The 56,457-nt window shown below is 72.9% G+C and carries 50 protein-coding genes, 1 tRNA gene and 2 pseudogenes (1 of these 53 only partly in view); 36 read left to right on the top strand and 17 right to left on the bottom strand.

Features of this window, described 5'->3' with window-relative positions; translation table 11 throughout:
* Positions 1-277: the end of a PLP-dependent aspartate aminotransferase family protein gene (locus AB0B02_RS25810; RefSeq protein ID WP_357304333.1), read on the top strand. The gene continues 881 nt to the left of window position 1, outside the view; only the last 277 of its 1,158 coding nucleotides appear in the window; its start codon lies off the left edge, out of view; it ends in the stop codon at positions 275-277.
* 52 nt (positions 278-329) lie between these two features.
* Here the strand turns inward: AB0B02_RS25810 and AB0B02_RS25805 are convergent, their stop codons facing one another.
* The gene (locus AB0B02_RS25805; protein ID WP_357304330.1) at positions 330-1,064 is read right to left on the bottom strand and encodes a transcriptional regulator; all 735 of its coding nucleotides are present in this window, start codon (positions 1,062-1,064) and stop codon (positions 330-332) included.
* A 47-nt stretch (positions 1,065-1,111) separates the two neighbouring features.
* Positions 1,112-1,194, bottom strand: a tRNA-Leu gene (locus tag AB0B02_RS25800).
* An 81-nt stretch (positions 1,195-1,275) separates the two neighbouring features.
* Here AB0B02_RS25800 and AB0B02_RS25795 point away from each other — a divergent pair.
* The 10 genes from AB0B02_RS25795 (at position 1,276) to AB0B02_RS25750 (ending at position 11,029) form a co-directional block, all read left to right on the top strand.
* Positions 1,276-1,896: a response regulator gene (locus AB0B02_RS25795; protein ID WP_281936432.1), complete on the top strand. Its 621-nt coding sequence runs from the start codon at positions 1,276-1,278 to the stop codon at positions 1,894-1,896.
* Positions 1,897-1,956: 60 nt separating this feature from the next.
* A complete protein-coding gene (locus tag AB0B02_RS25790) occupies positions 1,957-3,144 on the top strand; it encodes a hypothetical protein (protein WP_281936430.1) in 1,188 nt (395 codons plus the stop codon).
* 259 nt (positions 3,145-3,403) lie between these two features.
* Positions 3,404-4,564 carry a branched-chain amino acid ABC transporter substrate-binding protein gene (locus AB0B02_RS25785; protein WP_281936428.1) on the top strand — a complete coding sequence of 387 codons (1,161 nt, stop codon included), beginning with the start codon at positions 3,404-3,406 and terminating at the stop codon, positions 4,562-4,564.
* 107 nt (positions 4,565-4,671) lie between these two features.
* The gene (locus AB0B02_RS25780) at positions 4,672-5,622 is read left to right on the top strand and encodes a branched-chain amino acid ABC transporter permease (protein WP_107157517.1); all 951 of its coding nucleotides are present in this window, start codon (positions 4,672-4,674) and stop codon (positions 5,620-5,622) included.
* Positions 5,619-6,758 (top strand): branched-chain amino acid ABC transporter permease, encoded by a 1,140-nt coding sequence (locus tag AB0B02_RS25775; RefSeq protein ID WP_281936425.1) that lies wholly within the window; start codon positions 5,619-5,621, stop codon positions 6,756-6,758. The genes AB0B02_RS25780 and AB0B02_RS25775 overlap by 4 nt, the downstream gene beginning before the upstream one ends.
* A 55-nt stretch (positions 6,759-6,813) precedes the next feature.
* Positions 6,814-7,596, top strand: a complete 783-nt coding sequence (locus AB0B02_RS25770) for an ABC transporter ATP-binding protein (protein ID WP_281938490.1) — start codon at positions 6,814-6,816, stop codon at positions 7,594-7,596.
* Entirely contained in the window at positions 7,586-8,296 is a 711-nt protein-coding gene (locus AB0B02_RS25765; protein ID WP_281936423.1) for an ABC transporter ATP-binding protein, read from the top strand. The genes AB0B02_RS25770 and AB0B02_RS25765 overlap by 11 nt, the downstream gene beginning before the upstream one ends.
* A 30-nt stretch (positions 8,297-8,326) precedes the next feature.
* Positions 8,327-9,232: an ABC transporter substrate-binding protein gene (locus tag AB0B02_RS25760; protein ID WP_281936421.1), complete on the top strand. Its 906-nt coding sequence runs from the start codon at positions 8,327-8,329 to the stop codon at positions 9,230-9,232.
* Positions 9,233-9,236: 4 nt separating this feature from the next.
* Positions 9,237-10,223, top strand: coding sequence for an amino acid ABC transporter permease (locus AB0B02_RS25755; RefSeq protein ID WP_357304321.1), 987 nt, complete (start codon positions 9,237-9,239; stop codon positions 10,221-10,223).
* Entirely contained in the window at positions 10,220-11,029 is an 810-nt protein-coding gene (locus tag AB0B02_RS25750) for an amino acid ABC transporter ATP-binding protein (protein ID WP_357304318.1), read from the top strand. Before AB0B02_RS25755 ends, AB0B02_RS25750 begins: the two co-directional genes overlap by 4 nt.
* A 39-nt stretch (positions 11,030-11,068) precedes the next feature.
* Here the strand turns inward: AB0B02_RS25750 and AB0B02_RS25745 are convergent, their stop codons facing one another.
* Complete coding sequence (locus tag AB0B02_RS25745) at positions 11,069-11,293, bottom strand: hypothetical protein (RefSeq protein WP_357304315.1); 225 nt, start codon at positions 11,291-11,293, stop codon at positions 11,069-11,071.
* A 115-nt stretch (positions 11,294-11,408) separates the two neighbouring features.
* On the opposite strand from AB0B02_RS25745, the gene polA reads away from it, so the two are divergent.
* Positions 11,409-14,108, top strand: coding sequence for a DNA polymerase I (gene polA, locus AB0B02_RS25740; protein ID WP_281936415.1), 2,700 nt, complete (start codon positions 11,409-11,411; stop codon positions 14,106-14,108).
* A gap of 56 nt (positions 14,109-14,164) precedes the next feature.
* Here polA and AB0B02_RS25735 read toward each other — a convergent pair.
* The 4 genes and pseudogenes from AB0B02_RS25735 to AB0B02_RS25720 form a co-directional block, all read right to left on the bottom strand.
* Positions 14,165-14,509: pseudogene (locus AB0B02_RS25735) on the bottom strand (DUF3140 domain-containing protein); the annotation flags it as partial.
* Entirely contained in the window at positions 14,496-14,714 is a 219-nt protein-coding gene (locus AB0B02_RS25730; protein ID WP_281936414.1) for a DUF2945 domain-containing protein, read from the bottom strand. The gene AB0B02_RS25730 and the pseudogene AB0B02_RS25735, both read right to left, overlap by 14 nt.
* Before the next feature lie 41 nt (positions 14,715-14,755).
* Positions 14,756-15,358 carry a Uma2 family endonuclease gene (locus AB0B02_RS25725; protein WP_357304310.1) on the bottom strand — a complete coding sequence of 201 codons (603 nt, stop codon included), beginning with the start codon at positions 15,356-15,358 and terminating at the stop codon, positions 14,756-14,758.
* Positions 15,359-15,414: 56 nt separating this feature from the next.
* Positions 15,415-16,218: a class I SAM-dependent methyltransferase gene (locus tag AB0B02_RS25720; RefSeq protein WP_281936412.1), complete on the bottom strand. Its 804-nt coding sequence runs from the start codon at positions 16,216-16,218 to the stop codon at positions 15,415-15,417.
* Positions 16,219-16,538: 320 nt separating this feature from the next.
* Between AB0B02_RS25720 and rpsA the strand changes: the two genes are divergently transcribed.
* Together rpsA and coaE are read left to right on the top strand one after the other, a co-directional pair.
* Positions 16,539-18,068 (top strand): 30S ribosomal protein S1, encoded by a 1,530-nt coding sequence (gene rpsA / locus AB0B02_RS25715; protein WP_107157503.1) that lies wholly within the window; start codon positions 16,539-16,541, stop codon positions 18,066-18,068.
* Positions 18,069-18,273: 205 nt separating this feature from the next.
* Positions 18,274-19,452, top strand: coding sequence for a dephospho-CoA kinase (gene coaE / locus AB0B02_RS25710; protein ID WP_357304305.1), 1,179 nt, complete (start codon positions 18,274-18,276; stop codon positions 19,450-19,452).
* A gap of 55 nt (positions 19,453-19,507) precedes the next feature.
* On the opposite strand, the gene AB0B02_RS25705 is transcribed toward coaE, so the two are convergent.
* Positions 19,508-21,139: a hypothetical protein gene (locus tag AB0B02_RS25705; protein ID WP_357304302.1), complete on the bottom strand. Its 1,632-nt coding sequence runs from the start codon at positions 21,137-21,139 to the stop codon at positions 19,508-19,510.
* A gap of 306 nt (positions 21,140-21,445) precedes the next feature.
* Between AB0B02_RS25705 and uvrB the strand changes: the two genes are divergently transcribed.
* The 4 genes from uvrB to AB0B02_RS25685 all read left to right on the top strand — a co-directional run bounded on the left by uvrB (position 21,446) and on the right by AB0B02_RS25685 (position 25,792).
* On the top strand, positions 21,446-23,557 hold the full coding sequence (uvrB, locus tag AB0B02_RS25700; RefSeq protein ID WP_281936410.1) for an excinuclease ABC subunit UvrB: 2,112 nt from the start codon (positions 21,446-21,448) through the stop codon (positions 23,555-23,557).
* Between the two features lie 25 nt (positions 23,558-23,582).
* A complete protein-coding gene (locus AB0B02_RS25695) occupies positions 23,583-24,416 on the top strand; it encodes a helix-turn-helix domain-containing protein (RefSeq protein ID WP_357304298.1) in 834 nt (277 codons plus the stop codon).
* A 23-nt stretch (positions 24,417-24,439) separates the two neighbouring features.
* A complete protein-coding gene (locus tag AB0B02_RS25690) occupies positions 24,440-24,808 on the top strand; it encodes a VOC family protein (protein WP_357304295.1) in 369 nt (122 codons plus the stop codon).
* Between the two features lie 84 nt (positions 24,809-24,892).
* Positions 24,893-25,792: a DUF5753 domain-containing protein gene (locus AB0B02_RS25685; protein ID WP_281936407.1), complete on the top strand. Its 900-nt coding sequence runs from the start codon at positions 24,893-24,895 to the stop codon at positions 25,790-25,792.
* A gap of 184 nt (positions 25,793-25,976) precedes the next feature.
* On the opposite strand, the gene AB0B02_RS25680 is transcribed toward AB0B02_RS25685, so the two are convergent.
* Entirely contained in the window at positions 25,977-26,270 is a 294-nt protein-coding gene (locus AB0B02_RS25680) for an antibiotic biosynthesis monooxygenase (RefSeq protein ID WP_281936406.1), read from the bottom strand.
* A gap of 74 nt (positions 26,271-26,344) precedes the next feature.
* Here AB0B02_RS25680 and pnuC point away from each other — a divergent pair, with 74 nt between their 5' ends.
* The 3 genes from pnuC (at position 26,345) to AB0B02_RS25665 (ending at position 29,568) form a co-directional block, all read left to right on the top strand.
* On the top strand, positions 26,345-26,998 hold the full coding sequence (pnuC, locus tag AB0B02_RS25675; protein WP_357304290.1) for a nicotinamide riboside transporter PnuC: 654 nt from the start codon (positions 26,345-26,347) through the stop codon (positions 26,996-26,998).
* A gap of 55 nt (positions 26,999-27,053) precedes the next feature.
* Positions 27,054-28,136: an AAA family ATPase gene (locus AB0B02_RS25670; RefSeq protein ID WP_357304288.1), complete on the top strand. Its 1,083-nt coding sequence runs from the start codon at positions 27,054-27,056 to the stop codon at positions 28,134-28,136.
* Between the two features lie 433 nt (positions 28,137-28,569).
* Positions 28,570-29,568 carry a TerC family protein gene (locus tag AB0B02_RS25665; protein WP_357304285.1) on the top strand — a complete coding sequence of 333 codons (999 nt, stop codon included), beginning with the start codon at positions 28,570-28,572 and terminating at the stop codon, positions 29,566-29,568.
* A gap of 40 nt (positions 29,569-29,608) precedes the next feature.
* Here the strand turns inward: AB0B02_RS25665 and AB0B02_RS25660 are convergent, their stop codons facing one another.
* Positions 29,609-30,526 carry an NlpC/P60 family protein gene (locus AB0B02_RS25660; protein WP_281936402.1) on the bottom strand — a complete coding sequence of 306 codons (918 nt, stop codon included), beginning with the start codon at positions 30,524-30,526 and terminating at the stop codon, positions 29,609-29,611.
* A gap of 56 nt (positions 30,527-30,582) precedes the next feature.
* On the bottom strand, positions 30,583-31,680 hold the full coding sequence (locus AB0B02_RS25655) for a dipeptide epimerase (RefSeq protein WP_281936401.1): 1,098 nt from the start codon (positions 31,678-31,680) through the stop codon (positions 30,583-30,585).
* A gap of 43 nt (positions 31,681-31,723) precedes the next feature.
* On the opposite strand from AB0B02_RS25655, the gene AB0B02_RS25650 reads away from it, so the two are divergent.
* The gene (locus AB0B02_RS25650; RefSeq protein ID WP_281936400.1) at positions 31,724-32,521 is read left to right on the top strand and encodes a tyrosine-protein phosphatase; all 798 of its coding nucleotides are present in this window, start codon (positions 31,724-31,726) and stop codon (positions 32,519-32,521) included.
* Between the two features lie 4 nt (positions 32,522-32,525).
* Here AB0B02_RS25650 and AB0B02_RS25645 read toward each other — a convergent pair whose 3' ends face one another.
* Positions 32,526-33,392 (bottom strand): serine hydrolase, encoded by an 867-nt coding sequence (locus AB0B02_RS25645; protein WP_357304280.1) that lies wholly within the window; start codon positions 33,390-33,392, stop codon positions 32,526-32,528.
* A 70-nt stretch (positions 33,393-33,462) separates the two neighbouring features.
* Here AB0B02_RS25645 and AB0B02_RS25640 point away from each other — a divergent pair, with 70 nt between their 5' ends.
* Positions 33,463-34,128: a class I SAM-dependent methyltransferase gene (locus AB0B02_RS25640; RefSeq protein WP_281936398.1), complete on the top strand. Its 666-nt coding sequence runs from the start codon at positions 33,463-33,465 to the stop codon at positions 34,126-34,128.
* A 76-nt stretch (positions 34,129-34,204) separates the two neighbouring features.
* Here the strand turns inward: AB0B02_RS25640 and typA are convergent, their stop codons facing one another.
* A complete protein-coding gene (typA, locus tag AB0B02_RS25635) occupies positions 34,205-36,070 on the bottom strand; it encodes a translational GTPase TypA (RefSeq protein ID WP_281936397.1) in 1,866 nt (621 codons plus the stop codon).
* Positions 36,071-36,201: 131 nt separating this feature from the next.
* Here typA and AB0B02_RS25630 point away from each other — a divergent pair, with 131 nt between their 5' ends.
* On the top strand, positions 36,202-37,749 hold the full coding sequence (locus tag AB0B02_RS25630; RefSeq protein ID WP_357304275.1) for a DedA family protein: 1,548 nt from the start codon (positions 36,202-36,204) through the stop codon (positions 37,747-37,749).
* A 33-nt stretch (positions 37,750-37,782) separates the two neighbouring features.
* Positions 37,783-38,655: a transglycosylase SLT domain-containing protein gene (locus AB0B02_RS25625; protein ID WP_357304272.1), complete on the top strand. Its 873-nt coding sequence runs from the start codon at positions 37,783-37,785 to the stop codon at positions 38,653-38,655.
* A 51-nt stretch (positions 38,656-38,706) separates the two neighbouring features.
* Here the strand turns inward: AB0B02_RS25625 and AB0B02_RS25620 are convergent, their stop codons facing one another.
* A complete protein-coding gene (locus tag AB0B02_RS25620) occupies positions 38,707-40,842 on the bottom strand; it encodes an MMPL family transporter (protein ID WP_281936394.1) in 2,136 nt (711 codons plus the stop codon).
* A 128-nt stretch (positions 40,843-40,970) separates the two neighbouring features.
* On the opposite strand from AB0B02_RS25620, the gene AB0B02_RS25615 reads away from it, so the two are divergent.
* The 4 genes from AB0B02_RS25615 (at position 40,971) to AB0B02_RS25600 (ending at position 45,600) form a co-directional block, all read left to right on the top strand.
* Complete coding sequence (locus tag AB0B02_RS25615; RefSeq protein ID WP_281938486.1) at positions 40,971-41,489, top strand: MarR family transcriptional regulator; 519 nt, start codon at positions 40,971-40,973, stop codon at positions 41,487-41,489.
* Positions 41,486-43,147 carry a CocE/NonD family hydrolase gene (locus AB0B02_RS25610; RefSeq protein ID WP_281938484.1) on the top strand — a complete coding sequence of 554 codons (1,662 nt, stop codon included), beginning with the start codon at positions 41,486-41,488 and terminating at the stop codon, positions 43,145-43,147. The genes AB0B02_RS25615 and AB0B02_RS25610 overlap by 4 nt, the downstream gene beginning before the upstream one ends.
* 166 nt (positions 43,148-43,313) lie before the next feature.
* Positions 43,314-44,222 (top strand): hypothetical protein, encoded by a 909-nt coding sequence (locus AB0B02_RS25605; protein ID WP_281936392.1) that lies wholly within the window; start codon positions 43,314-43,316, stop codon positions 44,220-44,222.
* 76 nt (positions 44,223-44,298) lie between these two features.
* Positions 44,299-45,600: an MFS transporter gene (locus AB0B02_RS25600; protein WP_357304267.1), complete on the top strand. Its 1,302-nt coding sequence runs from the start codon at positions 44,299-44,301 to the stop codon at positions 45,598-45,600.
* Between the two features lie 50 nt (positions 45,601-45,650).
* Here AB0B02_RS25600 and AB0B02_RS25595 read toward each other — a convergent pair whose 3' ends face one another.
* On the bottom strand, positions 45,651-45,854 hold the full coding sequence (locus tag AB0B02_RS25595; RefSeq protein WP_091059998.1) for a cold-shock protein: 204 nt from the start codon (positions 45,852-45,854) through the stop codon (positions 45,651-45,653).
* 179 nt (positions 45,855-46,033) lie between these two features.
* Between AB0B02_RS25595 and AB0B02_RS25590 the strand changes: the two genes are divergently transcribed.
* The gene (locus AB0B02_RS25590) at positions 46,034-46,708 is read left to right on the top strand and encodes a 50S ribosomal protein L11 methyltransferase (protein ID WP_281936387.1); all 675 of its coding nucleotides are present in this window, start codon (positions 46,034-46,036) and stop codon (positions 46,706-46,708) included.
* 90 nt (positions 46,709-46,798) lie between these two features.
* Positions 46,799-46,945 (top strand): annotated as a pseudogene (locus AB0B02_RS25585) (DedA family protein); the annotation flags it as partial.
* Between the two features lie 80 nt (positions 46,946-47,025).
* On the opposite strand, the gene AB0B02_RS25580 reads toward AB0B02_RS25585, so the two are convergent.
* Together AB0B02_RS25580 and AB0B02_RS25575 are read right to left on the bottom strand one after the other, a co-directional pair.
* A complete protein-coding gene (locus tag AB0B02_RS25580; protein ID WP_281936384.1) occupies positions 47,026-47,679 on the bottom strand; it encodes an MBL fold metallo-hydrolase in 654 nt (217 codons plus the stop codon).
* An 8-nt stretch (positions 47,680-47,687) separates the two neighbouring features.
* A complete protein-coding gene (locus AB0B02_RS25575) occupies positions 47,688-48,404 on the bottom strand; it encodes a maleylpyruvate isomerase family mycothiol-dependent enzyme (RefSeq protein WP_357304261.1) in 717 nt (238 codons plus the stop codon).
* Positions 48,405-48,591: 187 nt separating this feature from the next.
* On the opposite strand from AB0B02_RS25575, the gene rsgA reads away from it, so the two are divergent.
* The 5 genes from rsgA to AB0B02_RS25550 form a co-directional block, all read left to right on the top strand.
* Positions 48,592-49,671: a ribosome small subunit-dependent GTPase A gene (rsgA, locus tag AB0B02_RS25570; RefSeq protein ID WP_281936382.1), complete on the top strand. Its 1,080-nt coding sequence runs from the start codon at positions 48,592-48,594 to the stop codon at positions 49,669-49,671.
* 176 nt (positions 49,672-49,847) lie between these two features.
* Positions 49,848-52,790, top strand: a complete 2,943-nt coding sequence (gene uvrA, locus AB0B02_RS25565; protein ID WP_281936381.1) for an excinuclease ABC subunit UvrA — start codon at positions 49,848-49,850, stop codon at positions 52,788-52,790.
* Positions 52,791-52,990: 200 nt separating this feature from the next.
* Entirely contained in the window at positions 52,991-53,476 is a 486-nt protein-coding gene (locus AB0B02_RS25560; protein ID WP_281936379.1) for a Rieske (2Fe-2S) protein, read from the top strand.
* A 75-nt stretch (positions 53,477-53,551) separates the two neighbouring features.
* Complete coding sequence (uvrC, locus tag AB0B02_RS25555; RefSeq protein WP_281936377.1) at positions 53,552-55,489, top strand: excinuclease ABC subunit UvrC; 1,938 nt, start codon at positions 53,552-53,554, stop codon at positions 55,487-55,489.
* 702 nt (positions 55,490-56,191) lie between these two features.
* Positions 56,192-56,457, top strand: a 266-nt coding sequence (locus AB0B02_RS25550; RefSeq protein ID WP_357304255.1) for a C39 family peptidase, incomplete at its 3' end; no start/stop codon positions are given.

The following is a 56,457-nucleotide window of genomic DNA, read 5'->3' as shown; positions in this document are numbered from 1 at the left end:
GGTCGGCCGCCAGATGTCCGGCGGCGGCAGCCTCCTCGCCTTCGAGGTACGCGGCGGCGCGCCCGCCGCGGCCACGGTCGCCGGCGCCTGCGAACTGATCACGCACGCGGTCTCGCTCGGCGGCGTCGACACGCTCATCCAGCACCCGGCGTCGCTGACGCACCGGCCGGTCGAGGGCGACGCCAAGCCGGGCGGCGCGCTGCTGCGCGTCTCGGTCGGGCTGGAGGACCCGGAGGACCTGCGCGCGGACCTGGCGCGGGCGCTGGCGTCCATCTGACGCGACGCCGCCGCGCGTCCGGTCGAGGCGTGCGCTCGGCCGTGGCGTCCGGTCAGGACTTCGGGCCGACGTGCCGGTCCAGCGCGGCGACCGCCTCCCTCCGAGCGACCGAGAGGGACCACGGCAGGTTCATCCGCCAGGCGATGCCGAGCAGGTCGAGGGCCCACTGGCACAGCGCCATGATGTCGGTGGAGCGGTTGGAGAACATGTAGCGGGGATAGACGTACTCCTTCCCGCGGACCACGACCCGGTTGGCGAAGCGGCAGCCGTCGGAGTGGAAGAGGCCACGCAGGAAGCCGCCCGCCTGGGCCTCGACGATGCTCCGCTGCCAGTCGGCCAGGACGATCGGGCGTTCGTGCTTCTTGCCCGGCCCGTGCTGGGGAAACAGGCACGGCCAATGAAGTGCGGTGCTCTGCACGGCGACGCAACCTCGCTTCTGGATGCGCTGCACCTTGTTGGCCAGGACGGCGCGCATCGCGGCGTCGCACAGGTCGATCAGGTTCGGCCAGGCGTCCGCGCAGTAGACGCGGAGCACCGGCGTCCGGTCGGTGGTGACGAGATGACCGTCTCCCAGGTAGAGCCCGAGCAGGTAGGCGTAGGCGGCCGGATCGGTTGGACTGTCCTGGCCGGGTCGACAGCGGAAGCATCGGACCGCGCTGCCGAAGACGGTCGGCTCCGGCCGGTCGACGCACCAGTGCCAGACGGTGGTGTAGGGCAGGGACAGGCTGCGGGCAACCGATCGGATGTTGTGACCCCGGGCACGGAGGGCGCGGGCCCGTGCCCGCATTTCGGGAGGATGCACAGCGACATCTTCGAACAGGCGTATGACAAAAGTGCCGGGAGCGGGATTCGAACCCGCAAGCCCTTTCGGGCAGAAGTGTTTGAGACTTCCGTGTATGCCGTTCCACCATCCCGGCGGGGTGGGGTAACTGTACCCGACTACGCTCATGCGGGAGCATGGGTGGTGACCGTGCCGGGATCGATGGTGGGAGTGGCTCGTGGGCGAGATGCAGACGGATGCCGAGCGCAAGCGCGTTCTGATCGCCGAGGACGAGGCGCTGATCCGGCTGGACCTGGCCGAGATGCTGGTCGAGGAGGGCTACGAGGTGGTCGGCGAGGCCGGCGACGGGGAGACCGCCGTCAAACTCGCCGAGGAGCTCAAGCCCGATCTGGTCATCCTCGACATCAAGATGCCGATCATGGACGGGCTGGCCGCCGCCGAGCGGATCGCCGGCGCGCGCATCGCCCCCGTGATCATCCTGACCGCGTTCAGCCAGCGTGACCTGGTCGAGCGGGCCCGGGCAGCCGGTGCGATGGCGTACCTGGTCAAGCCGTTCCAGAAGAGCGACCTGGTGCCGGCGGTGGAGATCGCGCTGTCCCGGTACTCGGAGATCTCCGCCCTGGAGGCGGAGGTGGCCGGCCTCACCGACCGGCTGGAGATCCGCAAGACCGTCGAGCGGGCCAAGGGCGCGCTGATGACGACGTACGGCATGACCGAGCCGCAGGCGTTCAAGTGGATCCAGCGCACCGCGATGGACCACCGGATGACCATGAAGGAGGTCGCCGAGCGGATCCTCGCGGAGACCGCCGGCGGAGAGGTGGCGCAGCCCGCGTCCTGAGCCACCCGCCGGCGACGAAAGGCCCGCCCGGGAAGACTGCCGATCGATAGGATCGGATGCATGCCTTCTTCGCGCCTCAGGTCGGTGCTCGCCGTGGTGGCCGGCGTGGCGGTGCTGCTGACCGCCTGCCGGTCGACGCCGGAGCGGCCCGCTGATCCGGCCCCGGTGCGCCCGGCCTGGCGGGCGGTCGAGTTGCCCGTGCCGGCGGGCGTCGCGGGTCGGCCGCTGCTGCGCGACGCGGCGCACTGCGGGAACCACTGGTACGCGGTCGGCGGGCTGGTCGACGGCGCGGGGGAGACCCGGCCGGCGGCCTGGTCCAGCGCGGACGGGCTGAGCTGGTCGGCGTTGCCGGTGCGGGCGCAGACGTTCTACGGCCGGCAGCACGTGCTCTACGCGGTGGCCTGCCGCGACGACGGAATGGCGGCGCTCGGCGCGAAGACGGGCGGCGTGCACGGCAATCCGCGTACCGGAACGTGGGTGTGGCGTCCGGGCGGGCCGGTGCGGGAGGTGCCGGCGGCGTTCGAGTTGTTCGGCGGGCCGCGCGCGGTGAGCGCGGCGCGGCTGGCGGCCGGGCCGGCGGGCTGGTTGATCGCCGGGGCGCGTGTCGACGGGGCGGCGGTGTGGTCGTCGCCGGATGCCGGCGGGTTCGCGCTGCGCGACGGGGTGCCGGAACTGGCCGGCGACGCCCGGGGCCGGACGGCGGCGTACGACGCGGTGGCGGTGGGTTCCGGCTGGCTGGTGGTGGGGTCGTTGCTGCCGACCGGCGGCGCCGCCCTGATGCCGTTGGCCTGGTCGTCGGTGGACGGCCGGTCGTGGCGGCGGTCGGCCCTGCCGGTGGCGGCGGGCGGCGGGGCGGCGGAGCGGGTGGTGACGCGCGACGGCGCGCCGACCGTGGTGGGTCCGGTCCGGGACGGCTTCGCGGTGTGGCGCGCGCCGGCGGGGTCGTCGGACGGTTGGCAGCGGGTGGGCGGGTTCGGCGCGGCCGGTCCCGGGGTGCTGTCGGTGGCGGGCCTGGTGGGCGTCGACGGCCGGCTGTTCGCGGCGACCGGGGACGGCGCGGATCGGCGGCTGTGGATCTCGGGTGACGGTGGCGCGTCGTGGCGGCCGGTGATCGTCCCGGCGTCGGTGCCGGACCGCGGGGACGCCGCGCTGGCGGTGGCCGCCGACAAGGCCGGATTGCTTGTGGTCGCCGACGACGGGAAAAGCTCCCGTGCCTGGTGGGCGGCGTTGCCGGCCGTCGATGAGTAGCGGGTGATGGCGGGTTCACCCGTTACCGATGAAACCTCGGTGAACGCCCTGCGTCGCCTTCGGTTCTTACGGGAAGCGTCGGGAATCCGCCACGGCGTGTAACGGTTCGGTCAACCCCGCTTTCCGGGTCTTACGCCACCGCTGGCCGGTGGGATAACGTCCCGGCCCAGACCGGCGACGACGGTCTGGTTCGTCCGCCCCCCGCAAGTGCCAATCAGCAGCGGGTGGTTCGGACCATGGACGGAGGAGGGTTCGGGCCTTGAGGCAGAAGCTCGCACGCGTGATCGGCGGGGTCGCCATGCTGGCGCTCGTCGCCGGTGGTACCGCTTGTTCCAGCGGCAGCGACGACGAAGCGTCCGGGGGCAGCGCCTGCGGGAGCAAGATCGCTTTCTTCGGCGCGCTGACCGGTAGCTCGGCCGCGCTGGGCATCAACGAGAAGAACGGCGTCAAGCTGGCGGTCGACAAGTACAACAAGGAGAACGCCGACTGCAAGGTGGAGCTCGCCGAGCTCGACTCGCAGGGCAGCCCGGACCAGGCGCCCGGTCTGGCCCAGAAGGCGATCGACGACGCCAAGATCCTCGGCGTGGTGGGTCCGGCCTACTCGGGTGAGTCGGAGGCCGCCGGTCCGCTGTTCAGCGAGGCCGGCCTGGTCACCATCACCCCCTCCGCGACTCGGCCCAGCCTCGCCGAGCAGGGCTGGAAGACGTTCTTCCGCGCGGTCGGCAACGACTTCAGCCAGGGCCCGGCCGCCGGCAACTACATGAAGAACGTGATGAAGGCCGACCGGGTCTACGTCATCGACGACCAGTCGGCGTACGGCGCGGGCCTGGCCGACGAGGTCAAGAAGGTGCTCGGCCCGGCGGTCGTGGGTAGCGACAAGGTCCAGGGCGAGGGCAAGCAGACCGAGTTCTCCGGCGTGGTCACCAAGGTCAAGGCCGCGAACGTCAAGGCGGTCTTCTACGGTGGCTACTACCAGGAGGCCGGCCTGATCCGCAAGCAGCTCACCGCTGCCGGCGTCACCGCCCCGCTGGTCGCCGGTGACGGCGTCAACGACGGCGCGTACATCACCTCCGCCGGCGCGGCGGCTGCCGAGGGCACCATCCTCACCTGCCCCTGCCAGCCGTCCACCGAGGCGCGCGGCACCTTCGCCGCCGACTACAAGGCGCTCAACGGCGCCGACCCGGGCACCTACAGCGACACCGCGTTCGACGCGGCGAACATCCTGCTGGCGGGCATCAAGGCCGGCAAGTCCTCCCGCGCCGACCTGCTGGAGTTCGTGAAGGGCTACAGCGGCGAGGGCGTGGCGGCCAGCTACAAGTTCGTCGAGGGCGGCGAGCTGGACCCGGCGCAGGTCAAGGTCTGGGCGTTCAAGGTGCAGGGCGGCAAGGTCGTCCCGGACCAGGAGATCCCCAAGTCCTGATCGGTCGATCGCTGCGACTGGCGATTGAGTTGTGAATCGCGGGTGCGGCCGGGAGCTGGCTCCCGGCCGCACCCCCTTTTTCTCTTCAGCGACGGAGCGTCCCTCCCTTGAACTTCGACGGACTGTTCTCCAACTTCGGGGAACTCACCACGACCGGCCTGACGCAGGGTGCGATCTACGCCCTGGTCGCGCTCGGCTACACGCTTGTCTACGGCGTGCTCAGGCTCATCAACTTCGCCCACTCCGAGGTCTTCATCGCCGGCGCGTTCGCCGCGATCTGGACCTGGAACGGCTTCGGCCTCGACCAGGACTCGCAGGTCAGCGGCGTCGGCTCGATCTTGTTCTACCTGCTGGTGGCGATGATCGTGGCGGCCATCGCCTCGGCCGGCACCGCGACGGTGATCGAGCGGGTGGCGTACCGGCCGCTGCGCAAGCGCAACGCGCCGCCGCTGGCGTTCCTCATCACCGCGATCGGCGCCTCGATCGCGATCTCCGAGGCGTTCGGCGTCTACACCCGACGCCTGCCGCAGGGCGCGCCGTCGCTGGTCAGCTCCAAGCCGCTGTTCCACGTCGCCGGTGTGCCGATCGACAGCATCCAGCTGCTCACCATCGGCGCCGCGTTGGTGATGATGTTCGCGTTGGACCAGTTCATCAACCGCAGCCGTACCGGCCGCGGTATCCGGGCGGTGGCCCAAGACGCCAACACGGCGGCGCTGATGGGCGTCAACAAGGACCGGATCATCCTGATGGTCTTCATCGCCGGTGGCACCATGGCCGGTGTCGCGGGCCTGCTCTACGACGTCCGGATCCAGACGCTCACCTACAGCGTCGGTTTCCTGCTGGGCCTCAAGGCGTTCACCGCGGCGGTGCTCGGCGGCATCGGCAATCTCCGCGGCGCGCTGATCGGCGGCCTGCTGCTGGGCGTCGTGGAGAACTACGCCTCGGGCCTGTTCGGCAGTCAGTGGAAGGACTTCGCCGCGTTCGCGGTGCTGGTCGTGCTGCTGATGTTCCGGCCGACCGGTCTGCTGGGCGAATCACTGGGGAGGGCACGCGCATGACGACCACCATTGACCCGCCGGAGCGGCGGGAGACGGCGGTGGACAAGCTGCGGCACGGCCGGGCGGCGATCTCGGATCGTTGGCACCACGCTCCGCGCTGGGTGCGCTGGGTGCTGCTGGCCGCGGTGATCGTGTTCTTCTACGCGTTGCCGAACAAGGAGTTCTACCAGTACCTCGGGCCGATCCCGACGCCCGGGGCGAACTTCACCCAGGTGCTCTTCACCGTCTCGATCTACGTGTTGCTGGCGGTCGGGCTGAACATCGTGGTCGGCTTCGCCGGCCTGCTCGACCTGGGCTACTTCGGCTTCTTCGCGGTCGGCGCGTACACGGTCGCGGTGTTGACGTCGCCGAGCAGCAACATCAAGACGCTGTGGCCGTGGCTGCTGGTGGTGCCGATCGCGATCGCCCTGACCATGGTCTCCGGCGTCATGCTGGGTACGCCGACGCTGCGGTTGCGCGGCGACTACCTGGCGCTGGTGACGCTCGGCTTCGCCGAGATGATCCGGATCGCGGCGGTCAGCTCCGAGTTCCTCAAGGGGCAGCGGGGCTTCAACCAGATCCCGCACCCGCCCGGCAAGTACGCCGACGGCAAGCCGTTCTTCGGTGTGCTCGACGCCCGCCCCTACTACTGGCTGGTGCTCACGCTGATCATCCTGGTGGTGATCGGGGTGCGGAACCTGACCCACAGCCGGGTCGGCCGGGCCTGGATCTCGATCCGGGAGGACGAGGACGCGGCCCAGCTCATGGGTGTGCCGACGTTCAAGTTCAAGCTGTGGGCGTTCGCCTCCGGCGCGGCGATCGCCGGCCTGGCCGGCGCGTTGTTCGCCGGCAAGCAGAACTTCGTCAACTCGCAGAACTTCGAGCTGCTCAACTCGATCATCATCCTGGCCGCGGTCATCTTCGGCGGCTCCGGCAACATCGTCGGCGCGATCGTCGGCGGCGGCCTGGTGGCGTACATGATCGAGCGGTTCCGCGGCATCGAGCTGTTCGGCGTCGAGCTGTACGAGTACCGGTTCCTCTTCTTCGGTCTGGTGCTCGTGGTGATGATGATCTTCCGGCCGCAGGGCCTCATCCCGAACCGGCGACGAGCGGCGGAGTTCAAGGACCGTCGCAAGGAGGTGATCGTCGGTGAGTGACACCGAACAGACCCCGGCCGTTCCGGCCCAGGCCGCGGCGCCCGCCGTCGAGACGGTGGACAAGCGCGAGCCGTTGCTGGAGGTCGACCACGTCACGCTGCGCTTCGGCGGTGTGGTCGCGCTCAACGACGTGGACTTCACGCTCTACAAGGGCGAGATCCTCGGGCTGATCGGGCCCAACGGCGCGGGCAAGACCACCTGCTTCAACGCGATGACCGGCATCTACCAGCCCACCGAGGGGCAGATCCGGTTCCGGGGCGAGAAGATCAGCGGCAAGAAGCGCCACCAGATCACCCGGATGGGCATGGCCCGCACGTTCCAGAACATCCGGCTCTTCCCGGAGATGACCGCGCTGGAGAACGTGCAGGTCGGCGCGGACGCGCACCACAAGACCAGCGTGCTCTCCGCGCTGCTGCGGCTGCCGCGGCACTGGAAGGAGGAGCGCGAGGGCCGGGAGAAGGCCGAACGCCTGCTGGAGTTCGTCGGCATCCTGCCCCGGATGCACGAGTTCGCCCGCAACCTGTCGTACGGCGAGCAGCGGCGCCTGGAGATCGCCCGGGCGCTGGCCACCGACCCGGTGCTGCTCTGCCTGGACGAGCCGGCCGCCGGCTTCAACCCGGCGGAGAAGGAGGAGTTGCTCCAGCTCATCCGGCAGATCCGCGACACCGGCGTGACGGTGCTGCTGATCGAGCACGACATGCGCCTGGTGATGGGCGTGACCGACCGGATCGTGGTGCTGGAGTTCGGAAAGAAGATCGCCGAGGGGCTGCCCGCCGAGGTGCGGGACAACCCGAAGGTGATCGCGGCGTACCTGGGGGTGCCGGACGATGCTGCTTGAGATCGAGGACGTGAGCCTGCTCTACGGGCGGATCCAGGCGCTGCACGGCATCAGCCTGACCGTGGACGAGGGCGAGATCGTCGCGCTGATCGGCGCGAACGGCGCCGGCAAGTCCACCACCATGCGGGCGATCTCCGGCATCCGGCCGATCGCCACCGGCAGCATCAGGTTCGCCGGTGAGGACATCTCCAAGCTCCGGGCCGACCTGCGGGTCCGGCGCGGGCTGTGCCAGGCGCCCGAGGGCCGGGGCATCTTCCCCGGCATGACGGTGCTGGAGAACCTCGACATGGGCGCGTACACCCGGCGGGACAGGGCCGGCATCGCGCAGGACCTGGCGCGGGTGCTGGAGCTGTTCCCCCGGCTGGCCGAGCGGCGCAAGCAGCCCGGCGGCACGCTCTCCGGCGGCGAGCAGCAGATGCTCGCGGTCGGCCGGGCGCTGATGAGCCGGCCGAAGCTGCTGCTGCTCGACGAGCCGTCGATGGGTCTCGCACCGATGCTCATCCAGCAGATCTTCACCATCATCACGGAGATCAACCAGCAGGGCACCACCATCCTGCTGGTGGAGCAGAACGCCCAGCAGGCCCTGGCCCGCGCGCACCGGGCGTACGTGCTGGAGACCGGCCGGATCGTCAAGAGCGGCACCGGCGCCGACCTGCTGCACGACCCCTCGGTCAAAGAGGCCTACCTCGGCGTGGCCTGACCGACGCCCCCCTCGCAAAAGGAGTACCCCATGTTCCACCCCAGCCCCGGCCGTCGGGCGGCGCTCGGCGTCGCCGGCGCGGCCGTCCTCCTGCTCTCCCTCGCCGCCTGCGGTGAGGAGGAGCAGACCGAGCAGCCCGGCGGCGGCGCGAGCGTGACCGCCACGGCGGATTCCTCGCTGGCCGCCAAGGTGCCCGACGCGATCAAGTCCGACGGCAAGATCGTGGTCGGCACCGACTCCACGTACGCCCCGGCCGAGTTCCTCGACTCCGACGGCAAGACCGTCATCGGCTTCGACGTCGAGCTGTTCACCGCCGTGGCGGCCAAGCTCGGCCTGAAGGCGGAGTTCGTCTCGGCGCCGTTCGGCGACATCATCAACGGCGTCAACTCGGGCAAGTACGAGGTCGGCGTCTCGTCGTTCACCGTCAACGACGAGCGCAAGGGCCAGGCCAACATGGTCAGCTACTTCCAGGTCGGCACCCAGTGGGTGACCAAGAAGGGCAACCCGGCCGGGGTGGCGCTGGACAACGCCTGCGGCAAGAAGATCGCGGTGCAGAAGGACACGGTCCAGGTCGAGGACATCCAGAAGCGTTCCAAGACCTGCACCGACGCCGGCAAGCCGGCCATCACGATCGACCAGTTCCCGGGTCAGGACGCGGCCACCGCCGCGGTCGTCTCCGGCAAGGACGACGCGATGCTCGCCGACTACCCGGTCGGGGTGTACGCGGTGACCCAGTCCAAGGACGCCCTGGAGCTGCTGGACAAGCAGTACGAGGCGGCCCCGTACGGCTACGTGGTGGCCAAGGAGCAGGCGCAGTTCGCCGAGGCGGTGCGCGACGCCACCAAGGCGCTGATCACCGACGGCTCGTACAAGCAGGTGCTCGACAAGTGGAAGGTGGGGGACGGCGCGATCACGGATCCCGCGATCAACCCGTGACGACATGACCACCGAGGAAGCGACAACCGCACGGGCACGGCCGGAACCGATCAAGGCCGTGCCCGTGCGGCACCCGGGACGCTGGATCGCGGTGGCGGTGCTCGCCGTGCTGACCGCGATGTTCGTCCACCTGTTGGTGACCAACAAGGCCTTCAACTGGCCCTTCATGGTCGACAAGATGTTCCGCCCGCCGATCATCGAGGGGCTGCTGCGCGGCACCGTGCTGATGACGGTCAGCGCGATGCTGATCGGCGTCACGCTCGGCGTGGTGATCGCGGTGATGCGGCTCTCCGACAACCCGATCCTGCGTGGCGTGGCGTGGCTGTACACCTGGTTCTTCCGGGCCGTGCCCCGGCTGGTGCTGCTGGCCGTCTTCGGCAACATCGGCATCCTGTGGAGCCGGGTCGAGTTCGGCGTGCCGTTCGACACCCAGCTCGGCCAGTTGTTCGGCATCGACAACCTGCAACTGCGGTTGTTCGGGTTCTCCTCCCGGGACATCCTCACCGGCTTCATGGCCGGCCTGCTCGGGCTGGCGCTCTCCGAGGCCGCGTACATGGCGGAGATCGTCCGGGCCGGCATCCAGTCGGTGGATCCGGGACAGACCGAGGCGGCCCAGGCGCTCGGCCTGAGCCGGGGCCAGTTGCTGCGCCGGGTGGTGCTGCCGCAGGCGATGCGGGTGATCATCCCGCCGACCGGCAACGAGACCATCGCCATGCTCAAGGACACGTCGTTGCTGCTCTACGTGCCGGTCAGCGTAGAACTGTTCTTCCAGCTCGACGCCGTCGGCAAGCGGACGTTCCAGATCTTCCCGATGTACGTCGCCGCCTGCCTCTGGTACCTGTTCCTGACCAGCATCCTGCTGGTCGGGCAGTATTTCCTGGAGCGCCACTTCGGCAAGGGCTACGGGACCACGCAACGGGCCCGGGCGCGGCTGCGCACGCTGGCCGCGGAGACCGGTGGCGGCGGCGCCGGAGGGGCGGGAACACCATGACCGAGCTGATCGTGCCCACGCAGGCCACCGCGCCGACGGCCGGGTCCGGTCTGATGGTGCGCGCCGAACAGGTGCACAAGTCGTTCGGGCCGCTGGAGGTGCTCAAGGGCATCGACCTGGAGGTCCGCGCCGGCGAGGTGTGCTGCCTGCTCGGGCCCTCCGGCTCCGGCAAGTCGACGTTCCTGCGCTGCATCAACCACCTGGAGAAGATCGACGCCGGCCGGATCTGGGTGGACGGCGACCTGATCGGCTACCGGGAGCGCGGCGGGAAGCTGCACGAGATGCGGGACAAGGAGGTGGCCGCGCAGCGCCGGGCGATCGGCATGGTGTTCCAGCGGTTCAACCTGTTCCCGCACATGACCGTGCTGCAGAACGTCACCGAGGCGCCGCTGCTGCTGCGCCAGGTGAAGAAGGCGCAGGCCCGGGAGCACGCCGCGGAGCTGCTGGAACGGGTCGGGCTGGGGGACAAGCTCGGCGCGTACCCGGGTCAGCTCTCCGGCGGCCAGCAGCAGCGGGTGGCGATCGCCCGGGCGCTGGCCATGCGGCCGAAGCTGATGCTTTTCGACGAGCCGACCAGCGCGCTCGACCCGGAGCTGGTGGGCGAGGTGCTGGACACGATGAAGGACCTGGCCCGCGACGGCATGACGATGATCGTGGTGACCCACGAGATCGGCTTCGCCCGGGAGGTCGGCGACCACCTGGTCTTCATGGACGGCGGGGTGGTCGTCGAGCAGGGCGACCCGCGTGAGGTGATCTCGGCGCCGAAGCACGAGCGGACCCAGGCGTTCCTGGCCAAGGTGCTCTGACGGGTCCGGTGCGGCGTGGGCCGCACCGGACCCCGCCGGTCAGTTCACGAAGCCCCGGAGCAGCCAGCCGGGACTCTGCGACTCGCAGACGTACGTCTGGTAGATGCCGCTGCTGACCCGGGACTGCCCGACCGAGATGCACTTCGACTGGGTCGCGTAGACCCCGCCGCTGACCCAGCCGGCGAACGCCGGCCCGCTGAACGCGGCCACCATGCCGGCCGTGGCGAGCACCGGTGCCAGGATTCGGACACCCCATCGTCGCATCGGGTCCTCCTTGTGAAAATGCCATCGACTGATCTCCATACCGTAGCGGCCCGGTCGCGATCCGTGGGGGTTGCGGGTGCCGGGGATGTCGGGGTCACGGACTAGAGTCGCTGCCGTGACAGCTACGACGCCGCGCCTGCTCCTCGTCGACGGACACTCCCTGGCATATCGGGCGTTCTTCGCCCTGCCGGTGGAAAACTTCTCCACCACCACGGGGCAGCCGACCAACGCCGTCTACGGCTTCACCTCGATGTTGATCAACGTGTTGCGCGACGAGCAACCGACCCACATCGTGGTGGCGTTCGACGTCTCCCGCCGCTCCTTCCGCACGGAGAAGTACTCCGAATACAAGGCCGGCCGCAGCGAGACCCCGACCGACTTCAAGGGCCAGGTCAGCCTGGTCAAGGAGGTTCTCGCCGCGCTGCGGGTGCCGGTGGTCGAGAAGGAGGGCTACGAGGCCGACGACGTCATCGCCACGCTCGCCTGCCAGGCCCGCGACCAGGGCATGGACGTGCTGATCACCACCGGCGACCGGGACGCGTTCCAGCTCGTCGGCGACCAGGTCACCGTGCTCTACCCGCGCAAGGGCGTCTCCGACCTGGCCCGGATGGACCCGGCGGCGGTCGAGGCGAAGTACGGCGTCACCCCCGGCCGCTACCGCGACCTGGCCGCGTTGGTCGGCGAGACCAGCGACAACCTGCCCGGCGTGCCCGGGGTCGGCCCGAAGACCGCGGCCAAGTGGATCAACCTGTACGACGGGGTCGAGGGCGTGGTGGCGCGCGCCGACGAGATCAAGGGCAAGGCGGGCGACAGCCTGCGCGAGCGGCTCGCCGACGTGATCCGCAACTACGAGATCAACTGCCTGGTCACCGACCTGGAGCTGCCGGTGCGTCCCGAGGACGCCCGCTGGCAGGGCTGGGACCGCGAGGCCGTGCACCAGGTGTTCGACACGCTCCAGTTCCGCATCCTGCGCGACCGGCTCTACCAGTATCTCGAAGCCGTCGAGCCGGAGGCCGAGGCCGGCTTCGAGCTGGCCGGCGAGGTGCTGACCGAGCCGGGCGCGCTCGCCGGCTGGCTCGGCACGCACGCCCCGGCCGGCACGTCGGTCGGCCTGGCGGCCACGCTCGACACCGGGCCCAACCGCCGGCACACCGCGACCGTGACCGGGATGGCGCTGGCCACCACCGACGGCGCGGGCGCCTGGTTCGATCCGAGCCGGCTGGCCGCCGACGACGAGGCCGCGCTGGCCGGCTGGCTGGCCGACGCCGGGCGGCCCAAGGTGCTGCACGACAGCAAGCCGGCGGTGCTGGCGTTCGCCGCGCACGGCTGGGAGCTGCGGGGCATCGCCCGCGACACCCAGATCGCCGCCTACCTGGCCCGTCCCGACCAGCGTTCCTACGACCTCACCGACCTGGCGCTTCGATACCTGCACCGGGAGCTGCGCGTCGACGCGCCGGAGACCGGCCAGCTCACCCTGGACGGGTTCGGCGACGAGGACGCGGCCGAGCAGAACCTGATGCTCCAGGCCCGGGCCACGCTCGACCTGGCCGACGCGATCGACGCCGAACTGTCCCGGGACGGCGAGCAGTCCGCCCGGCTGATGGCCGAGGTGGAGCTGCCGCTGATGCGGGTGCTCGCCGCCATGGAACGCACCGGCATCGCCGCCGACACCGACTACCTGTCCGAGCTGGAGGCGCACTTCGCCGCCGAGGTGAAGGCCGCCGCGCAGAGCGCGTACGCCGTGGTCGGCCGGGAGTTCAACCTGGGCTCGCCGAAGCAGTTGCAGGAGATCCTCTTCACCGAGCTGGCGCTGCCCAAGACGAAGCGGATCAAGACCGGCTACACCACCGACGCCGACGCCCTCCAGTGGCTCTACGCGCAGACCGAGCATCCGCTCCTGCACCACCTGCTGCGCCACCGCGACGTCGCCAAGCTCAAGTCGACGGTCGACGGGCTGCTCAAGTCCGTCTCCGACGACGGCCGGATCCACACCACGTTCAACCAGACGGTGGCCGCGACCGGGCGGCTGTCGTCCACCGAGCCGAACCTCCAGAACATCCCCATCCGCACCGAGGAGGGGCGGCGGATCCGGCGCGCGTTCGTGGTCGGCGAGGGCTACGAATGCCTGCTCACCGCCGACTACAGCCAGATCGAGATGCGGATCATGGCGCACCTGTCCGCCGACGAGGCGCTTGTCGAGGCGTTCAACTCCGGGCACGACTTCCACGCCGCGACCGCCTCCTCGGTCTTCACCGTCGAGGTCGGCGACGTCACCGCCGACCAGCGCCGCAAGATCAAGGCGATGAACTACGGCCTGGCGTACGGGTTGAGCGCGTTCGGCCTGTCCCAGCAGCTCGGCATCTCCGCCGAGGAGGCCCGCGGGCTGATGGAGAACTACTTCGCCGGGTTCGGTGGCGTCCGCGACTACCTCCACGAGGTGGTGGCCCGGGCCCGGCAGGACGGCTACACCTCCACCATCCTGGGTCGCCGCCGCTACCTGCCCGACCTGGTCAGCGACAACCGGCAACGCCGGGAGATGGCCGAGCGGATGGCGCTCAACGCCCCGATCCAGGGCTCGGCGGCCGACATCATCAAGGTCGCCATGCTGCACGTCGACAGCGCGCTGCGCGACGCCGGGCTGCGTTCCCGGATGCTGCTCCAGGTGCACGACGAGTTGGTCTTCGAGGTCGCCCCGGGGGAGCGGGAGGCGCTGGAGGCGCTGGTGCGCAAGGAGATGGGCGCGGCGTACCCGCTGTCGGTGCCGCTGGAGGTGTCGGTCGGCGAGGGCCGCGACTGGAACAGCGCCGACCACTGACCGCCCCCTCCTTGACCCTGCCGTCGACGGCAGGGTCAAAAACGGTTGGACGCTCAGCCCTTGAGCGGGTCGTGGCCCCAGTTCATCAGCGACCAGCGCCACCTCGTGTCGCGCACGTCGCCGGACGGGCGCTGGGCCAGGTGCCGGTGCACGTAGCCGACCACCTTGCGCATGTGCTTGTAGTCGGCGGCGGTGAGCTGGTCGCGCTTGCGGCGCAGCAGGTCCACGATCCGGCGGCCGGAGTCGTGCCCGACCGATTCGCCGCCCTTGGTGCCCGGCTTGTGCCAGCCGACGTGCTTGGACTCGTCGGTCTCCAGCCAGCGGGTCAGCTCGGCGGGTTTCATGTTCACCGCGTCGGTGAACTCGCGGTACGTCTGCTGCGGGTCCTCACTGCGACTCATCGCGGAGCACCTCCGGTCGGTGGGCGACGTCGCGGCCGGAGTCGTCGTTGGTGATCCGGTACTGCGGCTGCTCCGGCGACGCGTGCACCGGATGCCCGCGGACGTGGGTGCGCTCGGTCAGCTTCTCCTTGACCACGCCGTACGCCCGACCGCTGTGGCTGGCCCAGGAGACGTGGTCGCCGGCGCGGAACTCCTTCTCGGCCATGCCGGCGGTTACCCGCCCGCCGGACCGAGTAACGCCTGCGGTCAGGGCCGGATCTCGGCGATCGGCAGCTTGATGTCGAACGGCTCGGCCAACTCGACCACCTCGCTGCCGTCGGCCACCAGCTCGTACTGGCGCTCGCCGCCGGGGCCGATCCGGTCACCGAGGCGGTACGCGTACAGGTGCACCGGGTCCTGCTCGATCCGCCAGTAGAACGGGATGCCGGCGGCGGCGTACTCGCCCGGCTTGGCGAACCGGTCCACCCGCCGGGTGCCGGGGGAGACGATCTCGACGGCCAGCACGACGTCGGCCGGGCGCAGGCGCGACCGGTCGTTCGGCAGCCCGGCGTGGTGGAGCAGCACGTCCGGTTGCCGGCTGGTGTTCGGGCTGAGCCCGACTCCGACCGCTTGGGCGACCCGCAGGTGGGCCGGTGCGTGGGACCGAAGCCAGAGCCACAACAGGCTGGAGATGCTCTGGTGGCCCAGGGTGGGGGAGGGTGTCACCTGGATGACTCCGTCGACGAGTTCGACGCGGGGGGCGTCGGCCGGCAGGGTGAGCAGGTCGTCCAGCGTGTAGTCCGCACGCTGCTGCCGCATCGGGTCCGGACACCAGGGGCCAGGTGATGTCGGGACGGGCTCGGCGCTCATGCGGTGAGCGTACCGCCGGTGGACCGGGCCGGGGTCGGACCGGATGTGCGACGCGCTCAGGTCGTCGGCTTCTCCGTCACGAAGATGGCGGTGCCGGGGAAGAGCCGGCCACGCAGCGGGCTCCACTGGCCCCAGATCCCCTCGTGGCCGGCCGGCCACTCCGGCTCCACCAGGTCGAGCAGGCGGAACCCGGCGCCGACCAGCTCCCGGATGCGGTCGCCCAGCGTGCGGTGCTGCTCGACGTAGGTGGCCACGCCGCGCGCGTCCTGCTCGACGTAGGGGGAGCGGTCGAAGTACGAGTGCACGGCGGTCAGCCCGCCCTCGCCCGGGTCGTCGAGGAAGATCCAGCGCATCGGGTGGGTGACCGAGAAGACCCACCGGCCGCCGGGGCGCAGCACCCGGGCCACCTCGCGCATCGCCGCCGCCGAGTCGTCGACGAACGGGATCGCGCCGAACGCGGTGCAGACCGTGTCGAAGGCGGCGTCGCCGAAGGGCAACGCCAGCGCGTCGGCCTGGACCAGCGGCACGCGTACCCCGCTGCGGTCGGCGGCGTCGGCGGCGTGCCGCAACATGCCGGCGGAGAGGTCCAGCGCGACCGGCCGGGCGCCCTGGGCGGCGAGCCAGCGGGCGGCGGCGGCCGCGCCGGCGCCGAGTTCGAGGATCCGGCGGCCGGTGACGTCGCCGAGCAGTCGCGCGTCGGCCTCGCGCAGCCCTTCCGGGCACCAGACGAAGTCGACGTCACCGAGGAACGTGCCGTGCTCGGCCTGGTAGGCGTCGGCGTCGGTGTCCCACCAGCCGCGGTTGGCCCGGCGGATCTCGGCGGCCCCGACCCGCCGGCGGGTCACCCTGTCGTCGTCCACGGAGTCCACGCTAGGGCCGGTCGGGCGCCGCGTCGCGGGCGGGCCGGCGTGTTGCGGGTGGGGCGGATGTGACGGACGAGACAGGAGTGGCCCCTTACCGCGCGAAATCTCCGCTTTCGCAGCGGATGAGGTCGCACGGACCCGGGAGGGCTTGCACGCTGTGGTAATACAGCGGGTAGGCTAGACGATGCGCTCGCGGATCGTGTGCCTCGGCAGGGAGCAGGTGTGCGGTCACCGGAGCCACTAATGATCTTCTTGCGTCGATCGTTCGGTGTGCCCGGCGACGGATCCGCTGGCGCGGAAGAGTCACCGCGACACCCATGCCCGCTGTGACAACCCATCCGACCGGAGCAACCGCCCACATGACGAGCAGCATCGAGGCCACCTCGAGCGCCAACAAGGTCACGCACGACGATCTCGGCTCTGAGGAAGCATTCCTCGCCGCTATCGACGAGACCATCAAGTACTTCAACGACGGCGACATTGTCGAAGGCACCGTCGTCAAGGTCGATCGGGACGAGGTCCTGCTCGACATCGGCTACAAGACCGAGGGCGTGATCCCCTCTCGGGAGCTGTCGATCAAGCACGACGTGGACCCGGCCGAGGTTGTTTCGGTCGGCGACCACATCGAGGCCCTCGTCCTCCAGAAGGAGGACAAGGAGGGTCGGCTGATCCTCTCCAAGAAGCGGGCGCAGTACGAGCGGGCCTGGGGCACGATCGAGAAGATCAAGGACGAGGACGGGGTCGTCCGCGGCTCGGTCATCGAGGTCGTCAAGGGTGGTCTCATCCTCGACATCGGCCTGCGCGGCTTCCTGCCCGCGTCGCTTGTCGAGATGCGGCGGGTGCGTGACCTCCAGCCGTACGTCGGCCGCGAGCTCGAAGCCAAGATCATCGAGCTGGACAAGAACCGCAACAACGTGGTCCTGTCCCGCCGGGCCTGGCTGGAGCAGACGCAGTCCGAGGTGCGCACCGAGTTCCTCAACAAGCTCCAGAAGGGGCAGGTCCGCAAGGGCGTCGTCTCCTCGATCGTCAACTTCGGCGCGTTCGTCGACCTGGGCGGCGTGGACGGCCTCGTGCACGTCTCCGAGCTGTCCTGGAAGCACATCGACCACCCGTCCGAGGTCGTCGAGGTGGGCCAGGAGGTCGAGGTCGAGGTCCTGGACGTCGACCTGGACCGCGAGCGGGTCTCGCTGTCGCTGAAGGCGACCCAGGAGGACCCGTGGCGTCAGTTCGCCCGCACCCACGCGATCCAGCAGATCGTGCCGGGTAAGGTCACCAAGCTGGTGCCGTTCGGCGCGTTCGTCCGGGTGGACGACGGCATCGAGGGCCTGGTCCACATCTCCGAGCTGGCCGAGCGCCACGTGGAGATCCCGGAGCAGGTCGTGCAGGTCGGCTCCGAGGTCATGGTCAAGGTCATCGACATCGACCTGGAGCGCCGCCGGATCTCGCTGTCGCTCAAGCAGGCCAACGAGGGCTTCGTCGAGGGCGAGGAGCACTTCGACCCGACCCTCTACGGCATGGCCGCGACGTACGACAACGAGGGCAACTACATCTACCCGGAGGGCTTCGACCCGGAGACGGGCGAGTGGCTCGAGGGCTACGACAAGCAGCGCGAGACCTGGGAGAACCAGTACGCCGAGGCGCGTCAGCGCTGGGAGGCCCACACCAAGCAGGTGCAGACCTCCCGCGCCGCCGACGCCGAGGCCGCGGCCAACCCGGCTCCGCCGGCCACCAGCACCACCACCTCGACCTCGTCGGCCCCGAGCCGTCAGGCCGAGGAGCCGGCCGGCACGCTGGCCACCGACGAGGCGCTCGCCGCACTGCGGGAGAAGCTCGCCGGCGGCAAGTGACCGGTCGCTGACGCCGGTTCGTCCATCCGGACGCACCAGCGGCTGCCTCTGACGACGGGCCCCGTCCCCGCGTTCCGCACCAGCGGAGCGCCGGGGGCGGGGCCCGCGTCGTGGACACGTGCGGACGCCGCTCGCGGGCCGTCCCGGTCGACGTGGAGGCGGCGGCCTGTTTGGCATGTGTCCGGTGATCCGGTTGACTGTCCGGATGCTGAAGGTGGGGCTGACGGGCGGGATCGGATCCGGCAAGAGCGCGGTGGCGGCCCGCCTCGCCGCGCTCGGCGCGGTGGTCGTCGACTCGGACCGGATCGCCCGCGAGGTGGTCGCGCCCGGCACCGAAGGGCTGGCCGAGGTGGTCGCCGCGTTCTCCGACCGGGTCCTGGGCCCGGACGGCTCGCTGGACCGGGCCGCGCTGGGCGCGCTGGTCTTCGCCGACGAGACCGCCCGACGCCGGCTGGAGGCGATCACCCATCCCCGGGTCCGGGCGCGGGCCGCCGCGCTGGTCGCCGCCGCGCCCGCCGACGCGGTGGTGGTCAACGACGTGCCACTGCTGGTCGAGGTCGGGCTCGCACCCACGTACCACCTGGTGCTGGTGGTGCAGACGGCGGTGCCGACCCGGCTGGCGCGGTTGTCCCGGGACCGGGGCATGGACCCGGCCGAGGCCGAGCGGCGGATCGCCGCGCAGGCCGATGACGCCCGCCGGGCGGCGGTGGCGGATGTGCTGCTCACCAACGACGGCACACTGACCGACCTGCACGACGCGGTGGACGACCTCTGGCGGCACCGGTTGCTGCCCTACGAGCGCAACGTCCGCGAGCGGCACGCCGTCCGGGCCGAGCCGTCGACGTTGACCGAGCCGGATCCGACCTGGCCCGCGCAGTACGCCCGGCTGGCCGCGCGGATCCACCACGCGGCCGGTGGCGACCTCCGGGTCGACCACGTCGGCTCCACCGCCGTGCCCGGCCTGGCCGCGCCGGATGTCATCGACATCCAGCTCACCGTCCCCTCGCTGGCGGAGGCGGACGGTCCGCTCGCCGACCGGCTGGCCGAGGCGGGCTTCCCCCGGCTGCCCGGCGAGTGGCGGGACGCGCCGCGTCGCCCCGACCGGGTGCGGTGGGTGAAGCGGCTGCACGGCGGCGCTGACCCGGGTCGCCCGGTGCTGCTGCATCTGCGGGTGGCCGGCTCGGCCGGTTGGCGGTACGCGCTGCTGATGCGCGACCACCTCCGCGCGGACCCGGCGCGCCGGGCCGCGTACCTCCAGGTGAAGCGGGACCTGGTGGCTGCCGCGCCGGACAGCGCGGCGCACGGCACGCTCACCGATCCCTGGTTCGACGAGGAGCACCTGCGCGCCGAGGACTGGGCCGCCCAGACCGGCTGGCACCCCTGACCTCCACCCCTCCCGCCCCGCCGCCCCGCTGGCCCCAGATTCACGGAAAGCGTGCTCATTCCGCGTCGGATGGCCCCACTTTCCGGGAATCTGCGCGCTTCGGCGGGGTGGAGGTGAGGGTGAGGTGGATCCACACGTCTTCGGGGGTGCGTAGTTCCAGGCGGTGGGGCAGTCCGGCCCGGTCCAGCCACCAGCGCAGGCCGCCCGGCACCTCGATGACGTCCACCGCACGGCCTGCGGTCGCGTCCGCCCGGATCCGTAGCGCCGGTCGGTCCGGTGGGCGGGTGCCGGCCCGCAGCGCGGCCTCGAGGAGCCGGTCGAGGGCGTCGGTGGGCGGCCGGGCGGCGGCCGTGAGCAACCCGCCGGGCATCGGCGGCGGCGTGCCGGGCCCGTCGGGGGACGCCTGCGCGTGGGCCACCCCGCCCGGTCCGGCCCGTCGCAGCGTACGCCGGCCGGTGTCGTCGTCGGTCACCGTGAGGTACGCCGACGGCGTCGACCAGCTCAGCGTGCCCACCCCGTGCAGGGTGGTGGACGGGTCGAGCGGGGCGGCCACGGTCACCGCCGCGCCGCCGGCGCGCCGCAGCCGGGCGGGCAGCCCGGCCAGCCGGTCCGCCTCGTCGTCGGTCAGCGGCCGGGGCTGCCCGGCCCGGCCGCCGAGCGCGTCCACCGGGTGCGGGGCGGGCCGGTCGGCACGCTCCAGGTCGACGGTGACCGGCGTGCCGTCGGGCAGCCGCCCGGCCAACCGGTGCAGTCGGGCGTCCCGGTCCAGCCAGAGCGTCGGCCGCGGGTCGCCCGACGGGGCGGCCAGCGGTGCCCGGAGCACGTCCACCGGGACGCCGGCGAGGCTCTCCCGGCGCAGCCAACGGCCGTCCCGCGCGACCGGGTCGAGCCGGTCCGCGCCCAGCCCGAGCAGCAGGTCGCGGACGGCGGCCAACCCTCGGCCGGCCGGCGGTTCGCGGAGCCGCCACCGGTCGGGCGGCGGCACCAGCGGTGGTCGCGCCGGCGTGGGCAGCGCGGCCGGGGCCGGGCGGACCAACAGCGCCGCCGTGGTGGCCTGGACGAGCCCCCGGTCGGCGCCCGCGCCGGGTCCGCCGACGTCCAGGTAGAGCAGCGGCCGGGCCCAGTCGACCCAGCCGAGCAGTTCGATCCGGTCCCGGCCGGCGCCGACCGTGCCCCGGACGCCGGCGCGCAGGTCCCGTACGTTGGTCACCCGCAGCGCGGCCACCCGCTCGGCCTCGTCGGCGGTGAGCGGGCGGTCCGCCGGGCCCGACCGCGGTGGGGACGCGCCGGGCAGCCCGGCGACCAGGAGGGTCGCCGAGGCGGCGGCGGCCAGCACGAGCGAGGCCAGCGCAGCGCGTCGGCGGGCAGGTCGGTCCGGTGGGTCGCCCGCCCCGTCCAGCGCGGGATCGTCGCCCGCTCGGGCGGTGCCGGCCGGTCTCGGGCCGGTCGCGGCGCCGCCGCGCCGCCGGCGGCCGGCCGTGGTGCCGGGCCGGGTCGGGACACTGGTGCGGGATCGGCGGTGGCCTCGGCCGGGCTCGCGCGGCACGTGCTGGTCGGCGTCGCCGCGCGCGGTGACCCGGTGCGGGCGCGGCGGTGCGGGCGGCCGGCCCGGCTCCGGCGGCGGGGTGGACGCGCCGGTGCCGGGCGCGCGGTCACGGCGCGGCCGGCGGTCGGGAGAGGGCTCCACGAGGGGACAACGCGGCTGCGGGGTCACGGGTGACGACGCAGGGGCGCTCGCGGCGGCCGGTGAGCGCCTCTCGGCGCGACCACCATGGGCGCGCACGCCGGTCGTCCCGGGTGCTGCGGCCTTCGGCGCCGGGGGCGGCCGGGCCCCCGCGAGGGAGGCGGCCACCGGCCCGGTCGGCCGCCGCGAGCGGCCTACGGTACGAGGGTAGTCCGGTGAGATGAGCCACACAATGGGAATATCGAAGCCGGTCAGGGACGATCCGTGGTCGGCGGGGAAGTGTCGGACCGCGGGCGTACCGTTGGTGACATGGCGCTCGACATTCCCCGGCTCGACGGCCGCTTCCAGGTGGTCAGCGAGTTCCAGCCGGCCGGCGACCAGCCGGCAGCCATCGACGATCTTGAGCGTCGCGTGCGCCGCGGCGACCGCAACACGGTGCTGCTGGGCGCGACCGGCACCGGCAAGAGCGCCACCACGGCGTGGCTGGTCGAGCGGCTCCAACGGCCCACGCTGGTGCTCGCCCCCAACAAGACGCTCGCCGCCCAGCTCGCCAAGGAGTTCGGCGAGCTGCTGCCGCACAACGCGGTGGAATACTTCGTCTCCTACTACGACTACTACCAGCCCGAGGCCTACATCCCGCAGACCGACACCTACATCGAGAAGGACTCCTCGATCAACGAGGAGGTGGAGCGGCTGCGGCACTCGGCGACCATGTCGCTGCTCACCCGACGCGACGTCATCGTGGTGGCCACCGTGTCGGCGATCTACGGCCTCGGCACGCCGGAGGAATACCTCGACCGCGCGGTGCGGGCCAAGGTGGGGCAGGAGCTCGACCGGGACCAGTTGCTGCGCCGGCTGGTCGACATCCAGTACACCCGCAACGACATGGCCTTCCAACGCGGCACGTTCCGGGTCCGCGGCGACACACTGGAGATCATCCCGGCGTACGAGGAGCTCGCCGTCCGGATCGAGCTGTTCGGCGACGAGATCGAGAAGCTCTACTACCTCAACCCGTTGACCGGGGACGTGGTCCGCGAGGTCGACAGCCTGGTGATCTTCCCGGCCACGCACTACGCCGCCGGCCCGGAGCGGATGGAGCGGGCGATCCGCGACATCGAGGCCGAGCTGGCCGAGCGGCTGGCCGAGCTGGAGCGGCAGGGCAAGCTGCTGGAGGCGCAGCGACTGCGCATGCGCACCACCTACGACATCGAGATGATGCGTCAGGTCGGCTTCTGCTCCGGCATCGAGAACTACTCGATGCACATGGACGGCCGGTTGCCCGGCAGTCCGCCGCACTGTTTGCTCGACTACTTCCCCGACGACTTCCTCACCGTGGTCGACGAGTCGCACGTCACCATCCCGCAGATCGGTGGCATGTACGAGGGCGACGCCTCCCGCAAGCGGATGCTTATCGACCACGGCTTCCGGCTGCCCAGCGCCGCCGACAACCGGCCGCTGCGCTTCGACGAATACCTGGAACGGGTGGGTCAGTCGGTCTTCCTCTCCGCCACCCCGGGCCCGTGGGAGCTGGAGCAGGCCCAGGGCGAGTTCGTCGAGCAGGTGATCCGGCCCACCGGTCTGATCGACCCCGAGGTGGTGGTGAAGCCGACCAAGGGGCAGATCGACGACCTGATGCACGAGATCAAGCTGCGCACCGAGCGCGACGAGCGGGTGCTGGTCACCACGCTGACCAAGAAGATGGCCGAGGACCTCTCCGACTACCTGCTGGAGAACGGCATCCGGGTGCGCTACCTGCACTCCGAGGTGGACACGCTGCGCCGGGTCGAGCTGCTGAGTGAGCTGCGCAAGGGTGACTACGACGTGCTGGTCGGCATCAACCTGCTCCGGGAGGGCCTCGACCTGCCCGAGGTCTCGCTGGTGGCGATCCTCGACGCCGACAAGGAGGGCTTCCTGCGCAGCGGCCGGTCGCTGATCCAGACCATCGGCCGCGCGGCCCGGAACGTCTCCGGCCAGGTCCACATGTACGCCGACAAGATCACCCCGTCGATGGCGTCGGCGATCGACGAGACGAACCGGCGTCGGGCCAAGCAGATCGCGCACAACGAGGCCCACGGCATCAGCCCCGAGCCGCTGCGCAAGAAGATCCACGACATCCTCGACGACATCTACCGCGAGGCGGAGGACACCGAGGCCACCACCGTCGGCGGCGCCGCGCGGCAGCTGTCCCGGGGCAAGGCGCCGGTCAAGGAGACCCGCAGCCGCGGTGGCCGGGGCGGCGCGGCGACCCCGTCCCGGGAGGGGATGGCCCGGGCCGATCTGGCCAACCTCATCCAGGAGCTCAACGACCAGATGCTGGCCGCCGCCCGGGAGCTCCAGTTCGAGCTGGCGGCGCGGATCCGCGACGAGGTCGCCGACCTCAAGAAGGAGTTGCGCGGGATGGACGCGGCCGGGGTGCGGTGAGCGGCCTGCCGGCCGGGAGGGCGGGATGCTGACCGAGGCGGTCGTCGGGCGTCCCGACGCGCGGCTGCGTCCCTGGGTGGACCGGTACCTCGGCTACCGGGAGGACGCGCCGGCGCCGCTGGTGCGCCGCGAGGTGGCCGGCGCGTTCGTGGTGCTGATCCTGGGCTGGGGCGACCCGCTCGACGTGCACGATCCGCGGGGGGCCGGCCGCGGCGTGTCCGGCAACGCGTTCCTGGCCGGCCCGTTCGACGGTTGGTGCGCCACCCGTACCGCCGGCACGGGAGTCGGCGTGCAGGTGGTCCTGACCGCCCCGGCGGCGCGCCGGGTGCTCGGGCTGCCGCTCGGCGAGTTGGCCAACCGGGTGGTCCCGGTCGACCGGGTCGCCGGCTGGCTGACCGACCTGCGGGACGCGCTGGCCGGCGCGGCCGGCTGGGCGGAGCGCTTCGCCCGGCTCGACGCCGCCCTCGCCGCCCGGCTGGCGGCCACCGACCCGGTCGACGGTCGGCTGCGGGCGGCGTGGCGGCGGCTCGACGTCAGCGGGGGAGCGGTCGGCGTCGCCGCGCTGGCCGACGAGATCGGCTGGTCCCGTCGTCACCTGGCGGTCCGGTTCCGTCAGGAGTTCGGGCTGCCGCCGCGGACGGTGGCCCGGCTCCTGCGCTTCGAGCGGGCGTACGCCGGTCTGGGTCGCACGGTGCTCACCGCGCCGGCCGCCGGCGCGGGCGGGGCGGGTTGGGCGGAGCGGGCGGCCCGCTGGGGCTACTACGACCAGTCGCATCTGATCCGGGAGTTCCAGGCGTTCGCCGGGGCCACGCCGGCGGCGCTGGCCCGGCCCGGATCACATCCGTCCTATCCGGGCTGACCGGCGCGCGGCAGGCTGGTGCCATGCGAAGCATCTACCCGGTCCTCCGGTACCCCGACGTCCACGCCGCTGTCGAATTCCTCCGGTCGGCGTTCGGTCTCACGATCCACGAGCTGCACTCCGGGCCCGACGGCGCGGTGCGCCACGCCCAGCTCGGTCACGGCGACGGCCTCGTCATGGTCGGGCCGGGGCCCGCACCGGCGAGCCGCCCGGCCGACGACGACTACCGCGTCTACCTGGCGGTCGACGACGTGGACGCGCACCACGAGCGGGCCCGCGCGGCCGGCGCGGAAATCGTCAGGTCGCCGTTCGACACCGATTACGGCTCCCGCGACTACGCCGCCCGTGACCTGGTCGGCATGGTCTGGTCGTTCGGCACGTACCGTCCCTGACCGACCCGGCGTCTGTTGCTCTGCGCAAGCGAGGTATTGCCGTGTGTGATGGTCATGCGTACGCTCCCACCCTGGGAGGAGCGCATGCCGATGTCAGCAAGTCCGGTCGTCCGGCGGGTGCGGCTCGGCGTCGAGCTGCGCCGGCTGCGCCGCCGTGAGTCACTGACGCTCGAGCAGGTCTGCGCCCGGCTCGGTTGGGCGTCCACGTCGAAGCTGTCCCGCATCGAGCTGGGGCAGAGCCGGCCGGACCTGGCCGACGTGCTCGACCTGCTCGACGTCTACGCGGTGCCGCCGCACCAGCGGGACGATCTGATCGTCATCGCGCGTGACGCCGCCACCGGGCGTGGCTGGTCCAAGGCGCTGGGCGAGATGGGCGAGCGGCAGCGGGCGTACGCGGAGCTGGAGGCCGGCGCCGAGCGCATCGTGGAATACCAGCCGGCGCTCGTGCCCGGCCTGCTACAGACCCCGGCGTACGCCCGGCTGCGGGTGTCGGCCGGCGCGTCGGTCGCCGACGGGGTGGACGTGGAGGCCGACGTCCGCGCCCGGGCGGTGCGCCAGGAACTGCTGGTCCGGCCGGACCCGCCGCACTACACCGCGTTGATCGACGAGCGGGCCTGCGAGCCGGGCGGCCTGCCGGCCGAGGTGTGGCGGGAGCAACTACGGCATCTGCTGGCGCTGGCCGAGCGGTCGCACGTCACGGTCCGGGTGCTGCCGCGGGACGCCTCGTCCGGCGACGACCTGCACCCGCTGGCGCCGTTCTCCTACTACGCCTATCCGGACCCGGACGATCCACGCACCGTGCTGGTGGAGACGCTCACCACCGACCTGCGCCTGGTCGGCGAGGCGGATGTGGCCCGCTACGAGCAGGTGATCGAGCGGCTGCTCGCGGCGGCGCTGCCGGAGGACGCGACGGCCGAGCTGCTGGCTCGGCGGCTCGGCCCCGCGCCGGTGCCCCGGCCCCGCGACGCGCGCGAGCCGGGGTGAGGGGCGCCGCGCGCCCGCCGGGCTGAAACGGGGCCGCCGCGCGCCCGCCGGGCTGAACCGGGGCCGCCGCGCGCCCGCCGGGCTGAACCGGGGCCGCCGCGCGCCCACCGGGCCCGGCGCCCCCGTTGCCCGTCGGGACCGGTGACCGCGCGTCGCGCGCAGGCTACGCGTGGGGTACGACAGTTCAGGCCGGCACGTCGACGAAGTGCTCGACCAGCGGCGGGCCGGCGAAGTACGGGCCGATCAGCCCGCGCCACCGCCCGAAGCGCTCGGTCTGCCGGAAGTTCACGTCGTGCGCCTCCACCGAGTCCCACTCGACCAGCAGCACGAACCGGGTGGGCGACTCCACCCCGCGGGTCATCCGCACGGAGCGGCACCCCTGCACCTCGGCGAGGATCGGCCGGGCCTGCGCGTAGGCGGCGGCGAAGTCGTCCTCGTGTCCGGGCGTCACGTCGATCAGCGCGACCTCAAGAACCATGCCCGAAGCCTCCCATGCCCGGCCACCCCCGGTACGCTCCGGGGGCGCTCCGGCGGCGGGGGAGGGACACCCACATGCTCGACTGGCTCACCGGCACCGCGTTCACCGTGTTCGGCGCCGGCACCACCTGGGCGGAGCTGCTCGGCTTCGGCACCGGCGTGGTCAACGTCTGGTTGGTCGCCCGCCAGCACATCGCGAACTGGGCGGTCGGCATCGCCAACGTGCTGCTGCTGATGCTGCTGTTCTGGACCGCCGGCCTGTACGCCGATGCCGGCCTGCAACTCGTCTACGTGGTGCTCGGGATCTACGGCTGGTGGCACTGGCTGTTCGGCGGGGCCCGGCGCAGCCGGCTCACGGTGGCCCGCACCGGGCGGCGGGAGTGGTGGGCGCTGGGCCTGGCCGGGCTGCTGCTCACCGCCGGGCTGTGGGCGCTGCTGGACCGGGCCACCGACTCGACCGTCCCGCTGGCCGACGCGGTCACCACCGCGTTGTCGCTGCTGGCCACCTACGGCCAGACCCGCAAGCTGGTGGAGAGCTGGTGGCTGTGGATCGCCGCCGACCTGATCTACATCCCGCTCTACGCGTACAAGGGGCTGTGGCTGACCGGCGGCCTGTACCTGATCTTCCTGGCCCTCTGCGTGGTGGGGTTGCGGTCCTGGCGGGCGGACCTGCGTCGGCGCGCGGCGGCCACGCCGGTGCCGCCCGGCCCGGCGCCGGTGGCTGCGTGAGCGCGAGGAGTGAGCCGGGTCTGCGAGCCCCGCAGTCGCGAACTCTGGCTGCGACGTGAGCGCGACCGGGGCGGGCCCGTGCCGGTTCCGGCACGGCCTGGTGGTCGGCAAGTTCTATCCGCCGCACGCCGGGCACCATGCGCTCGTCGAGGCCGCCGCGGCCCGCTGCGCGGCGGTGACCGTGGTGGTGGCGCCGTCCCGACGCGAGTCGATCCCGCTGGACCTGCGGTTGGCCTGGCTGCGCGAGGTGCACGCCGGCACGCCGTGGGTGCGGTTCGTCGGCCGGTACGACGACCATCCGGTCGACTACGCCGACCCGGCGGTCTGGGACCTGCACTGCGCGGTGTTCGCCGACGCGCTGGGCGGCGAGTCGGTGGACGCCGTCTTCTCCTCCGAGGCGTACGGCGGGGAGCTGGCCCGCCGGTTCGGCGCGGTCGCGGTCGACGTGGACCCGCGGCGGCGGGCGGTACCGGTCTCCGGCACCGCGGTGCGCGCGGACCCGGCGGCGCACTGGCGGTGGCTGAGCGCGCCGGTGCGGGCGTGGCTGGTCCGCCGCGTCGTGGTGGTCGGCGCGGAGTCCACCGGCACCACGACCATGACGCGGGCGCTCGCCGAGCGCTTCCGCACCGCCTGGGTCCCCGAGTACGGCCGTGAGCTGACCGCCCGCAAACTCGCCACGCTGCGCCGCTCCCGACCGGACGCGACCGTCTTCGACGTCACCTGGGACCGGGACGACTTCGTCGAAGTGGTACGCGAGCAGCAGGCCGCCGAGGACGCCGCGGCACGGGTCAGCGGCCCGCTGTTGTGCTGCGACACCGACGCCCGGGCCACCGCGCTCTGGGAGGAGCGCTACCTGGGGTCGTCGTCGGCCGAGGTCCGGGCCGCCGCCCGCCGCCCGGCGCTCTATCTGCTCACCGACCACGAGGGGGTGCCCTTCGCCGACGACGGCCTGCGCGACGGGGAACACCTGCGGGCGTGGATGACCGGGCGGTTCCGCGTGGAGCTGGCCGCCAGCGGGGTGCCGGTGGTCGAGCTGCGCGGCACGCACGAGGAGCGGCTGGCCACCGCGGTCGCCGCGGTCGAGGATCTGCTCGCCGCCGGGTGGGCGTTCACCGACCCGCTGCTGCCCGCCCACTGAGGCCCTCGTCCGCACCGCGCCGCGCCGCGCCGCACCGCACCGCACCGGAGTGTGCCGGGCGCGCCGGCACCCGGCGGTGCTGCCCGCGCCCGAGAGCCGCCGGCGCGAGGAGAGAAAGGCTAGCCTCCTAGGACGTCCCGCGAATACGTGAGGAGCGGCACCCGATGACGGCAGATCGGCGCCCGGAGATGCGCTACCGGGCCGGCATGGTGAACAATGGCGGCCGAGGAGGGGAGTATTCCCCCGTGACGGAGTCGTCAGCACGGAAGAGCGCCAGCACCCCCCGGTCGCTCGACCCGGCTCCGTCGGTCGGAGTCCACCCGGGCGCCGGCGGAAGAGACCTCCGACAGTCACCACAGTCAGCGTCGACGCACCCCGGCCCAACACCCGGCGTACGGTGTGCCCGACGCTGCGTGTCTGCCGGAGGATGGATTTGAACGTGTCCGCATTGGTGTGGGCGGTAACCCTGACCGCGATGATCGCGGTCCTGCTCGCCGACCTGTTCATCATCGGCCGCCGCCCGCACGAGCCCAGCGTCCGCGAGTCCAGCCTGTGGGTCGGCTTCTACGTGGTGCTGGCGCTGCTCTTCGGCGTGGTGCTCTGGGTGACGGCCGGGCCGAGCGTGGCCGGCCAGTTCTACACCGGCTGGCTGACCGAATACAGCCTCTCGGTGGACAATCTCTTCGTCTTCGTGATCATCATGGCCCGCTTCGGGGTGCCCCGGCAGTACCAGCAGAAGGTGCTGCTCATCGGCATCCTGTTGGCGCTGGTGATGCGCGGTGGGTTCATCGCCGCCGGCTCGGCGCTGATCTCCCAGTTCTCCTGGGTGTTCTACATCTTCGGCGCGTTCCTGATCTACACGGCGGTGAACCTGGCCCGACAGGGCGAGCCGGACGAGGACGAGTTCAGCGAGAACCTGTTGATCCGGTGGAGCCGCAAGGCGCTGCCGCTGTCCCGGGACTTCGACGGGGCGAAGATGACCACCCGGGAGAACGGGCGGCGACTGTTCACCCCGATGCTGATCGTGATGATCGCGATCGGCACCACCGACCTCATCTTCGCGCTCGACTCGATCCCGGCGATCTTCGGGATCACCCAGGAGCCGTACCTGGTGTTCACCGCGAACGTCTTCGCGCTGATGGGGCTGCGGCAGCTCTACTTCCTGCTGGGCGGTCTGCTGGACCGGCTCATCTACCTCAGCTACGGGCTGGCCGTGGTGCTCGGCTTCATCGGCGTGAAGCTGGTGCTGGAGGCGTTGGCCGACAACAACCTGCCGTTCATCAACGGCGGTGAGCACGTGGCGTGGGCGCCGCACATCCCGATCTGGCTCTCGCTGACGGTCATCCTCGGCACGCTGGCCGTGGCCACGGTGGCGAGCCTGGCCAAGTCGTCGCGGGACCGGCGCCGGGAACTGGCCGAGGCGCGTCGCTGACCGCGCCGGTGTCCGGGGCGGACACGCCCCGGACACCGGGTCAGACGCGGTGCGCGCCGACCAGGGTGGCGACCCGGTCCGGGGGCAGTTCCTCCTCGACCACCCGGCGGGTGAGGTAGCAGGCGTGCAGCATCCGGCGCCGGCCGCCGTGCGGCTCGGCCGTGACGATCCCGACGTGGTGGATGCGCCGGCCGGGGCGGGCGAAGAAGTAGAGGTCGCCGGGGCGCTCGTCGTCCAGCGCCAGCGGCGTGGTCGCCTCGGCCTGGTCGTCCGCGTCGCGGGGCAGCGTGACGCCGTACCGCCGCCAGGCCAGGTGCACCAGACCGGAGCAGTCGATGCCGTCGGTGGACAGGCCGCCCCAGATGTAGACCAGGTCGCGCAGCCGCTCGGCGACCGCGAGCACCTCCTTGGCCTGGGGCCGCTCGGCGGGCAGCGGCACCAGGTCGCCCTCCGGGGCCCAGAGCGGCTCGACCCGCCCGGGCGCCCGGACCGGCCGCCAGCCGTCCGCCGGCCGGCCGGCGGAGGTGAGGTGGGTGCCCAGGGTCACCCCGGTGAGCGCCGGCGACCCGCCGGCGGCCTCGTGCAGTGTGGTCCGGCGGACGTCGACCACCAACGCGGACCCGGTCGGACCGGTGTCGGCGGGCGCGGCCAGGTGGGCCGACCGCATCCAGCCCGGGTAGCCGCGAGGGTCCAGCTTGGCGGCGGGCTGCCCGAGGGCGACCACCCGGACCCAGCCGTCCGGCCCGGCCCCGGTGACCAGCACCGGCTCGCCGAGCAGCAACTGGGTCAGGACGCAGTCGCCGACCCACTGGTCGCGATCCATCCCGGCGACCCAGGCGGCGACGTCGGGGCGGTCGCGCAGGGCGGGTCCGTCGATCGGGCGGACCGCGTCGGGGTCTGCCCACAGGGTCGCCACCGGGACCCGTACCACGGCCTGGTGGCCCGGTTGAGGCGTCATCCGCACCCCTCCTCCCACGCTCCTGTGGGGGACCCTATGAAAAAATCCAACCTCACTCAACCGTGGCGCTGAACTTTAGCTTCATTCACGTCGGCGATGCCGAGCCCCGGGGCGTCCGGCAGCAGCACGTCCGCGCCCTCGTACCGGAGCCCGCCGGTGACCGGCGACCAGGCCAGCCACCAGGCGGCGTCGAGATCCGACACGGCGGTGGTGCCGTGCGCGGCGGCCAGGCTGGCCGCGGCGCCCACGCCGACCGGACCCTCCATCATCGAGCCGACGATCGTGCCCATGCCGTGCGCGGCGGCCAGGTCCAGCAGCGTGCGGGCCGGTTGCAGGCCGCCGCACTTGGCCAGCTTCACGTTGACCATGTCGGCCGCCCGCCGGCGGATCACCTCGACCAGGTCGCGCACGTCGAAGACCGACTCGTCGGCGAGGATGGGCACCGCCACCCGGTCGCTGACCCAGGCCAGCCCGTCCAGGTCACGGCGGTGCACCGGCTGCTCGACCAGCTCGACGTCGAGCCCGGCGTCCTCGATGCCGCGGATCACCCGGACCGCCTCGCGCGGCGTCCAGCCCTGGTTGGCGTCCAGCCGGATCCGCGCGTCCGGGCCGACGGCGGCGCGCACCGCGCGGACCCGGTCCAGGTCGCCGTGGGCGTCGGTGCCGACCTTGAGCTTCAGCACCGTGAAACCCTCGGCCCGGCGCCGACCGGCCGCCGCGGCCAGGTCGACCGCGTCGCCGGCGGCCAGCGTGACGTCCGTCGGGACGCGCAGCGCGGTGCCGCCGAGCAACCGCACCAGGGGCACGCCGAGCCGCCGCGCGGCCAGGTCGTGCAGCGCCACGTCGACGGCCGCCTTCGCCGACTCGTTGCCCACCACGGCCCGGCGCACCTGTCGGCAGCGGGCCTGGAGGTCGTCCGCGTCGCGACCGGTCAGCAGCGGGGTGAGCAGTTCGCGGACGCACGCCTCCGCGCCGCCGATCGACGCGCCGGTGACCTGCCAGACCTGCGGGGCCTCGCCGAACCCGGACCGGCCGTCGCTGTCGATCACCTCGACGATCAGGGTCTCCACGGAGGTGGTGCTCCGCAGCGCGGTGACGAACGGGGTGTGTAAGGGGGCCGAGAGCCGGTGGGTGCGTACCGCCGCGATCGTCATGTGGGGCACCCTATAGGCACTGGTGGCGAGCAGGGGAGGGCCGATGACCGGGCGGGACTGGGAGCTGGTGGGCGCGCCGAACGCCCGTGACCTGGGCGGGCTGCCGACGACCGACGGGCGGCGGGTCCGTGCCGGGCGGCTCGTCCGGACCGCGGCGCTGGGCCGGCTGACCGACGACGATCTGCCGGTGCTGGGCAAGCTCGGCACGGCCTGCGTGGTGGACCTGCGCGCCGTGCAGGAGCAGGAGGTGGCGCCGCCGGACCGGCTGGTGGGCGCGCCCCGCGTGGTGCACCTGCCGGTGTACGACGCGGCCCACCCGGTGTTCACCTACGTCTCGGCCGTGTTGCAGGGGCACGACCTGGCGGCGTACGCGGAGTTGGCCCGCGAGGGCATGCCGGGGGCGATGACGGCGATCTACCGCTGGTTCGTCACCGGGGAACCGGCGCGGGCGGGGTTCGGCGCGGCGGTGCGGCTGGCCGCGGACGGCGCGAACCTGCCGTTGCTGTTCCACTGCTCCGCCGGCAAGGACCGCACCGGATGGCTGTCGGTGGTGCTGCTGACCGCGCTGGGCGTGCCGGAACCGGCGATCCGGGCCGACTACCTGCGGCACAACGAGCTGACCGAGAGCCTGCGCGAGGTGCTGCTGACGGCGATGACGCGCCGTCGGCCGGACCTCGACCCGGCGGTGGCCCGGCCACTGCTGGAGGTGCGCGCGGAGTACCTGGACGCCGCGTACGACGAGGTGCGCCGGGCGCACGGCTCGTTCGAGGCGTACCTGCGCGACGGGCTGGGCGTGACCGACGAGGTCCGGGCGGGGCTGCGGGAGCAGTTGCTGGAGTAGCGGCTCAGCCGGCCAGCTCGTGCCGGGCGTCCCACACCCGCGCGGAGACGTGCGCGATGAGCCGGCACGCGTCGTCCTCGACCTGCTCGCCGTCCGCGCCGCCGTCGGCCAGGTCGGTGGTCGTGCACACCACGATCGCGTACGGCGGCGCGTCGTCCGGGAAGACCACGCCGGCGCCGTGGCGGACGCCGCGTACCCAGCCGTTCTTGTGCGCGATGCGGGTGCCGTCGGGCAGCCCGGCGGCCAGGTCCTCACGGTGTTCCTGGGCGACGAGCACGTCGAGCATGGCGGCGCAGCCGGCCGGCGAGGCGAGTGGGCCGGGCCGGCTCGCGCCCAGCGTCAGCTCGCCGAGGAGGGCGGCCAGGTCGGCGGCGGTGACCAGGTTGTCGATGCCGGCGTCGCGGGCGGCGAAGTCCTCGATGCCGCGGCCGGTGACGCTGTGCCGCGCGCCGGCCCGCGCCCAGGCCTCCGCCACGGCGGGCAGCCCGACCTGGCCTACGCACAGGTTCGTGGCCAGGTTGCTGGACCGGATGATCATGCGTTCGGCGAGCCAGCGCAGCGGCGCGGTACCGCCGACGGCGTCCCAGACCGCCTCGTCGTTGTCGTAGTCGCGGGCGTTGGCGAAGCGGGGCGCGCCGGGCTGGGCGGAGTCGAACGCGTTGCGCACCGGCACCGCCGCGTCCAGGTCGAGCCGGCCGGCCTCGGCGGCCCGGTGCAGCGCCACCAGCACGGCCACCTTCATGGTGCTCGCCGCGTAGTGGGTGGCGTCGGCCTGTCGGGTCCAGACGGGCCGGGCGCCGGGACGTCCCACGTACGCGGAGACGGTGCCGGGCACCCGGTCCAGGTGCGCGTCGAGCTCGTCCCAGATCATGGGCCGACCGTAGCCGATCTTCTCGACGCGCGGGGCTGCGGCGCGGCCGGTACGGCGTTAACGTGCCAGGATGGCGACCGCTTTGTACGACGACATCGCCGACTGGTACGAGGAGTACGCCACGGTCGGTTCGGCGACCTACATGGACCGGGTCCAGTCGGTGCTGGCGGAGCTGCTGGGCGGCGGCCCGGGTCGCTGTCTGGACCTGTGCTGCGGCACCGGGGCGCACGCCGCCGAGCTGGCCCGGCTCGGCTGGACGCCGGTCGGCGTGGACCTGTCGGCCGGGCAGCTCCGCCACGCCCGGGCCCGGCTGCCGGTGGCCCGCGCCGACGCGACCGCGCTGCCGCTGGCCGACGGCGCGGTGCCGGCCGCGGTCTGCGTGCTGGCGCACACCGACATGCCGGACTATCCGGCGGCGGTCGCGGAGATGGCCCGGGTGCTGGCGCCGGGCGGCCGGCTGGTGCACGTCGGGGTGCATCCGTGCTTCTGTGGCGCGTTCGCCGACCGGTCCGACCCGGAGCGGGTCGTGATCGACGGCGGTTACGCCGAGCCGGAGCACACCTTCCGGTCCTGGAACTCGCACGGGGTGCGGGCCCGGGTGGGCGCCTGGCACCTGCCGCTGGCCGACCTGCTCACCGCCGTCACCGCCGCCGGCCTGGTGCTCGACCGGGTGGTCGAGTCCGGCTCCGCCCCGATCCCCGACGTCCTCGCCCTCCAGGCCACCAAGCCCGCCTGACCCCCACCCGACGGGGGAGACGGCGGAGCCCGGTCCGCCAGGGGGCGGGCCGGGCTCCGGTGGTGCGCGGGGTGGGTCAGCCGGCGTGCTTGCGGCGGGCGGCCATCCGGCCCCGCTGCGTCTGGTCGAGGATCACCTTGCGGATGCGCACCGCGGTCGGGGTGACCTCGACGCACTCGTCCTCGCGGCAGAACTCGAGCGCCTGCTCCAGCGACAGCTTGCGCGGCGGGATCAGCTTCTCGGTCTCGTCGGAGGTCGACGCCCGCATGTTGGTGAGCTTCTTCTCCTTGGTGATGTTGACGTCCATGTCGTCGGAGCGGGAGTTCTCCCCGACGATCATGCCCTCGTACACCTCGGTGGTCGGCTCGACGAAGAGCTGGCCCCGCTCCTGCAGGTTGATCATCGCGAACGAGGTGACCGCGCCCGCCCGGTCGGCGACCAGCGAGCCGTTGTTGCGGGTACGCAGCTCACCGAACCACGGCTCGTACGACTCGAAGACGTGGTGCAGGATGCCGGTGCCCCGGGTGTCGGTGAGGAACTCGGTGCGGAAGCCGATCAGGCCGCGCGCCGGGACCAGCCACTCCATCCGGATCCAGCCGGTGCCGTGGTTGACCAGCTGCTCCATCCGGCCCTTGCGGGTGGCGAGGAGCTGGGTGATCGCGCCGAGGTACTCCTCCGGGGCGTCGATGGTCAGCCGCTCGACCGGCTCGCAGGTCCTGCCGTCGATCTCCCTGGTGACCACCTGCGGCTTGCCGACGGTCAGCTCGTAGGACTCGCGGCGCATCTGCTCGACCAGGATCGCCAGGGCCAGCTCACCGCGGCCCTGCACCTCCCAGGCGTCCGGCCGCTCGGTGGGCAGCACCCGCAGCGACACGTTGCCGACCAGCTCCTTGTCGAGCCGGTCCTTGACCATCCGCGCGGTGACCTTGGCGCCCTTGACCCGGCCTACCAGCGGCGAGGTGTTGGTGCCGATGGTCATCGAGATGGCCGGCTCGTCCACCGTGATCAGCGGCAGCGGGACCGGGTTCTCGGCGTCGGCGAGCGTCTCGCCGATCATGATCTCCGGGATGCCGGCGACCGCGATGATGTCGCCCGGCCCGGCGGACTCGGCGGGCTTGCGCTCCAGGCCCTCGGTCATCAGCAGCTCGGAGATGCGGACCCGCTGGGTGCTGCCGTCGGTGCGGCACCAGGCCACGGTCTGACCCTTGCTGATCGTGCCCTGGCGCACCCGGCACAGCGCGAGCCGGCCCAGGAACGGCGAGGCGTCGAGGTTGGTGACGTGCGCCTGGAGCGGCGCGTCCTCGTCGAACGCGGGGGCCGGGATGGTGTCCAACAGGGTGCGGAACAGCGGCTCCAGGCTGGTGCTGTCGTCCGGGATCGCGCCGTCGGCCGGCTGGGTCAGCGAGGCGATGCCGTCGCGGGCGCAGGCGTAGACGATCGGGAAGTCGATCTGCTCCTCGTCGGCGTCCAGGTCGAGGAAGAGCTCGTAGGTGTCGTCCACGACCTCCTTGATCCGGGCGTCCGGGCGGTCCACCTTGTTGATCACCAGGATGATCGGCAGCCGGGCGCGCAGCGCCTTGCGGAGCACGAACCGGGTCTGCGGCAGGGGGCCCTCGCTGGCGTCGACCAGCAGCACCACGCCGTCGACCATGGTCAGGCCGCGCTCGACCTCACCACCGAAGTCGGCGTGGCCGGGGGTGTCGATGATGTTGATGGTGACCGGGTCGCCGTCCGCCGGCAGGTATCGCACGCCGGTGTTCTTGGCGAGGATGGTGATGCCCTTCTCCCGCTCGAGGTCCATCGAGTCCATGACCCGCTCGGTGTCCTCGCCGCGGGCGCCGTAGGCGCCGGCCTGCCGCAACATGGCGTCGACCAGGGTCGTCTTGCCGTGGTCGACGTGGGCGATGATGGCGACGTTGCGGAGGTCGGTGCGAAGCTGCATACCCTCCATACTCCTGTCTGCGGTTGCCGGGGCACGCCTCGGGGTCACCCCGAGATGGCCCGGATCTGTGTCGAAAGTGCTGGGCCGACCGTTCCAGCCACTGGCATGCTGGCTCCCGTGCGGGGTGCCGAATGCCTGATCTGCTGAACTGGCTGCAGGAGCTGCCGCCCCTGCTGATCTACCTGGTCGCCGCGATGATCGTCGCGGGCGAGACCGCGGTGATCTTCGGGCTGCTGGTGCCGGGCGAGGCGACCCTGCTGCTGGTCGGCTTCCTAGCGTACGCGGGGACGCTACGGCTCGCCCCCGCGCTGGCGGCGATGGTGGCCGCCGCCGTGATCGGAGACACACTCGCCTACCGGGCCGGGCGGCGTCACGGGCCGCGGCTGCGCGCCTCCGGGCTCGGCGCCCGGATCGGGCCGCACCGGTGGCGACGCGCCGAGGAGTTGCTGGACCGGCTGGGCGGGCGCGGCATGATGGCCGCGCGCTGGGTCGCGTTCGCCCGCACGCTGGCGCCCCGGCTGGCCGGCGGCGCCGGGATGTCGTACCGGCGGTTCGCGCCGTGGAACCTGGCCGGGGTGGTGAGCTGGGTCGGCGCGTCCGTGCTGGCCGGTTATCTGGCCGGCGAGTCGTACCGGCGGGTGTCGGACCTGCTCGGCCGCGCCACCGGCGCGGTGCTGATGCTGCTGCTGTGCCTGCTCGGCGTGGTGCTGGCCGGCCGTTGGCTCGGGCGCAATCCGGACCCGGCCCGGGCGTTGGCGGCCCGCGCCGCCGCGCTGCCACCGCTGCGCTGGCTCCGGGCCCGGTACGGGGTGTTGTTCCTCCTGCTCGGCATGCGCGTCGGTCCGGTCGGCGCGTGGCTGGTCAACCTGGCGTTCGGGCTGGCGCTGCTGTTCGCCGCCGGGCTGGCGGTGGCGGCCCTACTGGCGGCGGTGGTCCGGCACAGCGGGCTCGGGGTGCTCGACGGGCTGGTCGGCGACTGGTTCGCCGCCCGGCGTACCCCGGGGGTGGCGGACGCGGCGCTGGCCCTCGTGTCGGTGCTGCGCGGCTGGGTGTTGATCACCGCGGTGGCCCTGGTGGCGGCGGTGGTGGCCCGGCGGCACCGGCCCTGGCGGGCGGACCTGCTCGGGGTGGTCGGCACGGTCGGTGCGGCGGTGCCCTTGGTGCTGCTGGTGGGGGTGGTCGACCTGACCGGTCCGGGCGTCCCGGACCGGGTCCGGGACCTGTTCCCCGGCCAGAACGCGGTGGTGACGGCGAGTTTCGGCACGCTGGCCTGGCTGCTGGCGCGCGGCGCGCGCTGGCCGGTCGGGGTGGCGGTCTGGACGGTCGCTTCGGCCGGGGTGGTGGCGGTCACCGGCGCGCGGCTCTACCTGGGCTGGAGCGCGGCCAGCGGCACCGCCTCGTCGGTGCTGCTGGGCGCCGCCTGGACCGCCGTGTTCGTGATCGCCTGGTCGACCCGGAACCGGGCGGCGAGCGGGGACGGCCGGCTCGACCCGGCTGCGGGCGTCGACCCGTCCGACCCGGCTGCGGGCGTCGACCGGTCCACCCTGGCGGCGGGTGCTGATCCCGCCAACCCGGCGGACGCCGGCCCGGACGGCCCGGACGCGGGAGAGGGGCCGCCGCGGCCCCGGGCGCACCGGCCGGCGTCGCGGGGGCCCCGGACCCCCGTCGATCCCTGCTAGGGTGCGCCGGACGGGGGACCACGGGGAGGATCGATGCGGCGAGGAGTCGGCCGGTGGGCCGCGGCTGCGGTGGCGGCACTGCTGGCGGCGGGCACGGTGACCGGGTGCGGCGGCGAGGAACGGCCGGTCCGCGAGGTGGCGGCGGAGCTGCCCACGGCGGCTCCGGTCGAGGAGCCGGCGGAGGCGCCGGCCGACGCGCCGAGCGAGGCGCCGCCGGCGGTCGAGGCGATCGGTGGCAAGCCCAGCCCCAGCGCGAAGGCGAGCGGGAAGCCACGGCCGAAGCCGTCCCGCACGTCGACGGCGCCGTTGGCCCGGCCGAAGCCGCCGACCGAGACGCGGGTGCCGCCGCCCCCGCCGAAGCCGGCGCCCAGCGGCTGCAAGCCCACCCACCGGGGCACCAAGGCGACGCAGAGCCAGGTCAAGGCGGCGCTGGCCGACGCGGCGGCCCGCACCTACTGGCCCACCTCCGCGCCCGACATCCGCGTCCCGTCGGCGCTGATGAAGGCGACCGCCTGGCAGGAGAGCGGCTGGCAGTCGACAATCGTGGCCTGCGACGGCGGCGTCGGGCTGATGCAGGTCATGCCGGCCACCGCGGAGTGGATGAACCAGCGGTTCGAGCAGTCGTACGACATCGACGACTACCGGGACAACGCCTACCTGGGCGGCACCTATCTGGCCTGGTTGACGAAGTACATCGGCGACATGTACTTCGAGTCGGACTACCGGCTGGACGCCTCGCTGTGCACCGCCGAGCTGAACTCCTGCCTGCTCAACGCCGTGATCTCGGCGTACAACTACGGGCACGGCGCGGTGGCCCGGGAGGGGCAGCCGCTGGCGATCCCCAACCCGCAGTACGTCCACAACGTCCGCGAGCTGATGACCAGCTGCGAGTGCCTCGGTTTCTGAGCGGCCCGCGGCGACCGGGCGTCGGCGTGCTGCCGACGCCCGGTCACCTGGTCAGTCCCGCGCGGTGACCGGCTCGGCCGGTGCGTGGGCCGCCTCGGTGGGCGCGTCCGGGTCGCGGGTGATCCGCCCGGGCCACCAGAACCGGTCGCCGAGCAGGAACGCCAGCGCCGGCACCAGCACGGTACGGACGAGCAGCGTGTCCAGCAGCACGCCGACGCAGACGATGATCCCGATCTGGGTGAGCGTGATCAGCGGGAGCACGCCGAGCACCGCGAAGACCGCGGCCAGCAGCACGCCGGCGCTGGTGATGACGCCGCCGGTGACCCGCAGCGCGGACAGCATGCCGTCGCGGGTCCCGGTCCGACGGGCGTCCTCCCGGGCCCGGGTGACCAGGAAGATGTTGTAGTCCACGCCGAGTGCGACCAGGAACACGAACGCCAGCAGCAGCACGCCGCTGTCCAGCGCCGGGAAGCCCAGCACGTGGTCGAAGAGCAGCCAGGCGGCGCCGAGGCTGGCGAAGAACGACGCGATCACGGTCAGCACCAGCAGCAGCGGGGCCAGCAGGCCACGCAGCAGCAGCACCAGCACGGCGCCGACAAGCAGCAGGATGATCGGCAGGATCAGCCGCAGGTCCCTGGTGTTGGCCTGGTCGGAGTCGTAGGTGGCGGCGACCGTGCCGCCGACCAGTGCGCCGTCCGGGGCGTCCGCCCCGGCGACGGTGGGGGGCGCGGAGTCGGGCACGGCGGCGACCGCGTCGCGCAGCGCCGTCACGGCCCGGTCGGAGGCGGCGGTGCCGGGCTCGGCGGTGAGCACCACGTCGACCTGGGCGACCCGGTCCCCGGCGAGGCCGGGCCGGGCCGAGGCGACACCGTCGACCGCGCCGGCGGCGGCGAGCACCGCGGGTGCCGCCTGCGGGTTGGTGAGCACCGCGACCGGCTGCGTGCTGCCGGCCGGGAAGGCGCGGGCGAGCGTCTCCGCGCCGGCGACCGCCTCGGGCCGCTCCCGGAACTGCTCGGTCTCGGACAGGCCGGTGCGGATGCCCAGCCCGCCGAGCGCGAGGCCGGCGAGCAGCAGCGTGGCCAGCACCGCGACCGGCAGGGGCCGGCGGACGACCAGCTCGCCGAGGCGGCCCCAGAGCCGGCCCTCCCGGGCGGCGCTGCCGACGCGCGGAACGAACGGCCAGAACAGGCCCCGGCCGAACAGCACCAGCGCGGCGGGAAGCACGAACAGGGCGGAGAGCATGGCGAACACCACACCGATGGCGCACGCCACCGCGAGTGCCCGGTTGGTCTCCTGCTCGGACAGCAGCAGCGTGAGCACGCCGAGGACGACGGTGCCGCCGCTGGCCAGGATCGGCTCGGCGGTGCGGCGCAGCGCGGCCCGCATGGCGGTGAACCGGTTCTCCTCGCGGCGCAGCTCCTCGCGGTAGCGGGCGATGAGCAGCAGGGCGTAGTCGGTCGCGGCGCCGAAGACCAGCACGCTGGCGATGCCGGTGACCTGGCCGCTGGGCAGGTAGATCCCCAGCGCGGGCACGACGGTCTCGACCGTGCGCAGGGTGAACTGCTCGGCGGCGGCCACCACGAGCAGCGGCACGAGCCACAGGAACGGGCTGCGGTAGGTGATCAGCAGCAGCAGCGCCACGACGGCGGCGGTGACCAGCAGCAGCGTGGTGTCGGCGCCCTGGAAGACCTTGCTCAGGTCGGCGGTGAAGGCGGGACCGCCGGTGACCTCGACGGTCAGGTCGTCGGGCAGGTCGGCCACCGCGTCGCGCACCTTGCCCACCTCGTCGACCACGGCCTGCTGGTCGCCCGCGGTGGACAGCGGCACGGCGACCAGCGCCACGGTGCCGTCGGGGGAGAGCTGGGCGGGGGCGACCCGGCCGCCGACGGCGAGCGGGCCGAGCTTGCCGGCCGCGGCGTCCAGCGCGGACCGGTCGGACGCGCTGAGCGGAGCCCGGTCGGCGCGGCTGACCACGACCAGCGCGGGCTGGGTGTCCCGCGACGGCAACTGGTCCTGGAGGCGCTCGACCTGGGTGGACTGCCACTCGACGGAGAGGCCGGTGGCGGAGACCGGTTCGGGGTTGTCCGGTCGGGGTAACCCGAAGACCACCGCGCCGACGACGAGTGCGGCGGCCACGGTGAGCCAGGCGGCCAGCCGGCCCCGGGCTACGCGGGTGAACAGTGACATCGGATGCCCTCTTGATCCTGCGGGATGATTCTCGCCAGCCGAGTATCTTGATGAGCGAGATTATCCGGCAAGGCTCTATGCTGCAAGCCGGACCGAGGGGATGGCGGCGAGCGGTGACGGGGCACGGCATGTACCGGCGACGGAGCGACCCACGGGGGCGCATGGTCGCGGAGATCACCAACGACCTGCGTCGTTACTCGGCGGACGCCCAGCACGTCGGGCACGCGTTCGCCGGGCTGCACGGGTTGAACCCCACCGATCTCCAGGCGCTGATCGCGGTGATGGAGGCCGAGCTGGTGGGCGAGCCGATCACCCCCGGCCGCCTCGGCGAGGTGCTCAACCTCTCCTCCGGCTCGGTGACCGCGCTCGTCGACCGGCTGGAGCGCGCGGGGCACATCCGGCGCGACCGGGACACCACCGACCGCCGCAAGATCCTCCTGCACTACGCCGACCGCGGCGCGACGCTGGCGCAGAGCTTCTTCGGCCCGCTGGGCCGGCGTACCGACCAGGTGATGGACCGGTTCACCGACGAGGAGTTGGCCGTGGTGCACCGGTTCATGGGCGAGATGGTGCACAGCATGCGGGCGCACCGCGACGAGGTGCGCGCCGCCCGCGGCACCACCACCGAACCGTCCGGCGACCGCTGACCGTGCGGCTCGTCACCCGGCTCGCCGCGGCCGTGCTGCGGCTGCCCGCTGCCCGCGTCGGCCGGGTCACCGTCACCCGGGACGCCCCGGTGCGGGTCCGCGACGGGGTCACCCTGCGCACCGACCACTACGCGCCGGACCTGCCGGGCGCGGCCTGCGTGCTGATCCGTACCCCGTACGGGCGGGGCGGCCCGATGCGGCTGCTCGGTCGCCTGGTCGCCGAACGCGGTCATCACGTGGTGATCCAGTCCTGCCGTGGCACGTACGGCTCCGGCGGCGAGTTCGACCCACTGGTGCACGAGCGCGACGACGGTCTGGACACGCTCGACTGGCTGCGCCGGCAGCCCTGGTGGACCGGCGTGTTCGGCATGTTCGGCGCCAGCTACCAGGGCTTCGTGCAGTGGGCGGTGGCCGCCGAGGCCGGTGACGAGCTGCGCGCGATGGTCGCCGTGGTGACCGCCTCGGCCACCCGCGACTCGACGTACGCGGGCGAGTCGTTCGCGCTGGACACGGTGCTCACCTGGGCGGAGCTGCTCCAGGCGCAGACCGTGCCCTGGCTGGCCCGGCAGTGGGAACTCAAGCGCGGCCAGCCACGGCTCGTCCGGGCGCTGGCCCACCTGCCGCTGGTCGAGGCGGACCGGGTGGCCACCGGCGTGACCGTGCCGTTCTTCCAGGAGTGGCTGCGCCACCACACGCCGGGCGCGGACTACTGGCGAGCCCGGGTCTTCGGCGACCGGATCACCGAGGTGCGGGCGCCGGTCGCGATGGTCAGCGGCTGGCAGGACATCTTCCTCCCGGCCCAGCTCGACGACTACGCCCGGCTGCGCGCCACCGGCGCCCGGCCACGGCTGACCGTCGGCCCGTGGACCCACGGCAGTCCGGGTCTGCTGGTCGCGGCGCTGCGCGAGGGGCTGGACTGGTTCGACGAGCACCTGGCCGGTCGACCGGCGTCCCCCGGCGCGGAGGTGGCGCGCGCGCCGGTGCGGGTGCACGTGGGCGGCGTCGGGGGCGGGTGGCGTGACCTGCCCGACTGGCCGCCGCCCGGCACGCCGACGCGCTGGCACCTGCGTCCCGGTGGCGGCCTGTCGCCCGCCCCGCCGGTGGGCGGCCCGCCGGACCGGATCCGGTACGACCCGGCCGACCCGACCCCGTCGCTGGGCGGCCCGCTGCTGGTGGCCCAGCGGGCGGGCGCGGTGGACAACCGGCCGGTGGAGTCCCGCCCGGACGTGCTGACCTACACCGGTGAGCCGCTCGACGACCCGGTCGAGGTGATCGGGCCGGTGCACGCCGAGATCCACCTGCGCAGCGAGCTGTCCTACCTGGACGTGTTCGTGCGGCTGTGCGACGTGGACCGGCGCGGCCGGTCCTGGAACGTCTGCGACGGCCTGGTCCGCGTCGAACCGGGCCGGTTCCCGGCCGGCGCGTCGGGCGTGGTGCGGGTGCCGGTCACGCTCTGGCCGACCGCGTACCGGTTCGCGTCGGGGCACCGGCTGCGCCTCCAGGTCTCCGGCGGCGCCCACCCGCGCTGGGCGCGCAATCCCGGCACCGGGGAGCCGCTCGGCACTGCTGTCACGCTGCGTGCGGGATGGCGCGAGGTGGTGCATGATCCCGAGCATCCCTCGGTGTTGCTGCTGCCGGTCGCGCGGCTCGACGGATAGTCACCAATAACGTCTTTGAGCTGGGCATTCCTGCCAATGAGGGATAGGCTTCCCGCAAGTGCCCGTTGCTGTGCAGCCATCCGGCAGGGGCGCGTCCGCAGATCTCAAGCCATCACACGTAGTGATGATCGCTCCCTTGTCGACATCGCTCGAAAGGGGATCCGCCATGACGTCGGCTCCGGCGAACCTGCTGGCCGTCCGCAGCCTGTTACTCACCTACCTCAACGTCGACAAGAACGTCGTCCGGGATCAGGATCTCGAGCCGGCGGAGGTCGGCATCGTCGGTGATCCCAGCCACCGGGGCGGCTACCACTGCGGCTCGGACCGGGTGGTGACCAACGACTACTCGGTGGTGGAGTCCACCCGGGACCGTTCCGGGCTGACCCTGTACGCGTCCGCGTTGGACGTCGGCACGTTCTCGGTCCGCTCCGGCGGCGCCACCCACACGTTGCGCACGTTCTCCACCTGGCTGGTGGCGCAGTGCGCGGCGAACGCGGCCGACACCCGGGACATCCGGGAGGTCATCTACTCCGCGGACGGCCGCACCGTGCGGCGCTGGGACCGGCTGGGTCGGCGCACCAGCGGCGACAGCAGCCACCTCTACCACACCCACATCAGCTTCTTCCGCGACTCGACCAGGGCGGGCCGGGACCAGACCCCGTTGTTCCGCCGCTACCTCACCGCCATCGGGCTGATCGCCCCAGTGACACCGGAGGACGACATGGAACAGACCGACAAACTCGTCGGGAACACCGGCTCGACCAGCCGTACGGTCGGCGACGTGCTGGCCGACCTGCAGAACCTGCGTAACTGGCTGATCTCGCCGGTCAACACGGTCGGGTTGGTCAACCCGCCGCTGGCGAACTCCCCGCTCCAGCAGATGCTGGCGATGCTGCGGGCCTGGCCGGCGCTCGTGGCGCAGGTGACCGAGCTGTCCGGCAGGGACTTCACCGACGAGCAGCAGATCGTCACCGGCGTGCTCGCCGGGCTGCCGCCGGAGAAGATCGCCGAGGCCATCCCGCCGCAGATCGCCCGCGACGTCGCCGACGAGCTGTCCCGGCGGCTGACCGCCTGACCCGGCCGCGCCGCGACGACTGCCGCGTCGCGGCGTCGGGCATTCGGCAACAGTCATTGCGCAACAGCTCTTGCGAATGTCAGAGCGTCCCGGCCCGGCCGTGACCGCCCCGGCCGGCGCCTCCGCGCCGCCCGCGGTCGCGCCGTCCGGCGGCCTGTTCCGGCACCGCGACTTCCGGCTGCTCTGGACCGGCCACACCATCAGTGCGGTGGGCAGCAACATGACCGCCGTGGCGTTGCCGCTGGTCGCCGTGGCGGTGCTCGACGCCAGCACGTTCCAGGTGGCGGTGCTGACCGCCGCCGCCTGGTTGCCCTGGCTGCTGGCCGGCCTGCCGGTCGGGGCGTGGGTCGACCGGGTCCGTCGTCGGCCCGTGATGATCGCCGCCGACCTGGTCGCCGCCGCGTTGTTCGCCGGCGTCCCGGTCGCCGCGCTGCTCGACCTGCTCACCGTCGGGCACCTGCTGGTCGTGGCGCTCGGCGCCGGCCTGGCCCGGGTCTTCTTCGAGACCGCCGACCAGGTCTACCTGCCCACCCTGCTGCCGCCCGAGCAGGTGCCCCCGGCCAACGCCCGGCTGCACGCCACCCAGACCGCGAGCTACCTGCTAGGCCCCGGACTGGCCGGGCTGATCGCCCAGCTCGCCGGCGCGGTGACCGCGGTGGCGCTGGACGCGGTGAGCTTCCTGGCGTCCGCGCTGTGCCTGCACCGCATCCGCGCGGTCGAGCCACATCCGCGCCGGGCCGCCGGGACGGTGTCCCTGCGCCGGGACGTGGCCGACGGGCTGCGCTTCGTCACCCGGGACCCGTACCTGCGGGTGCTGACCGTCTTCGGCGCGGCGAGCAACATCGGGCTCACCGGCTACCAGGCGGTGCTGGTCGTCTTCCTGGTCCGCTCGGCCGGGCTGCCGCCCGGCCTGGTCGGTCTCCTGATCGGCCTGGCCAGCGTCGGCGGGGTCGTCGGCGCGGCGCTGGCCGCCCGGCTGGCCCGGCGGCTCGGCACCGCCCGCGCGCTGCTGCTCGCCGGCGCGCTCACCGGGCCGCCCGCGCTGCTGATCCCACTTGCCGGCCCCGGCGCGCGGGTGGCCTGGCTGGTGCTCGGCGGCGCGCTGGTGAGCCTGGGCGTGGCGGTCGGCAACGTGGTCAAGGGCAGCTTCCGGCAGACGTACACGCCGCACCGGCTGCTCGGCCGCGTCACCGTGAGCATGCACCTGCTCAACTACGGCACCATCCCGCTCGCCGCGCTGCTGGCCGGCATGCTGGGCGCCGCCTGGGGGCCGGCAGGCGCGATCCGGCTGATGACCGCCTGGCTGGCGCTCACCCCGTTGATCCTGCTGATCGGGCCGCTACGCCGGCGACATGAGCTGCCGGCGGCACCCGCCTGACGACGCGCTGCGGCGGCGGTCGGAGCCCGACCGCCGCCACCGGCACTACGTCACATCGGACGGACGTTGTCCGCCTGCGGGCCCTTCTGGCCCTGCGTCACCTCGAACTCGACCTTCTGGCCCTCGTTCAGCTCGCGGTAGCCGCCGCTCTGGATGGCCGAGTAGTGGACGAACACGTCCGGGCCTCCGCCGTCCTGCTCGATGAAGCCGAAGCCCTTTTCCGAGTTGAACCACTTGACCGTGCCGGTTGCCATGCGTCTCTCCCTGTTCAATGCGGGTGAGCACCGACCCGCGGTCGGTGATCGCCCCTGTACCTCCTCGACAGTAACCGCCCGAACCCGGATCCGCTGGCGGAAGTGCCGGCGTGGCTCACGAATACCTGCGAACCGGAAACCCTCCCCGACCCGACCCGGGGCACGGCATGCTTGCCCGGATGAGCACAACAACGGCGCTTGCCGACCTGGAACGGGAGATCACGGCGCCCGGTGCGGGCCCCGACCGCCTGCGCCTGGTGGCCACGCCGTTCGTGCCCGAGGTGCGGCTGCACCTGGCCGAGGACGCCATCCTGTGGTGGGCGCGGATGGAGGCCGCCGCCGGGCGGTCGCTCCCGCCGCCGTACTGGGCCTCGGTCTGGGCCGGTGGGCAGGCGCTGGCCCGGCACCTGCTCGACCACCCCGAACTCGCCGCCGGGCGGCGCGTGCTCGACCTGGGCGCCGGGTCCGGGCTGGTCGCCATCGCCGCCGCGCTCGCCGGGGCCGACCGGGTGGTCGCCAACGACGTCGACCCGTACGCGGTGGCCGCCGTCACCGTCAACGCGCGGGCGAACCGGGTCCGGGTGGCCGTCGACGGCGACGACCTGCTCGACGGGGTGGCCGGTGTCGACCTGCTGGTCGCCGGCGACGCCCTCTACGACGCCGAGCTGGCCGCGCGGATGCTGCCCTACCTGCGACGTTGCGCGGACCAGGGCGTCGAGGTGCTGGTCGGCGACCCGGACCGGGGCCACCTGCCGCCGGCCGGGCTGGAACTGGTGGCCAGCTACCCGGTGCCCACCACCGAGCCCTCGGTCGACTCCCCGGTACGCCGGGTCCAGGTGCTGCGCCCCCGCTGACCCTCGGGGATCGTCCGGAGGGGATCTCCGGGGCGGCTGGGGGATCACGCCCGATGTGCCGGGTGGTCGGCCGGGCATAGCGTGCTCGGCATGACGGCCCCGCTGACCCGGTTCGGGCAACCGCCCACCACCCCGCTGACGGGCCTGCTGGGCGTGGTGATGCTCGCGGACGGCGTACCCCTGCTCGGGCTGCTGGTGCCCGGCGACGCCGCGACCCTGGCGGCGGTAGGCGCGGGCCGGCCGGCCGGCCGGCGGCGCGGCGACCGGCTGACCGGGTCGGGTCCGGCCGCCACGGGGGAGGCCGGACCCGGCGCGGGTCACCAGCCGCGGGCCCGCCACTGCGGCACGGCGGGCCGCTCGGCGCCGAGCGTGCTGTCCTTGCCGTGACCCGGGTAGAACCAGGTCTCGTCCGGCAGCCGCTCGAAGAGCTTCGCCTCGACGTCGTCGATGAGCCGGCCGAACCGCTCCGGGTCCTGGTCGGTGTTGCCGACCCCACCGGGGAAGAGCGAGTCCCCGGTGAAGAGGTGCGGGGTGCCGGACGGGTCGCGGTGGAGCAGCGCGATCGACCCCGGCGTGTGCCCGCGCAGGTGGATCACCTCCAGCTCGCAGTCGCCGACCCGGACCGTGTCGCCCTCGTGCAGCGGCTCGGCGGCGATCGGCAGGCCCTCGGCGTCGTCGGCGTGCACCAGCGCGCGGGCGCCGGTCTTCGCGACCACCTCCTCCAGCGCGACCCAGTGGTCCATGTGCCGGTGGGTGGTCACCACCGTCGCCAGCCCGCCGTCGCCGACCAGCTCCAGCAGCCGGGGCGCCTCGTTGGCGGCGTCGATCAGCGCCTGCTCGCCGGTGGCGCGGCAGCGCAGCAGGTAGGCGTTGTTGTCCATCGGGCCCACCGACAGCTTGGTCACGGTGAGCCGGTCGAGTTCGCGCACGGCCGGCGGGCCGCCGGGCGTGACGTCTCCGGTGTAGGTCATGACGGGGTTCAGATCCATTCCGGTGGGTTCGGCAGAGGGCCGTCGGGATCGACGGTGAGCAGCTCGCCCGTGCCCCGGCCGGTCAGCCAGGCGGCGAGTTCCGGCGCGGGGCCGGTGATCGTGGGCGCGCCCTCGGGGTCGCCCACGACGAGGTCGCGCGCCGGGCCGTCGGGCCGCAGCAGCATGGCCGGCGCGGTCGGGTCGTCGGCCAGCCCGGTGGCCACCTCGTGCAGCAGCCGCTGGGCGAACGCCTCCGGCCAGTCCGCCGGCCGGTAGCCGGCAGCCAGGTCGACGTGGTGCACCTCGATCTCGCGCAGCCGGGCCCAGACCAGCAGCGCCGCCGGCCACGGGCCGCGCCGGGTCTGCACCGTGGCGCCCCACGCCCCGGGCGGCATCTCCGCCACCGCCACGTCGAAGCGCGGGCCGCTGCGACGCAGGTCGTCCAGGAGGTCGGCCGGGCCGCGCCCGGCGCCCGCCTCGATGTCGGCGTTCCGTGCCTCGACCGAGGCGTACATCGGGATGTCCGCGCCGGTTCGCGCGGCGGTGAGCAGGTTGACGAACCCGTCGGCGTTGCGGGCCAGGTGGGTGAGCACGTGCGCGCGGGTCCACCCCGGCAGCAACGACGGCGCCGCGACGTCCGCGGCGGCCAGGTCGGTCACGGTACGCAGCAGCCGGTCGTTCGCCTCGGCCAGCTCGCCGGTCAGCAGCAGGGGGTCAGTCGTCATCGGGTTCGACAGTAGCGGCCCGGCCCGCGCCGCGCCGCCGGGGAAATCGCTTTCGGCGCGTCGCCGCGCGTCCTACCGTCGGGGCCGACGGCTTCACGCCGTGACGCCGGGAGTCGGAGGGAGGTGGTGCGCATGCCGGTCCCCGCGCGTGTGTCCGCCCTGATCCCACGACCCCGATGAGGACGCCATGACCCTCGACCTGACCGCCCTCGGCTGGGACGCCGACTGGGCGACCCACCTCGATCGACGCGCCGACCACCGACCCGGGCGGGTGGCCCGGGTGGACCGCGGCGTGTGCACCGTGCTGCGCCCGGAGGGGCCGGTACGGGCGAGCCTCGGCGGCGGCGTGCTCGCCGCCGCGGCCCGTGACCTGACCGCGTTGCCCTGCGCCGGTGACTGGGTGCTGCTGGCCACCTGGCCGGACGGCCCGGTCACCGTGGAGGCGGTGCTGCCGCGGCGCACCGCGCTGGTGCGGCGTACCGCCGGCAAGGACGCCAGCGGCCAGGTGCTGGCCGCCAACCTCGACACCGCCGCGGTGATCGAGGCGGTGCACCCGGCACCGGACGCCGCCCGGATCGAGCGCCTGCTCTCCCTCGTCCACGAGTCCGGCGCCGAGCCGCTGGTGGTGCTCACCAAGGCCGACCTGGCCGCGGACCCGGCCGCGGTGGCCCGGCAGCTCGCCGAGCTGGCCCCGGGGGTGCCGGTGCTGCCGGTCAGCGCCGAGCGCGGCACCGGCCTGGCGCCGCTGCGCCGGCACGTCGCGCCGGGGCGCACGCTGGGCCTGCTCGGCCCGTCCGGGGCGGGCAAGTCGAGCCTGGTCAACGCGTTGGCCGGGGCTGCCGTGATGCCCACCCAGGCGATCCGCCGGGTGGACGGCAAGGGCCGGCACACCACCACCTGGCGGGCACTGGTGCCGGTCCCGGGCGGGGGCGCGGTGCTGGACACTCCCGGCGTCCGGGCGGTCGGCCTGCTGGACGGCGCCACCGGCCTGGACCGGGCGTTCGCCGACATCGCCGAGCTGGCCACCGGCTGCCGGTACGCCGACTGCGCGCACGACGCCGAGCCGGCCTGCGCGGTGCGGGACGCGCTGGACAGCGGCGCGTTGCCGGCCCGCCGCTGGGAGAGCTGGCGCCGGTTGCAGCGGGAGCTGGCGTACGAGAGCGGTCGTCGCGCGGCCCGGGTGGCCGCCGAGCGGCGGGGCGGCTGGCGCGGTGGGCGGCGACGCACCGGGCGTCCGGCGACGCCGCCCACTCCCGGCGCCCTCTGAACTGGGGGAATGTCCGCGCACCGGAAGTTGTCACACCTCGGGGCTAGAGTTGCCGGGGCGCTTTCCCTGCGCTTCGGTGACTGGGGAAATCACCCAGACACCTCGTGAAATCCACCCAGACCCGTCGTCTGGTGAACAGATCCGCCTCACATTCTTCTTCCGGGAGCACACGCACCGTGGCCGACCGTCTGATCATCCGTGGCGCGCGCGAGCACAACCTGCGTGACGTCAGTCTCGACCTGCCCCGGGACGCCCTGATCGTCTTCACCGGGCTCTCCGGCTCGGGCAAGTCCAGCCTGGCGTTCGACACCATCTTCGCCGAGGGGCAGCGCCGTTACGTCGAGTCACTGTCGTCGTACGCCCGGCAGTTCCTCGGCCAGATGGACAAGCCCGACGTCGACTTCATCGAGGGCCTCAGCCCCGCCGTCTCCATCGACCAGAAGTCCACCTCGCGCAACCCGCGCTCCACCGTCGGCACCATCACCGAGGTCTACGACTACCTCCGGCTGCTCTTCGCCCGCATCGGCGAGCCGCACTGCCCGGTCTGCGGCGAGCGGATCTCCAAGCAGAGCCCGCAGCAGATCGTCGACCGGGTCCTCGCGATGGCCGAGGGCACCCGGTTCATGGTGCTCGCGCCGGTGGTGCGGGGTCGCAAGGGCGAGTACGTCGACCTCTTCGCCGAACTCCAGGCCAAGGGCTACGCCCGGGCCCGGGTCGACGGCGTGGTGCACCCGCTGACCGAGCCGCCCAAGCTCAAGAAGCAGGAGAAGCACACCATCGAGGTGGTCATCGACCGGCTCAGCGTGAAGCCGAGCGCCAAGCAGCGGCTGACCGACTCGGTCGAGGCCGCGCTCGGCCTCTCCGACGGCCTGGTGCTGCTCGACTTCGTCGACCTGGCCGAGGACGACCCGGCTCGGGAGCGCCGCTACTCCGAGCACCTGGCCTGCCCGAACGACCACCCGCTCGCGATCGAGGACCTGGAACCCCGGGTCTTCTCCTTCAACGCGCCCTACGGCGCCTGCCCGGAGTGCACCGGCCTGGGCACCAAGAAGGAGGTCGACCCCGAGCTGATCATCCCGGACCCGGAGCGCACGCTGCGCGAGGGCGCGATCCAGCCCTGGGCCACCGGGCACAACCTGGAATACTTCCTGCGCCTGCTGGAGGCGCTCGGCGAGAGCCAGCACTTCGACGTCGACACGCCGTGGCGCGCGCTGCCGTCGCGGGCGCAGAAGACCATCCTGCACGGCTCCGACGACCAGGTCCACGTCCGCTACCGCAACAAGTACGGTCGGGAGCGCTCCTACTACACCGGCTTCGAGGGCGTGGTGCAGTGGATCGAGCGCCGGCACACCGACACCGAGTCCGAGTGGTCCCGCGACAAGTACGAGGGGTACATGCGGGACGTGCCGTGCGCGGCCTGCGGCGGCGCCCGGCTCAAGCCGGAGGTGCTCGCGGTCACGCTGGCCGGCAAGAGCATCGCCGAGGTCTGCAACCTCTCCGTGGGCGAGGCGGCCGACCTGCTCGCCGGCATCGAGTTGACCGACCGGCAGAAGATGATCGCCGAGCGCGTGCTCAAGGAGATCAACGCCCGGCTGAAGTTCCTGCTCGACGTCGGTCTGGACTACCTGTCCCTGGACCGGCCGGCGGGCACGCTCTCCGGCGGCGAGGCGCAGCGCATCCGGCTCGCCACCCAGATCGGCTCCGGTCTGGTCGGCGTGCTCTACGTGCTCGACGAGCCGTCGATCGGCCTGCACCAGCGGGACAACCACCGGCTCATCGAGACGCTGCTGCGGCTGCGCGGCCTGGGCAACACGCTGATCGTGGTCGAGCACGACGAGGACACCATCCGGGTGGCCGACTGGATCGTCGACATCGGCCCGGGCGCGGGCGAGCACGGCGGCAAGATCGTGCACAGCGGCTCGGTGCCGGCGCTGCTCGACAACGAGGAGTCGGTCACCGGCGCCTACCTGGCCGGTCGCCGGGCCATCCCGACGCCGGCCACCCGCCGTCCGCAGACGCCGGGCCGGGAGCTGGTGGTGCACGGCGCGCGCGAGCACAACCTGCGCAACCTCACCGTCAGCTTCCCGCTGGGCCAGCTCATCGCGGTCACCGGGGTCAGCGGCTCGGGCAAGTCGACGCTCGTCAACGACATCCTCTACACGGTCCTCGCCAACCAGATCAACGGCGCCCGGCTGGTGCCCGGCCGGCACACCCGGATCACCGGCCTGGAGCACGTGGACAAGGTCGTCGGCGTGGACCAGTCACCGATCGGGCGCACCCCGCGCTCCAACCCGGCCACCTACACCGGCGTCTGGGACCACGTCCGCAAGCTCTTCGCCGAGACCACCGAGGCCAAGGTCCGGGGGTACGGTCCGGGCCGGTTCTCGTTCAACGTCAAGGGCGGGCGCTGCGAGGCGTGCTCCGGCGACGGCACCATCAAGATCGAGATGAACTTCCTGCCGGACGTCTACGTCCCCTGCGAGGTGTGCAAGGGCGCGCGGTACAACCGCGAGACGCTCGAGGTGCACTACAAGGGCCGCACCGTCGCCGAGGTGCTGGACATGCCGATCGAGGAGGCGGCCGAGTTCTTCTCCGCCATCCCGGCCATCCACCGGCACCTCAAGACGCTCGTCGACGTCGGCCTGGGCTACGTGCGTCTCGGCCAGCCCGCGCCGACGCTCTCCGGCGGCGAGGCGCAGCGCGTGAAGCTCGCCTCCGAGCTGCAGAAGCGCTCCACCGGGCGGACGGTCTACGTGCTCGACGAGCCCACCACCGGCCTGCACTTCGAGGACATCCGCAAGCTGCTCATGGTGCTGGAGGGCCTGGTCGACAAGGGCAACACGGTGATCACGATCGAGCACAACCTCGACGTGATCAAGACGGCCGACTGGCTCATCGACATGGGCCCGGAGGGCGGTCACCGGGGCGGCACGGTTCTCGCCACCGGCACCCCCGAGGAGGTCGCCGAGGTGTCCGAGAGCCACACCGGCGAGTTCCTGCGGCCGATCCTCAAGCTGGCCGGCGACGCCAAGGGCGCCAAGGCGGCCACCACCCGGGCGGCCAAGGCCAACGGCGCCACCAAGTCGCGGGCCCGTAAGGTGCCGGCGGGGGCACGCTGACCGACGCGTACGCGCGGACGGGCCGGACCCGGCCCGTCCGTGCTGGCCGACGCGGGCCCGGACGGGCCGCCACGGCTGGTCCGGTCGCGGGATACGCGGTTCGTGACGCGCCGGTATGAACCGCGCGCCACCCTGGTGCGTGTACCGCAGTGTGGCCACGGATCATGAACCGGTGGCGACAGCCGAGAGAGAGGCCGGAGATGACTGACGACCAGGTGCCGACCGGACCGGTCACCCAGAGCCGTCGGGCCCTGCTCGCGGGCGCCGGCGCGGTCGGCGCGGCCGTGGTGCTGGCGGGCTGCGGCGACGACGACGCCACCCCGGGAGCGGCCCCGACCAGCGGCGGACCGCCCGGCGCCAGCGCCACCGGCGACGCCGGCGGCGGCAACCGGGACAGCAGCGGTCCGCTGGCCCGCACCACCGACATCCCGGTCGGCGGCGGCGCGGTGTACGCCAGCAAGGGCGTGGTGATCACCCAGCCCGAGGCGGGCCAGTTCAAGGGCTTCGACCCGATCTGTACGCACCAGGGCTGCCCGGTGTCGAACGTCGACGGCGGCACCATCAACTGCACCTGCCACAACAGCCGGTTCTCGATCAGCGACGGGTCGGTGAAGGCGGGCCCGGCCACGAAGCCGCTCGCGGCCAAGGAGATCAAGGTCAGCGGCGACCAGATCACGCTGGCCTGACCGGGCGTCGCGCCCCGCCGGCCGGGCGGGGCGCGGCGACGGTGGGGTGTCGGGGGTGCGGACTACGCTTGGCGCGTGGCTGACCCCTCGACCTACCGTCCCGCGACCGGCACCATCCCGGAGTCACCAGGGGTCTACCGGTTCCGCGACGGCACCGGCCGGGTGATCTACGTGGGCAAGGCGCGCAACCTGCGCAGCCGGCTCAACTCCTACTTCGCCGATCCGGTCAACCTGCACCAGCGCACCCGGCAGATGGTCTTCACCGCCGAGTCGGTCGACTGGATCACCGTCGCCACCGAGGTGGAGGCGCTCCAGCAGGAATACACCTGGATCAAGCAGTACGACCCGAGGTTCAACGTCCGCTACCGCGACGACAAGTCCTACCCCTACCTCGCGGTCACGCTCGACGAGGAATACCCGCGCCTCCAGGTGATGCGCGGCGCGAAGCGCAAGGGGGTGCGCTACTTCGGGCCGTACTCGCACGCCTGGGCCATCCGCGAGACGCTCGACCTGCTGCTCCGCGTCTTCCCGGCCCGCACCTGCTCATCCGGGGTGTTCAAGCGGGCCGGCCAGGTCGGCCGGCCCTGCCTGCTGGGTTACATCGGCAAGTGCTCGGCGCCGTGCGTCGGCACCGTCACCGCCGAACGGCACCGGGAGATCGTCACCGGCTTCTGCGACTTCATGGCCGGCCGGACCGACACCATGGTCCGCCGGCTGGAGAAGGAGATGCTCGACGCCAGCGAGCAGTTGGAGTTCGAGCGCGCCGCCCGGTTGCGCGACGACGTGGCCGCGCTGCGCCGGGCCATGGAGAAGCAGACAGTGGTGCTCGGCGACGGCACCGACGCCGACGTGGTGGCGTTCGCCGACGACCCCCTCGAAGCCGCGGTGCAGGTCTTCCACGTCCGCGACGGCCGGGTGCGCGGCCAGCGCGGCTGGGTGGTGGAGAAGACCGAGGAGCTGACCACCGGCGACCTCGTGCACCACTTCTGCACCCAGGTCTACGGCGGCGAGCAGGGCGAGGCCGACGTCCCACGGGAGCTGCTCGTCCCCGAGCTGCCCGGTGACGCCGACGCGCTCGCCGACTGGCTCTCCACCCGCCGGGGGAGCCGGGTCTCGCTGCGGGTGCCCCAGCGCGGCGACAAGCGGTCGTTGCTGGAGACCGTCGAGCGCAACGCGAAGGACGCGTTGACCCGGCACAAGCTCAAGCGCGCCGGTGACCTGACCACCCGCGGTCAGGCCCTCGACGAGATCGCCGAAGCGCTCGACATGCGGACGTCGCCGTTGCGCATCGAGTGTTTCGACGTCTCCCAGATCCAGGGCACCGACGTGGTCGCCAGCATGGTGGTGTTCGAGGACGGGCTGCCCCGCAAGAACGAGTACCGCCGATTCATCGTGCGCGGCGCCACCGACGACCTGTCCGCCATGTCCGAGGTGCTGCGCCGGCGCTTCGCCCGCTACCTCGACGCCCGCGCCGAGACCGGGGAGCTGGGCGAGGAGACCGCCGCCGACCCCGACCGCCCCGGCATCGACCCGACCACCGGGCGACCGCGCCGGTTCGCGTACCCGCCGCAGCTCGTGGTGGTCGACGGCGGCCCGCCGCAGGTGGCCGCCGCCGCGAAGGCTCTCGCCGAGCTGGGCATCGACGACGTGGCGTTGTGCGGGCTGGCCAAGCGGCTGGAGGAGGTCTGGCTGCCCGACGACGAGTTCCCGGTGATCCTGCCGCGCACCTCGGAGGCGCTCTACCTGCTGCAACGGGTCCGCGACGAGGCCCACCGCTTCGCCATCACGTTCCACCGCCAGCGGCGTTCCAAGCGGATGACCGAGTCGGCGCTCGACAACGTCCCCGGCCTGGGCGAGGTCCGTCGCAAGGCGCTGCTGCGGCACTTCGGTTCGCTGAAGCGGCTGTCCGGGGCCACGGTCGAGGAGATCACCGAGGTGCCCGGCGTCGGCCGACGTACCGCCGAGGCGATCCTCGCCGCCCTCGACAGCGACCCCGCCACCGCCCCGTCCTGACCGCCGCCCTCCCACAGCCTGTTGATCAAAGGGTTGACGTCACCGCGGCGAGCCGCTGGCACACCAACCCCTTGATCACGGCCGCACCCCGCCCGGCCTGCCCGTGTCCGGGCCGGCCCCACCTGTGCCCGGCTCAACAACCCGGTCCTCCGGTGATCATGAAGTTGGCTGCCGTGCTGTCGGCATGTCGGCCCGCCAACGTCATGATCGACGGGGTGACCGGGTGGCGTGTGGATGCCGTCCGGGAAGTTCTCGCTTTATGGGATGATTGTTCTGAATGGCGGGAACGGTGGAGATCTTGGAGCGTTTCGGCCCCCGGAGGGGCCGTTCGGTACCAAGATCTCCCGGCGCTCGGTTCGGGCAGGCTCACCAGGGGGGCCGCCTGGGTGGGGGTGTCGGGTTTGGGTCGGTGTGGGGTGGTCGGGGTCACCGGCTCGGGGGAATCGGGGCCGGGGGCGGGGTGTTATACCTGGCAGACCGCGTGGAGCCCGGCCCTCGGGCCGCTGGCAGCCCCGGTCGGAATGACCGGCCACCGGCCGTCGTTACATCCCCCGAGCCGCCGACCCGGCCACCCCGTGTGGCCCCGGTCGCGCCGGGCCCCTGAGCAGGCCACCTGATCGGCCGCCGGGCCCACCGCACACTTCCCCCGCACGCAGGCGTCCCCCGCGCCCGCGTATCCCCCACCCTCTGGGAGGCACCATCATGGCTACCACCCTGCTGCGTAAGACTGTGCTGACCGCTGCCGGTATCGCCGCGACCGCCGGTGGGATCGCCGGCCCCGCGATCGCCGCCCACGCCGCCCCCGCCGACAAGGCCACCGTGGTGGCCGACCGTAAGAGCGGCGAGCGGGAGTTGGACGTGCGCTACGAGGCGCAGCCGAACTTCTACTACTGCGGCCCCGCCGCCGCCCGCAACGCCATCAGCGTGCTCGGCAAGAACATCGACGTGCACGCGATGGCCAAGGAGAT

The sequence above is a fragment of the Micromonospora sp. NPDC049240 genome (genome assembly GCF_040647835.1).
GTDB lineage: Bacteria > Actinomycetota > Actinomycetes > Mycobacteriales > Micromonosporaceae > Micromonospora.
This window is presented reverse-complemented; position numbering and strand designations above follow the sequence as displayed.

Excerpts from the sequence above, each read along its gene's own strand:
- AB0B02_RS25805 (WP_357304330.1), bottom strand. The coding sequence starts at position 1,064 with ATGCGGGCACGGGCCCGCGCCCTCCGTGCCCGGGGTCACAACATCCGA.
- AB0B02_RS25790 (WP_281936430.1), top strand. The coding sequence starts at position 1,957 with ATGCCTTCTTCGCGCCTCAGGTCGGTGCTCGCCGTGGTGGCCGGCGTG.
- AB0B02_RS25775 (WP_281936425.1), top strand. The coding sequence starts at position 5,619 with ATGACGACCACCATTGACCCGCCGGAGCGGCGGGAGACGGCGGTGGAC.
- AB0B02_RS25765 (WP_281936423.1), top strand. The coding sequence starts at position 7,586 with ATGCTGCTTGAGATCGAGGACGTGAGCCTGCTCTACGGGCGGATCCAG.
- AB0B02_RS25760 (WP_281936421.1), top strand. The coding sequence starts at position 8,327 with ATGTTCCACCCCAGCCCCGGCCGTCGGGCGGCGCTCGGCGTCGCCGGC.
- AB0B02_RS25755 (WP_357304321.1), top strand. The coding sequence starts at position 9,237 with ATGACCACCGAGGAAGCGACAACCGCACGGGCACGGCCGGAACCGATC.
- AB0B02_RS25750 (WP_357304318.1), top strand. The coding sequence starts at position 10,220 with ATGACCGAGCTGATCGTGCCCACGCAGGCCACCGCGCCGACGGCCGGG.
- AB0B02_RS25745 (WP_357304315.1), bottom strand. The coding sequence starts at position 11,293 with ATGCGACGATGGGGTGTCCGAATCCTGGCACCGGTGCTCGCCACGGCC.
- AB0B02_RS25730 (WP_281936414.1), bottom strand. The coding sequence starts at position 14,714 with ATGGCCGAGAAGGAGTTCCGCGCCGGCGACCACGTCTCCTGGGCCAGC.
- AB0B02_RS25725 (WP_357304310.1), bottom strand. The coding sequence starts at position 15,358 with ATGAGCGCCGAGCCCGTCCCGACATCACCTGGCCCCTGGTGTCCGGAC.
- rpsA (WP_107157503.1), top strand. The coding sequence starts at position 16,539 with ATGCCCGCTGTGACAACCCATCCGACCGGAGCAACCGCCCACATGACG.
- coaE (WP_357304305.1), top strand. The coding sequence starts at position 18,274 with ATGCTGAAGGTGGGGCTGACGGGCGGGATCGGATCCGGCAAGAGCGCG.
- uvrB (WP_281936410.1), top strand. The coding sequence starts at position 21,446 with ATGGCGCTCGACATTCCCCGGCTCGACGGCCGCTTCCAGGTGGTCAGC.
- AB0B02_RS25695 (WP_357304298.1), top strand. The coding sequence starts at position 23,583 with ATGCTGACCGAGGCGGTCGTCGGGCGTCCCGACGCGCGGCTGCGTCCC.
- AB0B02_RS25690 (WP_357304295.1), top strand. The coding sequence starts at position 24,440 with ATGCGAAGCATCTACCCGGTCCTCCGGTACCCCGACGTCCACGCCGCT.
- AB0B02_RS25685 (WP_281936407.1), top strand. The coding sequence starts at position 24,893 with ATGCCGATGTCAGCAAGTCCGGTCGTCCGGCGGGTGCGGCTCGGCGTC.
- AB0B02_RS25680 (WP_281936406.1), bottom strand. The coding sequence starts at position 26,270 with ATGGTTCTTGAGGTCGCGCTGATCGACGTGACGCCCGGACACGAGGAC.
- pnuC (WP_357304290.1), top strand. The coding sequence starts at position 26,345 with ATGCTCGACTGGCTCACCGGCACCGCGTTCACCGTGTTCGGCGCCGGC.
- AB0B02_RS25660 (WP_281936402.1), bottom strand. The coding sequence starts at position 30,526 with ATGACGCCTCAACCGGGCCACCAGGCCGTGGTACGGGTCCCGGTGGCG.
- AB0B02_RS25655 (WP_281936401.1), bottom strand. The coding sequence starts at position 31,680 with ATGACGATCGCGGCGGTACGCACCCACCGGCTCTCGGCCCCCTTACAC.
- AB0B02_RS25650 (WP_281936400.1), top strand. The coding sequence starts at position 31,724 with ATGACCGGGCGGGACTGGGAGCTGGTGGGCGCGCCGAACGCCCGTGAC.
- AB0B02_RS25645 (WP_357304280.1), bottom strand. The coding sequence starts at position 33,392 with ATGATCTGGGACGAGCTCGACGCGCACCTGGACCGGGTGCCCGGCACC.
- AB0B02_RS25640 (WP_281936398.1), top strand. The coding sequence starts at position 33,463 with ATGGCGACCGCTTTGTACGACGACATCGCCGACTGGTACGAGGAGTAC.
- typA (WP_281936397.1), bottom strand. The coding sequence starts at position 36,070 with ATGCAGCTTCGCACCGACCTCCGCAACGTCGCCATCATCGCCCACGTC.
- AB0B02_RS25630 (WP_357304275.1), top strand. The coding sequence starts at position 36,202 with ATGCCTGATCTGCTGAACTGGCTGCAGGAGCTGCCGCCCCTGCTGATC.
- AB0B02_RS25625 (WP_357304272.1), top strand. The coding sequence starts at position 37,783 with ATGCGGCGAGGAGTCGGCCGGTGGGCCGCGGCTGCGGTGGCGGCACTG.
- AB0B02_RS25620 (WP_281936394.1), bottom strand. The coding sequence starts at position 40,842 with ATGTCACTGTTCACCCGCGTAGCCCGGGGCCGGCTGGCCGCCTGGCTC.
- AB0B02_RS25615 (WP_281938486.1), top strand. The coding sequence starts at position 40,971 with ATGTACCGGCGACGGAGCGACCCACGGGGGCGCATGGTCGCGGAGATC.
- AB0B02_RS25605 (WP_281936392.1), top strand. The coding sequence starts at position 43,314 with ATGACGTCGGCTCCGGCGAACCTGCTGGCCGTCCGCAGCCTGTTACTC.
- AB0B02_RS25600 (WP_357304267.1), top strand. The coding sequence starts at position 44,299 with ATGTCAGAGCGTCCCGGCCCGGCCGTGACCGCCCCGGCCGGCGCCTCC.
- AB0B02_RS25595 (WP_091059998.1), bottom strand. The coding sequence starts at position 45,854 with ATGGCAACCGGCACGGTCAAGTGGTTCAACTCGGAAAAGGGCTTCGGC.
- AB0B02_RS25590 (WP_281936387.1), top strand. The coding sequence starts at position 46,034 with ATGAGCACAACAACGGCGCTTGCCGACCTGGAACGGGAGATCACGGCG.
- AB0B02_RS25580 (WP_281936384.1), bottom strand. The coding sequence starts at position 47,679 with ATGACCTACACCGGAGACGTCACGCCCGGCGGCCCGCCGGCCGTGCGC.
- AB0B02_RS25575 (WP_357304261.1), bottom strand. The coding sequence starts at position 48,404 with ATGACGACTGACCCCCTGCTGCTGACCGGCGAGCTGGCCGAGGCGAAC.
- rsgA (WP_281936382.1), top strand. The coding sequence starts at position 48,592 with ATGACCCTCGACCTGACCGCCCTCGGCTGGGACGCCGACTGGGCGACC.
- AB0B02_RS25560 (WP_281936379.1), top strand. The coding sequence starts at position 52,991 with ATGACTGACGACCAGGTGCCGACCGGACCGGTCACCCAGAGCCGTCGG.